This window comes from Protofrankia symbiont of Coriaria myrtifolia (genome assembly GCF_900634755.1).
GTDB lineage: Bacteria > Actinomycetota > Actinomycetes > Frankiales > Frankiaceae > Protofrankia > Protofrankia coriariae.
Window position 1 is genome coordinate 4,665 of record NZ_CAAAFS010000062.1, and the last position, 44,003, is coordinate 48,667.

Annotated in this window: 32 protein-coding genes, 1 tRNA gene and 2 pseudogenes; 27 read left to right on the top strand and 8 right to left on the bottom strand. The window is 70.8% G+C overall.

Annotated elements, in window-relative coordinates:
- Window positions 1–1,471 (bottom strand): glycoside hydrolase family 15 protein (locus CM1CMNOD_RS03175; protein WP_131773829.1); only part of this gene is annotated, 1,471 nt, incomplete at its 3' end.
- Window positions 1,472–2,186: 715 nt separating this feature from the next.
- Between CM1CMNOD_RS03175 and CM1CMNOD_RS03180 the strand changes: the two genes are divergently transcribed.
- Window positions 2,187–2,663 carry a hypothetical protein gene (locus CM1CMNOD_RS03180; protein ID WP_241247518.1) on the top strand — a complete coding sequence of 159 codons (477 nt, stop codon included), beginning with the start codon at window positions 2,187–2,189 and terminating at the stop codon, window positions 2,661–2,663.
- A 466-nt stretch (window positions 2,664–3,129) separates the two neighbouring features.
- Here CM1CMNOD_RS03180 and CM1CMNOD_RS03185 read toward each other — a convergent pair whose 3' ends face one another.
- Window positions 3,130–3,333: a hypothetical protein gene (locus CM1CMNOD_RS03185; RefSeq protein WP_013872226.1), complete on the bottom strand. Its 204-nt coding sequence runs from the start codon at window positions 3,331–3,333 to the stop codon at window positions 3,130–3,132.
- 747 nt (window positions 3,334–4,080) lie between these two features.
- On the opposite strand from CM1CMNOD_RS03185, the gene CM1CMNOD_RS03190 reads away from it, so the two are divergent.
- Window positions 4,081–5,421, top strand: a complete 1,341-nt coding sequence (locus CM1CMNOD_RS03190; protein ID WP_237702968.1) for a glycosyltransferase family 2 protein — start codon at window positions 4,081–4,083, stop codon at window positions 5,419–5,421.
- A 349-nt stretch (window positions 5,422–5,770) separates the two neighbouring features.
- Window positions 5,771–7,297, top strand: coding sequence for a hypothetical protein (locus CM1CMNOD_RS03195; RefSeq protein WP_013872229.1), 1,527 nt, complete (start codon window positions 5,771–5,773; stop codon window positions 7,295–7,297).
- Here CM1CMNOD_RS03195 and CM1CMNOD_RS03200 read toward each other — a convergent pair.
- Window positions 7,230–8,903, bottom strand: coding sequence for a dolichyl-phosphate-mannose--protein mannosyltransferase (locus CM1CMNOD_RS03200; protein WP_013872230.1), 1,674 nt, complete (start codon window positions 8,901–8,903; stop codon window positions 7,230–7,232). The two genes, CM1CMNOD_RS03195 and CM1CMNOD_RS03200, sit on opposite strands and share 68 nt — an antisense overlap.
- 39 nt (window positions 8,904–8,942) lie before the next feature.
- On the opposite strand from CM1CMNOD_RS03200, the gene rsmI reads away from it, so the two are divergent.
- Window positions 8,943–9,851, top strand: a complete 909-nt coding sequence (rsmI, locus tag CM1CMNOD_RS03205) for a 16S rRNA (cytidine(1402)-2'-O)-methyltransferase (RefSeq protein ID WP_050803318.1) — start codon at window positions 8,943–8,945, stop codon at window positions 9,849–9,851.
- Window positions 9,852–10,128: 277 nt separating this feature from the next.
- Here rsmI and CM1CMNOD_RS03210 read toward each other — a convergent pair whose 3' ends face one another.
- On the bottom strand, window positions 10,129–10,686 hold the full coding sequence (locus tag CM1CMNOD_RS03210) for a YdcF family protein (RefSeq protein ID WP_013872232.1): 558 nt from the start codon (window positions 10,684–10,686) through the stop codon (window positions 10,129–10,131).
- 248 nt (window positions 10,687–10,934) lie between these two features.
- Window positions 10,935–12,011, bottom strand: a complete 1,077-nt coding sequence (locus tag CM1CMNOD_RS03215; protein WP_241245606.1) for an ABC transporter substrate-binding protein — start codon at window positions 12,009–12,011, stop codon at window positions 10,935–10,937.
- A 320-nt stretch (window positions 12,012–12,331) separates the two neighbouring features.
- On the opposite strand from CM1CMNOD_RS03215, the gene CM1CMNOD_RS03220 reads away from it, so the two are divergent.
- Window positions 12,332–13,156, top strand: a complete 825-nt coding sequence (locus CM1CMNOD_RS03220) for a TatD family hydrolase (RefSeq protein ID WP_013872234.1) — start codon at window positions 12,332–12,334, stop codon at window positions 13,154–13,156.
- 113 nt (window positions 13,157–13,269) lie between these two features.
- The gene (gene rsmA / locus CM1CMNOD_RS03225; RefSeq protein WP_013872235.1) at window positions 13,270–14,229 is read left to right on the top strand and encodes a 16S rRNA (adenine(1518)-N(6)/adenine(1519)-N(6))-dimethyltransferase RsmA; all 960 of its coding nucleotides are present in this window, start codon (window positions 13,270–13,272) and stop codon (window positions 14,227–14,229) included.
- 335 nt (window positions 14,230–14,564) lie between these two features.
- On the opposite strand, the gene amaP is transcribed toward rsmA, so the two are convergent.
- Both amaP and CM1CMNOD_RS03235 read right to left on the bottom strand, forming a co-directional pair.
- Complete coding sequence (gene amaP / locus CM1CMNOD_RS03230; protein ID WP_013872236.1) at window positions 14,565–15,290, bottom strand: alkaline shock response membrane anchor protein AmaP; 726 nt, start codon at window positions 15,288–15,290, stop codon at window positions 14,565–14,567.
- The gene (locus tag CM1CMNOD_RS03235; protein ID WP_131772116.1) at window positions 15,287–16,081 is read right to left on the bottom strand and encodes a DUF6286 domain-containing protein; all 795 of its coding nucleotides are present in this window, start codon (window positions 16,079–16,081) and stop codon (window positions 15,287–15,289) included. Before CM1CMNOD_RS03235 ends, amaP begins: the two co-directional genes overlap by 4 nt.
- Before the next feature lie 691 nt (window positions 16,082–16,772).
- Here CM1CMNOD_RS03235 and CM1CMNOD_RS03240 point away from each other — a divergent pair.
- The 3 genes and pseudogenes from CM1CMNOD_RS03240 (at window position 16,773) to CM1CMNOD_RS03245 (ending at window position 19,851) form a co-directional block, all read left to right on the top strand.
- Window positions 16,773–17,822, top strand: coding sequence for a 4-(cytidine 5'-diphospho)-2-C-methyl-D-erythritol kinase (locus CM1CMNOD_RS03240; protein ID WP_050803319.1), 1,050 nt, complete (start codon window positions 16,773–16,775; stop codon window positions 17,820–17,822).
- 157 nt (window positions 17,823–17,979) lie between these two features.
- Window positions 17,980–18,430 (top strand): annotated as a pseudogene (locus tag CM1CMNOD_RS24290) (ATP-binding cassette domain-containing protein); the annotation flags it as partial.
- 2 nt (window positions 18,431–18,432) lie between these two features.
- Window positions 18,433–19,851: an ATP-binding cassette domain-containing protein gene (locus CM1CMNOD_RS03245; protein ID WP_431307443.1), complete on the top strand. Its 1,419-nt coding sequence runs from the start codon at window positions 18,433–18,435 to the stop codon at window positions 19,849–19,851.
- 231 nt (window positions 19,852–20,082) lie between these two features.
- Here the strand turns inward: CM1CMNOD_RS03245 and CM1CMNOD_RS03250 are convergent, their stop codons facing one another.
- On the bottom strand, window positions 20,083–21,063 hold the full coding sequence (locus tag CM1CMNOD_RS03250) for an acyl-CoA desaturase (protein ID WP_013872240.1): 981 nt from the start codon (window positions 21,061–21,063) through the stop codon (window positions 20,083–20,085).
- Window positions 21,064–21,369: 306 nt separating this feature from the next.
- Here CM1CMNOD_RS03250 and CM1CMNOD_RS03255 point away from each other — a divergent pair.
- The 18 genes and pseudogenes from CM1CMNOD_RS03255 to CM1CMNOD_RS03335 all read left to right on the top strand — a co-directional run bounded on the left by CM1CMNOD_RS03255 (window position 21,370) and on the right by CM1CMNOD_RS03335 (window position 43,954).
- Window positions 21,370–21,441 (top strand) — tRNA-Gln (locus CM1CMNOD_RS03255).
- Window positions 21,442–21,593: 152 nt separating this feature from the next.
- Complete coding sequence (glmU, locus tag CM1CMNOD_RS03260) at window positions 21,594–23,135, top strand: bifunctional UDP-N-acetylglucosamine diphosphorylase/glucosamine-1-phosphate N-acetyltransferase GlmU (RefSeq protein WP_013872241.1); 1,542 nt, start codon at window positions 21,594–21,596, stop codon at window positions 23,133–23,135.
- 59 nt (window positions 23,136–23,194) lie between these two features.
- Entirely contained in the window at window positions 23,195–24,169 is a 975-nt protein-coding gene (locus CM1CMNOD_RS03265) for a ribose-phosphate diphosphokinase (RefSeq protein ID WP_013872242.1), read from the top strand.
- Window positions 24,170–24,273: 104 nt separating this feature from the next.
- Entirely contained in the window at window positions 24,274–24,606 is a 333-nt protein-coding gene (locus CM1CMNOD_RS03270; RefSeq protein WP_013872243.1) for a YnfA family protein, read from the top strand.
- A 363-nt stretch (window positions 24,607–24,969) separates the two neighbouring features.
- The gene (locus CM1CMNOD_RS03275) at window positions 24,970–25,611 is read left to right on the top strand and encodes a 50S ribosomal protein L25/general stress protein Ctc (protein ID WP_013872244.1); all 642 of its coding nucleotides are present in this window, start codon (window positions 24,970–24,972) and stop codon (window positions 25,609–25,611) included.
- 48 nt (window positions 25,612–25,659) lie between these two features.
- Entirely contained in the window at window positions 25,660–26,271 is a 612-nt protein-coding gene (pth, locus tag CM1CMNOD_RS03280; protein WP_013872245.1) for an aminoacyl-tRNA hydrolase, read from the top strand.
- Window positions 26,272–26,990: 719 nt separating this feature from the next.
- Entirely contained in the window at window positions 26,991–28,268 is a 1,278-nt protein-coding gene (locus CM1CMNOD_RS03285; protein WP_013872246.1) for a class I SAM-dependent methyltransferase, read from the top strand.
- A 692-nt stretch (window positions 28,269–28,960) separates the two neighbouring features.
- Window positions 28,961–29,353, top strand: coding sequence for a hypothetical protein (locus CM1CMNOD_RS03290; RefSeq protein ID WP_050803320.1), 393 nt, complete (start codon window positions 28,961–28,963; stop codon window positions 29,351–29,353).
- Between the two features lie 6 nt (window positions 29,354–29,359).
- The gene (locus CM1CMNOD_RS03295; protein WP_050803321.1) at window positions 29,360–30,664 is read left to right on the top strand and encodes a hypothetical protein; all 1,305 of its coding nucleotides are present in this window, start codon (window positions 29,360–29,362) and stop codon (window positions 30,662–30,664) included.
- A gap of 458 nt (window positions 30,665–31,122) precedes the next feature.
- Complete coding sequence (gene mfd / locus CM1CMNOD_RS03300; protein ID WP_013872247.1) at window positions 31,123–34,839, top strand: transcription-repair coupling factor; 3,717 nt, start codon at window positions 31,123–31,125, stop codon at window positions 34,837–34,839.
- Window positions 34,840–34,992: 153 nt separating this feature from the next.
- Window positions 34,993–35,790, top strand: a complete 798-nt coding sequence (locus CM1CMNOD_RS03305; RefSeq protein ID WP_043602887.1) for a SurA N-terminal domain-containing protein — start codon at window positions 34,993–34,995, stop codon at window positions 35,788–35,790.
- Window positions 35,787–35,927 carry a hypothetical protein gene (locus tag CM1CMNOD_RS22190; protein WP_013872249.1) on the top strand — a complete coding sequence of 47 codons (141 nt, stop codon included), beginning with the start codon at window positions 35,787–35,789 and terminating at the stop codon, window positions 35,925–35,927. Before CM1CMNOD_RS03305 ends, CM1CMNOD_RS22190 begins: the two co-directional genes overlap by 4 nt.
- Window positions 35,924–37,414: a nucleoside triphosphate pyrophosphohydrolase gene (gene mazG / locus CM1CMNOD_RS03310; RefSeq protein ID WP_013872250.1), complete on the top strand. Its 1,491-nt coding sequence runs from the start codon at window positions 35,924–35,926 to the stop codon at window positions 37,412–37,414. The genes CM1CMNOD_RS22190 and mazG overlap by 4 nt, the downstream gene beginning before the upstream one ends.
- Before the next feature lie 245 nt (window positions 37,415–37,659).
- Window positions 37,660–39,729, top strand: coding sequence for a signal peptide peptidase SppA (gene sppA / locus CM1CMNOD_RS03315; RefSeq protein ID WP_013872251.1), 2,070 nt, complete (start codon window positions 37,660–37,662; stop codon window positions 39,727–39,729).
- Window positions 39,730–40,276: 547 nt separating this feature from the next.
- Window positions 40,277–41,563 (top strand): phosphopyruvate hydratase, encoded by a 1,287-nt coding sequence (gene eno / locus CM1CMNOD_RS03320; RefSeq protein WP_013872252.1) that lies wholly within the window; start codon window positions 40,277–40,279, stop codon window positions 41,561–41,563.
- Between the two features lie 5 nt (window positions 41,564–41,568).
- The gene (locus CM1CMNOD_RS03325; RefSeq protein WP_347176441.1) at window positions 41,569–41,898 is read left to right on the top strand and encodes an FtsB family cell division protein; all 330 of its coding nucleotides are present in this window, start codon (window positions 41,569–41,571) and stop codon (window positions 41,896–41,898) included.
- Between the two features lie 146 nt (window positions 41,899–42,044).
- Window positions 42,045–42,671 (top strand): annotated as a pseudogene (locus CM1CMNOD_RS22195) (DUF501 domain-containing protein); the annotation flags it as partial.
- 260 nt (window positions 42,672–42,931) lie between these two features.
- Window positions 42,932–43,954, top strand: a complete 1,023-nt coding sequence (locus CM1CMNOD_RS03335; RefSeq protein WP_013872255.1) for a Ppx/GppA phosphatase family protein — start codon at window positions 42,932–42,934, stop codon at window positions 43,952–43,954.
- The last annotated feature ends 49 nt before the right edge of the window (window positions 43,955–44,003 follow it).

Sequence of the window (44,003 nt, forward strand, 5' to 3'; positions counted from 1 at the left end):
TCGACAGGAAACGGGGGTCGGTGCGCCCGGAGAACTTCACCAGGGGCATGCACAGCAGGGACGCGTCCAGCCGGGACGACCCGGGATGCTCCATGTACGCGCCACGGACCGGATCCCACGCCGCGGTCTGGACGAACCGGTACGCGCGGCCGGCGTACTCCTTCCACTCGTTGGTCGGGCCGGGCAGGCCACGCTGCCGGGATATCCGGCATGCCCGCTCGAAGGCCACCCAGGTCATCAGCGCCGAGTAGGTGAAGCGCTGCCGGCCGCCGCGGGTCTCCCAGATGCCCTCGTCGGGCTCCTCCCAGTGCTTGGCGAGCCAGTCCAGCTGGCGGGAGAGCGCCTCCCACAGCTGGAAGGAGATCGGCGCGGCGAGCTTGTTGTAGAGGTACACCGAGTCCATGAGCTCGCCGTAGATGTCGAGCTGGAGCTGCCCGGCGGCGCCGTTGCCGATCCGCACGGGTTTCGAGTCGCGGTAGCCGCGCAGGTGCTCGAGGACGATCTCGTCGAGGTCGGCGTTGCCGTCCACGCTGTACAGGACGTGCAGGCCCTTGTCGCCGGGGGCCTCCTGACAGCGCTGTTCCAGCCAGTCCATGAACGCGGCGGCCTCGTCGGTGAACCCGAGCGTCATGAGCGCGTAGATGGTGAACGCGGCGTCGCGGATCCACGTGTACCGGTAGTCCCAGTTGCGGATGCCACCGAGCTCCTCCGGCAGGGAGGTGGTGGGCGCCGCCACCAGTGCTCCGGTGGGACGGTAGACCAGCAGTTTGAGCACGAGCGCGGAGCGGTTCACCATCTCCCGCCAGCGGCCGTGGTAGCGGCTGCGGCGCAGCCAGTTCTGCCAGTAGGTCAGGGTACGGTTGAACAGCTGTTCGGCCTCGCCGTCCACCAGCGGGCGGATCGGTGTGTTCCACTCCAGGACGACGTCCGCGCTCTGCCCCATGTCGAGCGCGAACGTCGCGGTGACGCCGGTGCCGTCGCTGGCCAGCGGGATGGCGGTACGCAGGGTGAGGCTGCCGACGGGGGAGTTGAACACCGCGCCCTGGCCGTCGACGATCGTCACTGTGTGGGATACCCGCCCGTAGTCGAAGCGCGGGTGACAGCGCAGCGAGAACTCGGCCCGGCCACGTACCGCCCTGGCCTGCCGGACGACCGCGTGCGGTGACTCGGTGACGTCGCTGTCCACCGGGACCATGAAGTCGACGACCTCGCCGACGGCCTGCGGGGCGAGGAAACGGGTCATCAGGACGTTGGAGTCCGGCAGGTAGAGCTGCTTGGCCCGGGAATCGGGGCAGTGGATGCGGAAGGAGCCGCCGCGTTCGGCGTCCAACAGGCTGGCGAACACCGAGGCCCCGTCGAAGCGCTGCGGACAGTACCAGTCGATGGTGCCGTCGGTCGCGACGAGTGCCACCGTGCGCAGGTCACCGATGACCGCGTGCTCTTCGATGGGCGGATAACCGGTCATGCGCATGAGTGGCCTCTCCGATGGGCTGTCGACAGAATCATCGCTCGGACCGTGTCCGTGGATCCTCGATCACGCGGGCGCTGTTCGGACGGCCGCCATCCATCGCCAGTCGTCGCCAGCCACCCGCATCCACCGACCCGGCCAGGGGCTTCCGCGAACGTACGTCCGGCCACTGGCCTGTGAGCGCCAACTTCTCGAAGTGTCAGGCGATACCGATCGATCGTCGTGGGGCTACCTTGGAGCACGTCGACACCGCGTCGGGCCTGCGCCGTCGACGTCGGTGCTGCCCGACGTCGCTTCGCCGCTAATGCGGTGTCCCGGAGGAACGCGCCGCGTACTGGTGGAGCGTGCCGCCGACGGACCGCCGCTGCCGGTGGCGTTACTGGTGGCGATGTTACGGATGGTGACGTCGGAGCTGGCAACGCTGGGGGCGGGGCCAGTTCGTGGTTGTCCGACGTCAGACAGAAATGATCATTGGGTTGGATCGTCGGTCGGACGCCTGCCAGCAACGGCCGAGACGGGTCGGCCCTGACCTGGGGTTATCATAAATTCGTAACGAAAAGTGTTCAGATGGGCGCAATCTGGGGCGGATCTGGAGTGAGGGTCCGGGCGTCCATGTCGGCGGTCGTTCATATCACTCTACGATCACAGCATGCCGGCGCAGGGACCAACGGCACAGAATGGTCAGGGCGGTCTTGTCATGTTCGCCAAAGGCGACCGGGTGTCCCCGGTTGATGATCTTGGCGGTGGGGTCTGGTCACGCTGCGGGACCGTCCTGGCCGTGCACGCGGCGCCACACCGTGAACCCACACCGGGTGAGGAGCGGGTCCGGGTCGAGGCGGCCGGCTGGTTACCCTTCGAGGCGCCCCGGGCAACCGTGCTGTGGGACGACGGCACGGCAGAGATCATCGCGGAGGATCGGTTGCTCCTGGTGTACGACCGGGTGGAGCCACTCGGCATCCGGGTCGTGACCATGGCCATGGCCGCCCCCGTCGACGTCGTCGAGCACGGCGGGCATGTCGTCCTGCTCCTGCGTGAGGGCCTGCTGCCGCCACCCGCGGTCCAGCACCTGCGGGAGAAACTGCGCAGCGTTCGGGCATCCTTCGTCCCCGCCGGCGTGGACGGCCGTTCACCGGCGGAGATCCGCCGCCGCGACCTCGACCTGCTACGGGCCCTCATCGCCCAGCTGACCGGCTGACCCCAAATTGTTGCTTTGCAACAATTTGGGGTCCCCTGCGTCTATGGCTGGTCGTCTGTGGTGGGTCTGCGATCACCTGTCAGTGATCTTGACGGGATTTGTCTGTGCGAGATTTCTTTGTGGCGACGTGGGGATTTCTGCGGCTGTGGCCGGTCGTTCGTGGTGGGTTGACCGGAGGAGCCGGGGAAGGCCAGGACGAATGTGGAGCCGCCGCTGTCGCGGCAGCATCGCATTCACGTCCTGCGGGCCTGCTGCGGGCCTGGTCGGGGATCCGCGTCCCGCCGGAGGCGGTCCCGTCGCGGCTTTCCCGTACCCGCCTCCCCGGGGCGCTGGTGGGTGTCGCTGGGCGGCACCGCGCCGACAGGCGGTCGGCCCGCGTCCCCGGGGCGCTGGTGGCTGGCTGTCCCTGTGCCGGGCGGGGGGCGGGCCCGGGACTGGGGTCCGTGCGTCGGCCGTCAGGACGTCCTCAGGACGTGGAATAAGGGCCGGGGCGCACGGACGGCCCGCCGTAGGAGCTGCCGTTGAGGCTGCCTCGTGGTGGCTGTTCCGTCATGGCCTGACTGACTTTGGACGCGATGGCTTCGGTCAGTCGGATCGCCTGCGTGAGTGACAGGTTCAGCACGATCTCGCTGTCATCGGTCATCGCAAAGCGCACCGAGACATCCGCCATGGTGGTTCCTTCCCTCCTGTGTCGGCTGTGAGGAGCCGGTTTGGTTCCTCCCACCATCCCTGATCGCGTAGTCGTACCGGCAGGCACCCCCCGGTAACCGATGAGCGCATCGGTGTGCTTCACACAATGATATTGCTAAATGCAAGATATTCCTTGCTCAAAGTAGGCGACTCGCGGTCCACTCTTGCTCTTACTTCACTTTAAGCGTCGGTACCGTTGCAGATAGCGCCTATTGTTGATTGCATCAGGAGGTCTCGTGACTGAGAACTCGGCGGTCCTCACGACCCGGTTGGTGGCCCGGGTCGTCCCGCGCCGCGGGGTCGACGGCCGTGCGCGCATGATTGCGATCACGCTTCTGCCGGGTCCGGGACTCCGGCCGAAGCCGTCTCCCGGCAGGCGGGCGAGGAAGCCGGACGGACCGGGCTTCCCCGCCAGCTGGGTGGATCGACCACCGACGCTTCCGCCGCGGGGGGTATGCGGGAAGCGGGCGGCGCGGTCGCGCTCCCCGTCCCAGTCATGACCGTTTCCGCTGTTCCCGGCGCTGTCGCCGCCGTTCTCGATCCCTCCGATCCCTCCGATCCCTCCGGTTCCTCGGGTTCCTCGGGTTCCTCCGCCGCCTCCGGTGGTTCCAGCGCCGTTGCCGGCGGCCCGGGCGCTGTCGCGGTCGCTTCCAGAGGTACTGGCCATGCTGTTGTCGATTCCGTTGCTGTTGCCATCGGCCCCGGAGCTGGCGCTGTTGATTCCGGCGTGGTCGATCAGGCTGCCGTCGAGTTCTGCGCCGGTGCGCCCGGTAGCGTCGAGATTTCTGTGATCATGCCTTGTCTCGATGAGGAGGCGTCGGTCGGGATCTGTGTGGCCAGGGCATTCGCCGGTATTGCCGACACCGGGCTCACCGGAGAGGTGATAGTCGTCGACAACGGTTCCACGGACATGTCGATTCCGGTCGCCCGTGCGGCCGGCGCACGGGTTCTGACCGAATCGCGGCAGGGTTACGGAAATGCCTGCCTGGTCGGATTCGCGGTGGCCCGGGGCTGTTATCTGGCGATGGGGGACGCCGACAGCTCGTACGATTTTCGTGAGCTTGCGGCGCTTGTCGAGCCACTGCGGGCCGGGCGGGCCGACCATGTTCGCGGTTCCCGTTTCAGCGGGAAGATCATGCCAGGTGCCATGCCCTGGTCGCATCGCTATCGGGGCAATCCACTGCTCAGCGGGATGCTCAACAGGCTCTTCGGTGCCGCCTCGTCCGACGCGCACTCCGGGATGCGCGCGTTCACCCGTGCCGCGTACGAGCGTATGCGGCCCCGGTGCGCGGGTATGGAGTTCGCCTCGGAGCTGGTCATCCTGGCCGCCCGCTCCGGCCTGCGGGTCGCGGAAGTGCCGATCACCGATCACCGCCGGGTCGGTGTGTCCAAGCTCCGTTCGCTGCGGGACGGCTGGCGGCATGTCCGTTTCATGTTGCCGCTCGCGCCCCGCAGCCTGTTCGTCATCCCGGGCCTGCTGTTGCTCGTTGCTGGTATGGCCGGGCAACTGGTGCTCCCGCTGCTGCTTCCCGATGCCGGTCCTCGCCGTTTCGACGTCCATTTCTGGGTGCTGTCCGCGATGGTCGCCGTCCTCGGCTGGCAGGTGGTGCTGCTCGGGGTCTTCACCGACATCCACAACCGCGTGTCCGGCCGGGCCGGCTACTCGCGTCCACCGCTCGCCCGCGGGTACCGGTACTTCACGCTGGAGCGTGGCCTGGCGGCCGGTGGCGTCCTGTTCGTCGTCGGCTGCGCTGTCGAGGCGGCCGTGCTGGGACGCTGGATCGTCACCGGCGCCGGCGCGTTGGAGCAGGCGCGACCGGGACTGCTGGCGATGACGGTAGCGGTGCTCGGCGCCGGGACCGGGTTCGTCTCCTTCTTCCTGCACCTGCTGACCACGGAAGGCGTCGCCGCCGCCCACGGCGGCACCGGGAGCCCACGGCCCGGCGAGCCAGCGAGCGGGCGAGCACCCAGTAGCCGACCGGAGGACCAGTCCCCGGAGCCTGGCCTGCCGAGCGACGGAGCCGGCGCACCGAGGAGCGGGGTCGGTACGCCGGGGGACGGGCGATGACCGCGGCGGCCATGACCGCCCCGCCGGGCGGGGTCGACCCACGGGTACTGGAGAACCACCTCGGCGGTGCGGCCGCGGCCAACTACCGGCGTTTCGAGCTCGATCTGGTCTCGCCGCACTGCGGCCGACGGATCCTGGAGGTCGGGTCGGGGCTGGGCGAATTCGCCGCGGGCCTGCGCGGATACGACCATCTGACCGTTTCCGACACCGACGCGTTCTGCCTGCGGGCGCTACGTGAGCGATTCGCCGGGCGGCCCGACGTCGACGTGATCGCGCTCGACGTGACCGGGTCCGTCCCGGCCGGGCTTGACGCGTCTGACCGCGACGCGGCCGGTTCAGAGCCGGACGGGTGCGGGACCGGTTGTTCGTGGTACTGCTGGCCGGCGGCGCGCTGCTGCGGGCCACGGCGTTGTTCGCCTGCTGGCCGGCCCTGGAGTTCTACGGGGACTCCTACTCCTACCTGTGGTACGCGAAGGAACTCCGCCCGGGCCAGGTCAGGCCGTTCGGCTACTCCGCGTTCCTGAAGCTGTTCTCCTGGTCGCCGTCCATCGCGGTCGTGCCCGTCGTCCAACATCTGCTCGGTCTCGGGATCGGAGCGGCGCTGTACGGCCTGTCGGTGCACCGGGGGCTGTCCCGCAGGTTGGCCGCCGCGGCGGCCGCGCCGGTGCTGCTGGACGCCTACCAGGTGAACATCGAACAGATGGTCATGGCGGAGACACTCTTCGCGGCGCTGCTGACCGCGGCGGTCCTGGCGCTGCTGTGGCGTGAGCGCCCGAGCGGGAGCATGTGCGCCGGGGCGGACGCGCTGCTGGCGGCCGCCACGCTCACCCGCTCGGTCGCGCTGGTGCTGCCGGTGCTCGCCGCGGTGTACCTGCTCGCCCGGTCGGTCGGGGTACGCCGGCTCGTCGCCTTCGGGGCGGGCGTCACCCTGCCCCTGGCGGCATACGCGGCATGGTTCGCCGCCGTGTACGGGAACTTCGCCCTGCAGAACGCCGACGGGTTCTTCCTGTGGGGCCGGGTCGCCGAGTTCGCGGACTGCTCGCGCATCCAGGTGACACCCCGCGAACTGCCGCTGTGCTCACCGCACCCGCCCGGGGAACGGCCCGGCCCGAACTACTACGACTGGGACGCGAACAGCCCACGAGCCGCCTTCGGCCCGTTCGGCGCCGAAACGAACACGGTGTTCCGGCGGTTCGCCCTCAAGGTGATCGTCGCGCAGCCGAGGGAGTACACCCGGCTGGTGGCGCACGACGTCACGCACTGTTTCGAGCCGGTGCGCCGTGTCGGCTCCCGGGACTGGTACCTGGCCACCTGGCAGTTCCGGGCGGGGCATCCCGATCCCCGCTGGCAGATACACCGGTCGCTGCGGGACTTCGACGGCGCGGTCACGCCCCGCCGCCACGACGCGGTCCTGGGCGGTCTGCTGCGCGGATACCAGTCGGTCGGATTCACCCCGGGGCCGTTGCTCGCCGGCTGTGTGCTGATGGGTGTGCTGGCGGCGATGGCCGCCGCCGGCTACGGGCTGCTCCGGATCCGTCAGGACTGTCTGCTGCTGGTGGGGATGGGTCTGGTTCTGCTGGTGGTGCCCTGCGCGACGGCGGTGTTCGACTATCGCTACCTGCTGCCGGTACTGGTCTGCCTGCCGCCGGCCGGGGCGTTCGCGGTGGCGCAGCTACGGCTCGTCCGCGCGCGGACCAGGCCGGCCGGCCGCCGCGCCGGGCCGGATCTGCCGACCCGGCCGGAGCCACCCCCGGGCCCGCCCCCGGACCTGGTCGGCCGGGCGGGCCGGACCGGCTGGCGGCGGCGCGTCAGATCCAGCCGGGGAACCACATCCTCACCCGCCACGCCGAGGTCGGGATCACCTGCGCCGCCATGATCGGATAGAAGTAGACGAACAGCAGCACGACGACGATCGCGTAGATGCCGACCGTCAGCGAACCGACCAGTCGCCGCAGGTCAGAGGCTGTTCGGGGGCCCAGGGCGACCCCCGCGAGCGCGGTCAGCCCGAGAATGAGGAACGGCAGCAGCGGCAGCGCGTAGAACAGGAACATCGTCCGGTTGGGGAAGGCCAGCCACGGCAGGAACGACGTTGTGAAGCCGACCAGGACGAGGCCGGCCCGCCAGTCCCGGCGACTGACCCACAGCGCCAGCACCCCGACCAGCGCCAGCACCCCGACCCACCAGATCGCCGGATTGCCGATCGCGAGAATTTCCCGGGAGCAGCCGGCCGGGGAGGTGCACCCGGGCTCCCCGGCCTTGGGCGTGCTGTAGAAGTAGGCGACCGGCCGGCCCAGCACCAGCCAGCTCAGCGGCTTGGACGCGTACGGGTGCGAGGCGTCCAGGTGCTCGTGGAAGTGGAAGATCTGCTGCTGGTAGTACCACCAGCCGTGCAATGCCGCCCACACGCCGTCACCGAAACGGTGGCGGTTGTAACCGCCGTCGGTGACGAACCATCCGGTCCACGTCGCGAAGAAAACGATGACCGGGAGCGGTATGAAGCTCACGAACCACTGCGGCCCGTCCCGTCGCACGGCTGCCAGGACCGGCCGTCGCGCACCCGCCGTCCGGCGTGCCCCGGCATCCCAGGCGATGGCCAGCGCGGCGAATCCCACGAGCGTGTAGACGGCGCTCCACTTCACTCCCAGGGACGCACCGAGACACAGTCCGCATGCCAGCCGCCACGGGCGCGCGCCAAGACGCGCCCCGAAGCGCAATTTATTACTATCTGTCTTGTAGAGGCTACTTAGTGATTCTTGATTGTCGTTTCCCGCTTCGGATACGTCCTTGCTCGCTTGCCCGCCGAGGGGGATGTTGCTGGCGTCCACGAGGCCGGCGGCCAGCCTGGCCCGTCCGTGATCTCGGTCGAGGACCAGGCAGGCCAGGGCCAGCACGAGCCCGGTCATCAGGAAGATGTCGAGGATGCCGATCCGGCTCTGGACGAACGCCAGGCCGTCGAAGGCGAGCAGCAGGCCGGCGAAACAGCCGAGCAACGTCGAGCGGAACATCCGCCTGGCGATCCGGGCAAGCACGAGCACCGCCAGCGTCCCCGCGACCGCGGAGGCGAAACGCCAGCCCAGTTCGGGACTGCCGTGGCGGATCCCGGCGCAGTCGGTGTACCCGAAGAGCCACTCGGACACGGCCATCAGCCACTTGCCCAGCGGCGGATGGACGACGAACCCGGGGCCGTCGCACCCGCTCTTGATGTCGCTCAGCTCGTAGCCGTGGGTGAGCAGGCCGTAGGCGTCGTGGGTGTAGTAGACCTCGTCGAAGTAGATGCCGCGCGGTTCGGTGAGCTGCCAGAACCGCAGGACACCGGCGACCGCCGCGATCGCCAGCGACGCGAGCCAGCCGGCGAGCCGGTCTGTTGGCATCGGCGGTGCCAGCCGCTCCCGCTGGCTCAGGCCATCGCGATTACTTTTAGTGACGACCGTGGTTCGCGGCTCGCCGCCGTCCACGATCGGATAGGTCGCTGTCACCGCCACCGCATCAATGTAGGTGGTGGCACCTGGCAGACTCGGCGGGTGTCCGGAACTCTGGTGCTCTGCGGTGCGCCGATCGGTGACGTTCGCGATGCCAGCCCCCGCCTGGGCGAGGTGCTGGCCCGCGCCGACATCGTCGCGGCCGAGGACACCCGCCGCCTGCGCCGGCTGACCGCGGCCCTCGGCGTCACCATCACCGGGCGGGTGGTCTCCTGCTTCGACGCCAACGAGTCCTCCCGCGCGGACTTCCTGCTCTCCCACCTGCGCGCGGGAGCCACCGTCGCGCTCATCACGGACGCGGGCATGCCGGCCGTGTCGGATCCGGGTTTCCGGGTGGTGGCCGCCGCCGTCACGGCCGGGGTGGCGGTGACGGTCGTTCCGGGGCCGTCCGCGGTGACCGCCGCGCTCGCTGTCAGCGGGCTGCCCACGGACCGTTGGGTGTTCGAGGGTTTCCTGCCGCGCCGGCCGGGCGAGCGCCGGTCACGCCTGGCCGAACTGGCCGGGGAGCGGCGCACACTGGTCATCCTGGAGGCTCCGCACCGGCTGCCCGCAACACTGGACGATCTTACCGCGGCCTTCGGACCCGACCGCGCGGCCGTGATGTGCCGCGAACTGACCAAGACCTGGGAGGAGATCGTCCGGGACGATCTCGGCGCGCTGGCGGCATGGGCCCGCGAGCGGGAGATCCGGGGCGAGATCACCCTGGTGGTGGCGGGCCGACCCGGGACGTCGTCGCAGCCGCAGCCGCAACCGGGCACGCCGGCCGCGGCCGTCCTCTCCGCCGCGCTCGCGGCGGAGGTCGCCGCCCGCGAAGCCGCCGGAATACCGCGCAAGACGGCCCTCGTGGCGGTGGCGGCCGAGCACGGGGTCCCCCGCCGTTTCGTCTACGACGCCGTCCTCGCCGCCAAGAACGACCGCAGCCGAACCGATCGGGGACATCAGCGCGGGTGAGCGCCGGCCCGCGCCGGACGTCGGCTGGCTGGTCCGGCCATGCAAGGGCCTAAACGTCCTGTTGCGGGCGCTCGCCGCCGGCCTGAACCGTCCTGGGTTTTTTAGAGACCGGGCGGTTCAGGCCGGTCGTTGCATTGCACCGGGCATCCATCGATATAGCCCCCAGGAGCATCCACGCCCGGCTTCCGCATCATCGTGGTACTCCGGACACGGACAACCTGAGAAGGTGTTTCGGTCTGACAGTGGGGTGCTGGTGAGGGAATGGCCGCCGGAGGGGTCAGCAGTTTCGTTGGATGGTCAGGGCCTTGATCATGGCAGCCCATTCGTAGCTGATCGCGTATGGCCAGCCGCGTAGTCGTGGGGAGACGGTGACGAACAGGGCGCGGCCCTCGTAACACCGTTTCACCCGTAGCCGCGCCCGGGTATCCTGCGGGGTCCCCACCACGATCATTACGGATCGCCAGCCATAACGGGTGGCCAGTTCCGCGGTCATCCGTGCCTCACCCTGGGTGGTGACCGGGTCCGGGCGGAAGCAGATCACCTGTATGCCGGGCAGGGCGGCCGGGCACGGGTCGTCGGCCCCGGGCGGGGTCGACACGGCCAGCACCGGTGCGTACCCGGCCCGGACCAGTTCGATCGCTCTGGCCAGCCGGCCGGGGCTGCCGGCATACATCACGATCGCGTCGACCGGCTCCGGGGCATCCCGGACCGGCCAGACGAACAACCGCCCGGTCGCGGTGAGGAACAGCACGGCGGCCAGGCCGATCCCGATCCCGACCCGTCCACCCGGCACCCGTCCGAGCCAGCCTCGCGTCCGAGCGGGCCGGTCCGGCATCCGCCTGAACCAGGCTGGCATCTGGGCGGGCCGGTCCGGTGTCCGTCCGAACTGGCCCGAAGCCCGGGTGAACTGGCCTGGTATCCGGGCGAGCCTGTTCGGTGTCCGTCTGAACCGGCCTGAAGTCCGGGCCCGGAGCGGGCGATGTTCCTGCCGGCCTGGGGTGGGACCCGGCATCCACCCGAATCGGCCCGGCTGCCGGGCCCGGGCGAACCGTCCCGGCAGCCGGACGGGTCCGCCCGGCTTTCTCATGAGGCGGTCATGGCGTGCTGCCGCGCCACCCCGATCCGCGAGCGAGGGTAGGCCAGTGGAGACTGCGCCCGGTCGGCGGGCCAGACCACATGCGCAACATCGTCCCGCCACTGCACGAGATGGCTGTGGTGACCGACCTGGAGGCCGGTGGCCTCGTCGAGACGGAAACGGCCCAGCAGAGTGGACGTGTCGAGCGTGCGCGCGGCGGCGAGCACATGAGGGTCGTCGGCCCGGCCACTCGCCCAGACACAGCGGCCCAGAACCAGCCCGGCCGCGTAGGCCACCGCCGCGGTCGCGGCCGGCAGTTGGTCGTACATCCGTTGGTAGCAGGCAACGAACTCGGACACACTCGGACCGGTGCCAGCATCCGCGGGCAGCCGTGGTGACCAGGCCCGCGGGCCCAGCAGGCCGTCGCGGCGATCACGCAGTGCGGTCAGCGCGCCGTCATGCCCGGCGGTGGAGAACGCCGCCGCCCGCCACGGCCTGCGCAGCAGCACCTCGGCCGCGGCGTTCTCGTCGTCCGGATCACCCTGGACGATCAGAACGTCCGCGGGCGGGAGCCGGCGTGCGGCGATCATGACCCGGCCGGGACGGAACACGCTGGAGGCGACCTCGAAGCCCAGCCGGGCCGCGGCGGCCCGCACGACGGAGACGACTTCCAGCGCCCGGTCGTCGGAGGCCAGCAGCACCGTGACCCTGCGGGCCTGCCGGTCGGCGGCGCGGACCGCGGCGAGCAGCCCCCGCGTCCACGTCGAATGAGGGGAGAGCAGATTGACGACGTTCGGGAACGCCTGGCGGACGAACCGGGTCGAGGGCGCGCCGATGTTGAACACGACCCGGTCGGTGGCGGCACACGCGGCCAGCGCGCTGCGCTGACCGTACGGACCGAAGATCACATCCGGCCGCGCCGCGGCCGCGGCACGCATCGCCGCCGCGGGATGCGGATGCGCGTCGTACGCGGTGACGTTGATGTCGTCCCACGGCGGCGGAAGCTGCTCATCACGAGCCCACAACGTGACCGCGCGCAGGGTGGTCAGACCGTGGACGGCCGCCGGACCAGTCAGCGGAGTCACCAGCGCAACAGCGAGCGACGAGGACATCGGTACCTGTCTACCAGGTGATGGGACTGCGATGTTCAACAGTGTGCCGACGTTGTTATGACACCCCCGCCATGGGGGTGGCTTGTTCCGGCGTCTCGGCCGTGGACGCGGCGGGTGGACGGACGGGCGTCCGGGCTTGGATCGCTCGTCTGCCGTCCGCTTTCCGCGGTTCCGTAGGATCGGTCCGACGGAGCGCTTCCGCCCGGGGCGTTCCCTGTCAACGGGGAGCGCCTTGGTCGACACGTCCCGCGTCACCGGCGGGACGTGTCGGAAGAAAGGTGGGTGAGCGGTAGATGGCACGCGACGGTGGACGCCGTGGCGACCCTCCGCCCGAGCCGCCGCCGTTGTCGGTGGAGGTGATCGACAGCCACTGCCACCTCGACATCATGGGTGGGGATGTGGCAGTGGCCGTCGCGGCGGCACAGGCCGTCGGTGTCCGACGGCTGGTGACGGTGGGAGTCGACCTGCCGACCAGCCGTTGGCAGGCGCAGGTCGCGGCCGGGCATCCCGACGTCTACGCCGCTGTCGCGATCCACCCGAACGAGGCTGCCAGCGGCGTGGACGAGGAGACGTTCACCGAGATCGCCGAACTGGCCGCGGCGCCGAAGGTACGGGCGGTCGGGGAAACCGGCCTGGACTACTACCGCACGCCTGCTGAGCGGCACACCGCTCAGCAGGACAGCTTCCGCCGCCATATCGTGATCGCCAAGCAGACCGACCGCACCCTCATGATTCATGACAGGGAGGCGCACGAGGACACACTGCGTATCCTCGCCGAGGAAGGCGCGCCCGAACGAGTGGTTTTCCACGCCTTCTCCGGAGACGAGGCCATGGCGAAGGTCTGCGCCGACGCCGGCTATGTGATGTCCTTCGCCGGGAATGTGACGTTCAACAACGCGCAACGTCTGCGGGACGCTGCCGCCGTTGCGCCCCGTGACCTGCTCCTGGTCGAGACGGACGCCCCGTTCCTCACTCCTGTGCCGTGGCGGGGCCGGCCGAACGGCCCATATCTGATACCGCTGACGCTGCGTGTGCTGGCTGCTGCTCGCGGGGAGGACGTCGACGCCCTGGCGTCGGCGATCGCCGCCACCTCCGAACGAATGTTCGGGCCCTGGTAGCCCCCGACCCGGGTACTCCCGTCTCCCCGTCGTCCGATATGGGCACTCCCGCTCTGCCGCCTTCTGCTCTGGGCTTTTCCGGTCGGCTGTTTTCCGGTACGGATTCTTCTGGCATGGATTCTTCCAGCACGGGTTCTTCAGCTCCGCTGTCGTCCGGCGGGTCGTCGTCTGGTTCGGGGCTGCCCGATGGTCTGCTCACACCGGCGGACGTACGGTCGATCAGCGCCGCTGTCGGCATACGGCCGACCAAGCGCCGTGGTCAGAACTTTCTCGTCGACCCCAACACCGTCCGTCGGCTGGTACGCCTGGCAGGTGTCGAGCCGGACGAGACCGTCCTGGAGATCGGTCCCGGGCTGGGCTCGCTGACCCTCGGTCTGCTGCCGGCCGCCCGCCGGGTCGTCGCGGTCGAACTGGACGAGGCGCTGGCCACGGCACTGCCTGCGACCGTCACGGCGCGGCTCGGACCAGCGGTTGCGGCCCGCCTGACCGTGCTGGCGGCGGACGGGCTGCGCCTGGAGCCCGCGGACATCTCCGGCGACCCGCCGAGTGTCCTCGCCGCGAACCTGCCCTACAACGTGGCTGTCCCGCTGCTGCTCGGCGTACTTGAACGCTTTCCGTCGGTCAGGCGCGGGCTGGTCATGGTGCAGGCGGAGGTCGCCGACCGGCTGACCGCGTCGCCAGGCGGGCGGGTGTACGGCGTGCCGAGCGTGAAGATGGCCTGGTACGCGTCGGCGCGGCCGGCAGGTCCGGTGCCGCGGGCGGTGTTCTGGCCGCAGCCGAACGTCGATTCGTCCCTGGTGGCGTTCAGCCGTCATGATCGGCAAGGGTCGCCGCGGTTGCGCCGGGCCGTTTTCGCCGCGGTGGACGCGGCCTTCGCGCAGCGCCGCAAGACGCTGCGGGCGGCGCTGTCGGGCTGGGCGGGATCGGCGGACCAGGCCGAGCGTCTCGCGCTGGCCGCGGGCATCGACCCGTCCGCCAGGGGCGAGATCCTGGACGTGGCCGCCTTCACCCGCCTCGCTCTGGCCCGCCTCGATCCCGAATCCAGGATTGGGATCGAGACTGAGGCCGAATGACGGCAGGCCGGCTCTGGCCGGCGGTATGCCAATAGCACTGAATATCGGTAGCACTGAATGCCGGTAGCACTGAATGCCGGTAGCACTGAATGCCGGTAGCACGGGCGTCGTCCGTCATCACCGGCAGAATCCTGGTCTGGAGTACGGAGCCCGACGAAGGCGTGTTTGTCGCTGGGTACGTTTTCAGTCCGGTGAACGTATCCAGCGACAAACACGTATCGATCTTCGATGGTGCCCGTGCCCGTCCCGGGCGGGTGGATTCTCCGTACCTGAGCGGGCAGGCCACCGCCGCGGGCCGCGCCGCGCGTTCCGGGTGGGCGAATCCCCGGATGTGCTCAGCGCACGCGACTGTCGTGGTGCGCGTCCGGGACGAGTTTCAGCTCGACGGCAAGGCGCGGGCGTGCCACGGTCCCACGGACATACGGCAGCGCGACTTCTTCGATGGCGGAGCGGATCCGGTGGACGTCCGCGTCGGGACGCACGGTCACGACCACCTGCAGCAGCGGCTGCTTCTCGCTGCCCAGCAGCCGCGCGTGCACCTGCCGGACTCCGTCCGCGCCGGCCAGCTCGTTCTCTACTGCCGCGGCGAAGTCCTGACCGTCCACCTGGACATGCCCGAACCGGTCGTCCGTCACGTGCAGCCTGGACAGCCGGCTCGAGGAGAACTGTGCCGACAGCCAGATCAGCGCCAGCAGCACAACCACGGTTGTGGCCACTCCCACCACCGGCCAGAACCAGCTGTGACTGTTGGCAAAAGAGCGATTGCCCGGAGTGGGAATTGGCTGGTCGGTGGCCTCTGTCCCGAACACGCCGTTACCGGCTAGCAGGATGACCACTCCGGCGCCCAACAGTGTCAGCCCCAGCAGGGTGAGTATCACCCGGTTGAACCGGTCGACCCTGTGGGTGGCCGGATGCCGACGCGACCGGGCCGGACCGGATCGCACCGGTTCCTCGACGTTCGCCACGTTCTCCACCTCGCTCGGCTTCGTCAGTGCTCCCAGCCGAGGAATCGGGCTGTCGGCCCATGGGTCGTCACTGACCGAGATGGCGGTTCCGCTCATCGTTCCTCCTCCCGGCCGCCTGCCGGATCGGGCTGGCCGCTTGTCGGGTCAGGCTGGGGCAGGTCCAAGCCCCCCGGAGATGGCACGCGTCGCGTCGGCGTGCCGAAGTTGGCCGCTGCCACCGGCGCGGACGACGCGGGCGTGGGAGCACCTGGCGCCGTGGAGGATTCCGCGGTGGGTGACGCCGCGGCAGGCGGCACAGCGGCAGGCGGCACAGCGGTGGTGGGCGTACCTGAGGTGACATCGGATGCTGCGGGAGGCGGGACGGCGGGCGCTGGGGGGATCAGGGCCACCGGTTCTGGCACGACGTCACGGTCACGGACAGGGTGCTGGGATGCCTTGGCCAGCACCTTCACCTTCGGTACGGCCAGCAGGCCGCGGAACGCCCGGTGGCCACGGACCCGCTCAAGTACCTGCGCGGAGGTGTCCGCGCCGCTGCCGGGGAGCAGTTCGACCACGACTGTCGCGGTGCGGCGCTGGAGACGTACCTTCGCCCAGCTGACACCGTCGACCTCCGCGGCGGCGTCACCCAGCGCGTGCCTGAGAGCGGAACGGGAGACGAACCCGTGGGTATCGGTCGAGACCGGTTGTAGCGCGAGCCATTCCGGCTGGCCACGCCGCAGTCCCAGGACGAGCAACAGCGCCCCGGCTGTGATCGCGGCGACGGCGAGAACCGTCAGGCCAGTGTCGGACCAGGTGTTACGTGCCATGACGTTGGCGGCCGACTGCCAGTTGACGACGGCGTACCTCTTGTCCAGGGCCGCGTTCACCATCTCGACTATCGCGATCACGCCGGCCGCGGCAAGGAGCGCCGCCAGCAGCGCGCGACAATCCGGTTTGTCAGGCGCACAGTGGTGACCTTTCATGAGCTACCGCACCCGGGTAGCCGGAGCCAAACCGGGATCCGGGGCGGACACGTCGATGTCGGGACGGGTGCCCCGCGGACCGGCGAGATCGGCTGCCTGCCGGGTCACCCGTGTTCACACTCCACCGCATATCTGCATGATTCGGGCAGAGTACCGAACGGGGGACAACATGGAAATCCGGGCTGTGCCCCGGCTGATGGGGCCTGCCGGGTCGGCACAGCGCAGGCTCGGTGCCGGTAGCCGCCAGCGGGTGAGCACTTTCTCCCCGACCGGACCACCGAGCCCTGACATGAGCCGACATCCGGATGGGCGGACGGTCGTCGCCGGCCGGCCGTGCCCGCCGGGGAAGCTGGCGGGCACGGCCGGCGGATTCGATGCTTCGGGTGGTCTCGGCCGCGGTCTTCTCGCCGACCACTGGCATGACCAGCCACCCGTGTGCATCGTCTTACCCGGCGGTGGCGAGGACGCTCGTTTCTTACCGGCCGGATAGGTTCGTTGGTGCCCGGTGTCAGAACACGCCTCAGGAGCGAAGGAGAGTCCGCTGTCTCGGTCTCACCGGCACCCTTCCAGTGCCGCCGGCGCCGACCGGCCGTCCGCGCCCGTTCCGGGCAGCCGGGTGACTGTCCGTACGCCGGCCAAGGTCAACCTGCATCTCGGTGTCGGGGCACGCCGCGACGACGGCTACCACACGGTCATCACAATCCTGCAGGCCGTCTCGCTCTACGACGAGATCACAGTGGCCGCGGTCGACGGCGCCGCGGTCGACCCGGACGCCGTGGAGCCCGCCGTGTCCGTGGAGGTCACCGGCGAGGGAGCCGCCGGGCCGGCGGCTCCGCTCGTCCCGCTGCCCGGGGCGTCCGGTCGGCCCGGGCCGTCCTCGCAGCCTGGCGACGCGGTGGCGAGCGCGGCCGCGGCCCGGATCTCCCTGGTCCCGACCGGGGTGGACAACCTGGCCGTCCGCGCGGCTCACGTACTTGCCGCCCGTGCCGGTGTGCGGGGGGCGGCAGCCCACATGACCATGGCCAAAGGCATTCCGGTCGCGGCCGGGATGGCCGGTGGCAGCGCTGACGCGGCCGGTTCGCTGGTCGCCTTCGACGTCCTGTGGGGCACCGGCCTGGACAGGTCGGTGCTCTCCGAACTCGCCGCCGGGCTTGGCAGCGACGTGCCGTTCCCGCTCGCGGGTGGGACGGCGCTGGGTACCGGCCGTGGCGAACAGCTCACGCCGGTGCTGGGGCGCGGCGAATATCACTGGGTGTTCGCGCTGGCCGACGGTGGCCTGTCCACCGCGTCGGTCTACGCCGAGTTCGACCGGTTGTCGCAGGGACGCCTGCGTACCGAGCCGACCCCGCCGGACGCGGTGCTGGCCGCGTTGCGTACCGGTGATCCGGTCGAGCTGGGCCGGGCGCTGGTGAACGACCTGCAGCCGGCCGCGCTGCGGCTGCGCCCGTCATTGCGCCGGGTGCTGGAAACCGGCGTCGAGCTCGGGGCGGTCGGTGCCATCGTCAGTGGTTCCGGGCCGACCTGCGCCTTCCTGGCGCGGGACGCGGAGCAGAGCGTGGCCCTGGCGGCGAGTCTGGCCGGGATGGGTGTGTGCCGGGCGGTACGTCACGCGCACGGCCCGGTATCGGGCGCGCGTGTGGTCGATCCGGGTGGTTCCGCCGGATGACCGTGCGCGGGGGCGTCACCGCCGAACGGGACCGGCCAGCCCAGCCGGCGCTGGCCCGAACGGCGCCAGCCCGGGGCGCTCTCCTGGGCAATCTTGCTGACGGCCCCGGACCACCGGAGCGCTGGGTGGCCGTCGGATGAGCGGCGTCCTGGTGACGATGGAGGCAGTGGTGGCCGCCTTCGGCACCCGCACCCTGCTGGACGGGGTGAGCCTGGGCATCGGAACCGGTGAGCGCATCGGGGTGGTCGGCCGCAACGGGGCGGGCAAGAGCACCCTGCTGCGGCTGCTCGCCGGCCAGGCCACCGCGGACGCGGGCCGGATCGTGCGGGCCGGTTCCGTGCGGGTCGGCCTGCTGGCCCAGGACGACCAGCTCGCACCCGACGCGACCGTGCGGCAGGCCGTGGTCGGCGACGTTCCCGATCACGTCTGGGCGGCGGATCCGCGGCGCCGGTCGGTGCTTGCCGGCCTGGGGCTGCTCGACCGTCTCGACGCCGTGGTCGGGCGGTCGTCCGGTGGTGAGCGCCGGCGCGTCGCGCTGGCCGCGCTGCTCGTCGACGACATCGATCTGCTGGTCCTGGACGAGCCCACCAACCATCTTGATGTCGAGGGGGTGGCCTGGCTTGCCGCCCACCTGCGGTCGTGGCGCGGCGGGCTGCTCGTCGCCACCCATGACCGGTGGTTCCTCGACGAGGTCTGCGAGCGGGTCTGGGAGGTCGCCGACGGCCGGGTGGACGCCTACGACGGCGGTTACTCCGCGTATGTGCTCGCTCGGGCGGAGCGCGCGCGGCAGGCCGACGCCACCGAGGCACGGCGGCAGAACCTGCTGCGCAAGGAGCTGGCCTGGCTGCGCCGGGGCCCGCCGGCCCGCACCAGCAAGCCGCGTTTCCGGATCGAGGCGGCCAACGCGCTGATCGCCGACGAGCCACCCGCCCGTGACACCCTCGGCCTGCGCAGCTTCGCCGCCTCCCGCCTCGGCAAGGACGTCTACGACGTCGAGGACGTCACGTTGCGTCTCAGCGATCGTGCGCTGCTGACGGATGTGACCTGGCGGCTGGGCCCGGGGGACCGGGTGGGGCTTGTCGGGGCCAACGGCAGTGGCAAGACGACGCTGATGCGTCTGCTGACCGGGCAGGTGAGCCCGGACGCGGGCCAGGTGCGGGTTGGTAGGAGCGTGCGCTCCGCCCTGCTCTCCCAGGAGATCCACGAGATGGATCCGGGCCTGCGCGCCCTGGAGGCGGTGGAGCGGGCCGGCCGGGTGCTGGAGGTGGGCCGCGGCCGGGAGATGACCGCCGGCCAGCTTCTGGAGCAGTTCGGCCTGCCCTCGGCCCGGCAGTGGACGCGCGTGGGTGATCTCTCCGGCGGGGAGCGCCGTCGGCTGCAGCTGCTGAGGCTGCTCATGCAACGGCCGAACGTGCTGCTGCTGGACGAGCCTACCAACGACCTGGACACCGACACGCTGACCGCGCTGGAGGATGTCCTGGACTCCTGGCCGGGCACGATCGTCGCGGTCAGCCACGACCGTTACTTCCTGGAACGGACCTGCGACACGATCTTCGCCATGTTCGGCGACGGGTCGCTCGTCATGCTGCCCGGCGGGGTGGACGAGTACCTCTCCCGGCGGCAGGCCGCCACCCAGACCGGGGCAGCCGGGGCCGGGGCAGCCGGCGCCGCCGGGCGCACAGCTCCTGCCGGGCGCGTCGGCGCTGGCCGCACTGCCGGTGTCGCTGCCGTCCCCGGAGCGGGCGCCGCCGCCGGAGCGGGCGCGGACTCAGGTGCCGTTGCCGGCGACACCGGCGGTTCGCTGTCGGCCGGGCAGGCGCGGCTCGCGCGCAAGGAGCTGACCCGGCTCGAACGGGCCCTGGAGCGGCTGGCCCGCCGCGAGAGCGCGCTGCACACCGCGCTCGCCGAGGCGGCCACCGACCATCAGCGCCTGCTCGCCCTCGACGCCGAACTGCGTGAGGTCGTCGCCGAGAAGGCCCGTACCGAGGACGCCTGGCTCTCCCTCGCCTCCGATCTCGAGGACGCCTAGCTGTCCGGAGCGCCGCCGGGCATCCCCACCTGAGCGAGTTGCCCCTCGGCGACCGTTGGTCAGTGATCGCCTGGCCGTGGGTGACGCCGACGCAGGGGGCTGGGCTTCCCAGGTTGTCGTGCGGTGGTGTTGCGCCTGGGTGCTTTCCCTTGACGATCGCCGGTAGGTGATCGTCAAGCCACGGGTGCTGCCCGCCCAAGAGCTAGGGGCCCCCAAATAGTGCCAAAGGCACTATTTGGGGGCGAGCTTTGCTCGCAGCCGTTGTGGGTCGGGCCAGCGGACGTCGTGGACGAGGTGCAGCGTCTCCATCAGCTTGATCAGGTAGAAGCTGGAGTCCACCTGCCAGGGCTTGACGCCGTGGCGGGCCAGTGTGGGCTCGGCGTGGTGCAGGTTGTGCCAGGACTCGCCCATCGACAGGATGGCCAGCGGCCAGACGTTGCCGGAGCGGTCCCGCGACCTGTACGGATGCTTGCCGGCGACGTGACAGATGCTGTTCGTCGACCAGGTGACGTGGTGCAGGACGCACACCCGGACCAGGCTCGCCCAGAAGAACGCCTGCACCGCCGCCTCGAACGAGCCGCCCCACAGGCCGCCGATCAGCGCCGGGGCCGCGAGGCTCACCGTCGCCCAGAGCCCGAACAGGCGGCTGACGCGGACGATGTCGGTGTCGTCGAGCAGGTCCGGGGCGTACCGACGCTGGTCGGTCTGTTCGATGTCGAACAGCCAGCCGATGTGGGCGTGCCACAGGCCCTTGGTCAGGGCGCGGAAGCCGGGGCCGTAGCGCCACGGCGAGTGCGGGTCGCCGTCCCGGTCGCTGAAGGCGTGGTGGCGCCGGTGGTCGGCCACCCAGCGGATGGCCGGGCCCTCGATCGCCATGCTGCCGGCGATGGCGAGCGCGATGCGTATCGGCCTGGAGGTCCTGAAACCGCGGTGGGTGAAGTAGCGGTGGAAACCGACCGTCACCCCATGGCCGGTGATCGCGTACATGACGACAGCGAGGATCACGTCGCGCGGGCTGATCCACCGGTCCCACAGCAGCGGTACCGTGGCGGCGAGGGCCGCCAGCGGGACGATGATGACCATGGCGAGGGTGATCTGTTCCCCTCGTGCCTTCAGCGCGGATCTCGGCGTCACGGTGTGCCGGGTGGAGGCGTCCACCCGGGTGGCGGGGGCCGTGGCGCCCCTCGGGTTCACCGTGTCGGTAGCGGTCATGACATAACCCCGTCCATCAGTGCCGTCCACCGGTTTCGTCGTCGCAATAGTTTCCGTTGTGACACCGTAGCTCGCGGCGGTAACAGGTGGTGCCCGTGGCGGGGAACATCGGAGAAAAACAATTTCACGGGTCCGGGCGGTTGCGGTCGGGGTACGGTAGTTGTCACGAAGGGTTGGTGGGGCCGGCCGGCGACGGCTGCGCGCGGTGACGGCGCAGGCGGACCGGGGGTGCTCCAGGCCCGAAAAAATCATGATCATGTGGTCTTTGGTTCGCTGGCGGTGGTACACTGCCAAAGATTTTCTCGGTCCGCCGTGGTGTAATTGGCAGCACAGGAGATTTTGGTTCTTCTAGTCCACGTTCGAGTCGTGGCGGCGGAGCCCCGGGTCGGATCGGCGGGTACGCCGGTCCATACAAATCATTTTAGTCCGCCGGAATTGTCCACGATATCCCCTGGCCGTGGATATCCGCTGGTCGCAATCCGGTAAGCTCGACACGCATCGAGTTGATGTCCACGATCAGGGGAGCTCGTGTGACCCAACCACGTCTGGCGGCCGTTGTCGTCCTTGCCGCGGGTGAGGGTAAGCGGATGCGCTCCGCGACCCCCAAGGTGCTTCATCGCGTCGCTGGGCGCACCCTTGTAGATCATATTCTCGCCGCGGTCGCCTCGCTCGGGGCCGAGAAGCAACTGGTGGTCGTCGGGCACGAGCGCGAGCAGGTGATCGCGGCGCTGGCCGGCCGCGTACCCGAGGTCACGCCGGTCGTGCAGGCCAGCCAGCGTGGCACCGGCCACGCCGTTCGGACCGCGCTGTCCGCGGCGGGTGGCATCCACCCGGACGATCTCGTGGTCGTCGTCCCGGGAGACACCCCGCTACTGACCGGCGCGACGATGTCGGCGCTGGTCGCGGCGCACGCGCACGAGCCGGCGGCGGCGACGGTGCTGACCGCCCGGGTTCCTGATCCCCTCGGCTACGGACGGGTGCTGCGGGATCCGTCCGGCCGGATCCGCGCGATCGTCGAGCAGGCCGACGCCGACGCTGCCGCCGCCGCCGTCCGGGAGATCAACACTGGCGTGTACGTGTTCACGGCGGGTCCGTTGCTGGCGGCGTTGTCGTCCCTGACGGTCGACAACGCCCAGGGCGAGGAGTACCTGACCGACGTGGTCGGCGCGTTCTTCGACGGCGGGCAGGCCGTTCGGGCGTACCCGCTGGACGATCCCGGCGAGGCCGCCGGGGTCAACGACCGGCTCCAGCTGGCCGCCGCCGCCGCGGCCATGCGGGACAGGCTGGTGACCGCTGCCATGCGGGCCGGTGTCACCGTGCTGGATCCCACCACCACCTGGATCGACGCCGACGTGACCGTCGAGGCGGACGTGACGCTGCTGCCGAACACCTTCCTGCACGGCAGCACTCAGGTGGCGGCCGGTGCGGTGATCGGCCCCGACTGCACGCTCACCGACACGCTGGTGGGTACCGCGGCCACGGTGAGCCGGACGACCGCGGTCGGCACGGTGATCGGCCCGGACGCCTCGGTCGGCCCCTACACGCATCTGCGCCAGGGCACCCGCGTCGGCCGCGGGGTCAAGCTCGGCGCGTTCGTGGAGACGAAGGCCGCGGAGATCGCCGACGGGGCGAAGGTGCCGCACCTGGCCTATGTCGGGGACGCGGTGATCGGTGCACGCAGCAACATCGGATGTGGCACGATCGTGGCGAACTACGACGGCGTCGCCAAGCACCGTACGGTGATCGGTGCGGATGTCAAGATCGGAAGTGACACCGTGCTGGTGGCGCCGGTGAATGTTGGCGACGGTGCGTACACCGGTGCTGGTTCGATCGTGACCGAGGATGTGCTGCCAGGCGCACTCGCGGTCAGGGAGGGCCGGCAGCGGACGATCGAGGGATGGGTCGAACTACGGCGTCCGGGCACCGCGGCGGCACGTGCCGCGGCTGCCGCGCGGGGGTATGTCGAACAGGCACGTGGCGACGGTGACCCGGACAGGGCGGACCACGTCGGACACGCCGGGCCGGCCCCCGCCACGGTTGTCGGTATCTCCGACAACGGGCGCCGTACGTAGGGCCTGCCACGCTGTGAAGAGCGACCATGACGGAGCGGGACGAAGGTGGAGAACCTTTGATGGCCTACCAGACGGATAATCGGCGTAACCTGATGCTTTTCGGTGGCCGTGCGCACCCTGACCTGGTGGCCGAGGTTGCCCGGGAGCTCGATGTCGAACCGGTGCCCACCAACGCGTATGAATTCTCCAACGGAGAGATCTTCGTCCGGTTCGAGAAATCCGTACGCGGATGTGACGCGTTCGTGCTGCAGTGTCACTCCTCGCCGGTGAACACCTGGCTCATGGAGCAGCTCATCATGGTGGACGCGCTGAAACGCGCCAACGCCAAGCGGGTCACCGTGGTCGCGCCCTTCTACCCCTACGCCCGGCAGGACAAGAAGCACCGCGGCCGGGAGCCGATCTCGGCCCGGCTGATCGCCGATCTGTTCAAGACCGCCGGCGCGCACCGGCTGATGTCGGTGGACCTGCACACCGCCCAGATCCAGGGCTTCTTCGACGGCCCGGTGGACCATCTGTTCGCGCTGCCGCTGCTCACCGACTACATCGAGGCCAAGCTCGACACGTCCGCGGTCACGGTGGTGGCCCCGGACGCCGGCCGGGTCCGGGTGGCCGAACGCTGGACCGACCGGCTCGGCTGCCCACTGGCGATCATCCATAAGCGCCGTGACCGGGACGTCCCGAACCAGGTGAAGATGTTCGACGTGGTGGGTGAGGTCAAGGGCCGTACCTGCGTCGTCGTCGACGACATGATTGATACTGCGGGCACCATCACCAAGGCGGTGGAGTCGCTGCGCGAGCACGGCGCGACCGATGTGATCGCCGCGGCGACGCACGGTGTGCTCTCCGGCCCGGCCGTGGACCGTCTGAAGAACTCCGAGATCAGCGAGGTCGTGCTCACCAACACCCTCCCGCTGCCCAGCGAGGCCCGCATCGACAAGATCACCGAACTGTCGATCGCGCCGTTGCTGGCCGCCGCCATCAGAGCGGTCTTCGAGGACGGTTCGGTGACCGAGCTCTTCGGCGGCGACGCGTGACCAGACACGTAACTGTCGGTCGCGACGCCATGGACAACCCTGCGATCCGTCCGACCCATCGGTTGAACCGTCGACTGGTTTAGTCACCGGTTCGGACGCCGGCCGTGCTCGTCCTGCGTACGGTGCTGCTTTTCGTCCTGGCCGCGCTTGCCGAGATCGGCGGGGCCTGGCTGGTGTGGCAGGGGATTCGTGAGCATCGGGGCGTCATGTTCGTCTGTGGCGGGCTGATGTCCCTGTGCGTCTATGGTTTCGTCGCCACGCTCCAGGAGGAGGCGTCCTTCGGGCGTGTGCTGGCCGCCTATGGCGGCGTGTTCGTCGCCGGCTCCCTCGCCTGGGGCGTTGTCGCCGACGGTTATCGGCCTGACCGCTACGACATCACCGGCGCGCTCGTCTGCCTGGCCGGAGTCGGCCTCATAATGTTCGCGCCCCACCGGTGATCCCGACGGTTCCTGGTTCCGACGGTTCCGCCTCGGGGCAGCCGTCCGGCTGGCGGCCGTGCCCGAACGGCGGCTCCCTCGGGTAACGTCGAACAGGCCTGGATCGTGCCGGAGCCCCGTCCGCCTCGACGGTAGGGCCTCCTCCCAGGTGGCCTTTCGTCATCGGGCTGTTACAGCCGTATGGGCGCATACAGCCGTATGGGCGCATTGTGCGGCAACGGTTCTCCACTGGTGGTAGGGCGGATCCGTCGGCTCATGATGCATCCGGTACCCTGAAAGACCGCGTCGTGGCGCTGCCGGCTTCTTGTGTTCAGGCGGCGCCGATGTCCATTGAAGATCCGCAGTAGGAGGATGAGTACCGCCATGTCCGAGGTCCGCATCGTCGCGGAGCCCCGCACCGAGTTCGGCAAGGGCGGGGCTCGTCGTACCCGCAAGGCCGGCAAGGTCCCGGCCGTCCTGTACGGCCACGGCCAGCCGCCCCGCCACATCTCGCTGCGCGCTCACGACCTTCTGCACGCGTTCAAGACCGATGCCGGTACGAACGTGCTGCTCCGGCTGGAGCTCTCCGACGGGACTCAGCTCGCCCTTCCCAAGGATGTCCAGCGTCATCCGATCAAGGGCAGTTTCGAACACGTCGACCTGGTCATCATCCGTCGGGGCGAGCGGGTCACGGTCGAGGTGCCGGTGACCGTCGTCGGGACGGCCGAAAGCGACACCCTCGTCGACCAGCAGCTGACATCCGTCTCGTTGCAGGCGGCCGCGACCGACATCCCCGGGTCGATCGAGGTCGACGTCACCGGTTTCAAGGCCGGCGCGAACATCAGCGCCGGTCAGCTCGTCATCCCGGCGGGCACGGTGCTGGAGACCGATCCCGAGCAGGTCGTGGTCCAGGGGCTGGCGAAGCCGACCGCCGCCCAGGTGGACGCCGACCTCGCCGGTGCCGAAGCGACCGGTGGGGCCGCGGGCGCCGAGGGCGAGCAGGCGCAGGCCGGCGCCTCGGCCTGACCTGCGTTTCTTCCATCCGTATGACACCACCGCCCGGATGACACCACGATGACTCCGTCGGAGACCGGGGCCCAGGCCACCGGGCCGTGGCTGGTCGTCGGGCTGGGTAATCCCGGCCCGACGTATGCCGGCAACCGGCACAACATCGGATTCATGGTTCTCGACCTGCTGGCCGAGCGGGTCCGGGACCGTTTCCGCACGCACCGGGGACGCGCGGACGTCGCCGAGGCCCGCCTCGCCGGCGTCCGCGCGCTGCTCGCCAAACCCCGTTCCTTCATGAACGTCTCAGGCTCGCCCGTCGAGGCCCTGCGCGCCTTCTTCAAGGTCGACATCGGGCACATCGTGGTCGTCCATGACGAGCTGGACATCCCGTTCGGAACGATCCGGCTCAAGCTCGGCGGCGGCGACAACGGGCACAACGGCCTGCGTTCGGTCACCGCCGCGCTGGGGTCGCGCGACTACCTGCGGGTCCGGGTCGGGATCGGACGCCCACCCGGTCGGATGAACCCGGCCGACTTCGTCCTGCGCGACTTTTCGGCTCCTGAACGCAAGGAACTCCCGTTTCTGGTGGACCGGGCGGCCGACGCCGTGGAGTCGCTGCTGGACAGGGGGCTGGAGGTCACCCAGAACACCTTCCACGTCTCGCCCGCCAAGCCGTAGTCCTGAGATTCTTCGGCATCCTTGGCGGTTTTTGAACTTTGCGGATCTCGTAGTCGAGGATCAGCGTCCCGCGAAATGCCCGCCAGTCGAGTTCGGCGAGAATCCGGTGGTCCTGGTACGCGCCTGACAGGGGCGGCGCGAAGACGGCGGCCGGGCTGACCTGGCGGGCGATCCGAGTCGACACGATCTTTTTCCGGACGCACCGGCGGGCGCCGGGCGTTCTGAGGGCTCTCGGGTTGTCGGGACCTGAAGGTCGCCGGGTTGTTGGGACCGGCCGAGCCAGCGGGCGTGTTCGCGACGGCTCTCCGACGTACCGTCCACCTGGCCGTCAGCCGTCGCGGCTGACGGATTCATCACAGCCACTGGCCTCGTCGAAAGCCTCGGACGAGCCACTATCATGGCTCTCTGAGCATGCCGCGAGCAGATCGTGACATGCCCGAAGGGGACAGCTCGATGATGCGCGTCTCCCTCTCGACCGATAATTCCTGTGACGGGTGCCGCCCTGTTCACGCGGCCGTCCCGCGTTATCGCCTGTGACCACGTCGCCTGTGAGCAACATCTCTGTACGCCGCGTCATTCCGGTATGCCATGTCATTCCGATACGTTCCGGTGGGCCATGCCGATCGGTGAAAATCCGCCGGCAACCAGAACCCCGGAGCCGATCAGGATCAGATGCCGATCAGAACCAGGTGCCGATCGAAAGGCAGGTAGGGGATCGCATGTCAGTTGAGTCCGTCGGTCAGCCACTGGCCCGTACGCAGGTTACGGCCGTCCCGGTCGAAGCCTGTCGCTCGTGTGGCGGCCCGCGGCCACGTCCGTTCCTCTCCCTGGGGCGGACACCGATCGCCAACCGGCTGCTGTGCCCCGACGACCTCGCCGAGCCCGAGCCCGTCTTTCCCCTGGAGGTCGGTTTCTGCGCCTCCTGCGCGCTGGTCCAGCTCACCCATGCCCTACCGGCGGAGGAGATGTTCGACGCCGGTTACCGGTCCTTCCCGTCGTCCGGCGACACACCGCGCCGGAATGCCGACAGGCGCGCCAGAGAACTCATCGCCGGTCGTGCTCTCGGCCCCGACAGCCTGGTCGTGGAGATCGCGAGCAGCGACGGACATCTGCTGCGGGCGTTCGTCGAACGCGGAATCCCGGTGCTCGGCATCGAACCGTCACCCGGGCTCGCGTCCGCCGCCCGCGCGATCGGCGTGCCGACCCGCACGGAGTTCTTCGACGCCGGGCTCGCCCGGTCGCTGGCCGCCCAGGGGCTGCGCGCGGACGTCATCATTGTCGATAACGTGCTGGCGCACGTCCCCGATCCGAACGGCTTCGCCGAGGGCATGTCCGTTCTGCTCGCCGATGACGGGATCGTCGAAGTGGATGATCCCGGTGTCGGAGCGCTGCTCGACCACACCGGGTTCGACACCGTCCGCCACGACTGCTTCTGCTATTTCTCCACCATCGCCGCGGACGCACTGATGCGTCGTCACGGTCTGTATCTGACGGAGGTGGAGGAGTTCTCCGAGCATCCCGGCGGCATTCTGCGCTGGCGACTGAGCCGGGCCGAAGGACCCGGCCCGGGGGTGGGCGAGCGCCTCGACCGTGAGCGTGCCGCCGGCCTGGACACCTTCGACCGGTACGCGAGTTTCGCCGACGACGTGCGCGAGTCGCAGGCCGAGCTGCTCACCCTCCTGCACGAGCTGCGCGCGCACGGGCGGAGCGTGGCCGCCTACGGCGCCGCGGCCAAAGGAGCCGCCCTGCTGAACTCCAGCGGTATCACCACCGATCTCGTGCAGTACGTCGTCGACCGCAACGTCGACAAGCAGGGCAAGTACATCCCGGGCGCGCGCACGCCGATCCTTGACCCCGCCGTGCTGGCCCAGCGTCAGCCGCACTACCTGCTTCTGCTGGCCTGGAACGTCAGAGACGAGATCATGGATCAGCAGGCGGCGTTCGCCCGCAGGGGCGGCAAGTTCATCGTGCCGGTTCCCCGGCCGGTTGTGTGCTAATTGTTTTTTTATTGTTTTGTGGTCATATGTAGGCTCGCGTCAGGCGGACGACGGTGGGCTGCGCGTCCCGTGATGGCGCGTCGAGCTGTAACGGGGCATGTCGAGCTGTAACGGCATGTCGAGCGCGGCACGCCGAGCTACGAGATCAGGCTGTCGCGCGGCGGTGAGCCGTCCGTCCCGGCCCCGACCGGTGATCCACGTTTCCGCGGCCGGGCGCCGTCGCCTCGGATGTGCCGTCAGATGTGCTGTCGGATGCCCGCCGTCCAACGCTGTTGTTGGACGCCGCTACCGCCGGCTGACGTTGTCGTCGGCCGTTGTCGTCGGACACTGTCGTCGTTGGGTGCTGTTGTTGTCGGGGTCGGTTGTGCCATCGCGGCCGGTTGTGTCGCCACACCCTCCACGTTTCTGTTACTTTGCGTGACCAGCCATTTTCTTCAACGGGTTCCGCCACCGCGGAAACATGTGGCGGACGTGCCGTGTACTTTCAATGCTTGAGGACGGTGGGGCCATCGGGTTTCTCACTCCCCGGGGGTGTCCGCCGTTCCAGCGATCTGGGAGGTCCGGGAGGTCTCAGGAATCCAGGGGGCTGTAATGTTCGCGCAGGACGGGTGGTACGGGGGCGTCCGCGTCCTTCAGTTTTTCGCGCTTTCCCATGATCTTGTATTTTCTCGTGGCCCGAGGAGGACGTTCCGGTGACCCGGGCCGCTTGGCCGCGCGCGGAAGCCGAGCGCGCGCTGCCCAGAATCTCACCGCTCCGGTTGCTCCGGCGCCGGTGGCTGGTGATCGTCCTTGGGGTGGTCGTCGGTACCGCCTGCGCGCTGGCCGTGAACAAGCAGCAGGACGAGCGTTTCGAGGCGACCGGCCGGGTGTTCCTGGGCACCTCCCAGGCACTGCCCGGCGGTGATCATATCGACGCGGCCCGGATCGTTCAGACCCAGGCCCAGCTCGCCGGCTCCACCGTGGCGCTCGATCTGGTCTCCAGGCAACTGGGCCTGTCGCGGGAGGAGGTGGCCGAGCGGCTGACGGTCACCGCGTCCGACCAGGGCGACTTCTTCACGATCACCGGCAGGGACGGCACCGAGTAGCGGGCGGTGGGTCTTGTCCAGGCCGTCGAGGCCGCCTACCAGCAGCTTCTCACCCAACAGCAGGCGGCCGGCGGCGGTACGGCCCGTTCGCTGACCCAGCTGCGTGACGAGATCACCCAGGGCCTTCGGAGACTGACGGCGCTGCCGAGGACCGCCGACAGCGAGACGCTGGCTGCTCAGGTCGGCACCCTCAACGCACAGCTCGCCGAGCTCAACAGGCAGATCCCGCAGGCGCAGGCCGCTGGCGCGCCGGCCGCGGTGACCCTCGCCGAGCCCGCCCGGTCGCTCGGCCAGGTCACTCCGAAGCTGGCGCGCAACGCCCTCGTCGGCGCCCTGGCCGGCCTCCTGCTGACGGTGGCCGGGCTCTGCGGTGCCTACCTGCGCCGCCCGACAGCGCTCGACGCCGGGGACGCGGCCGACGTCCTGGGCATCCCGTTGATCGCGGACATTTCCGGCCGACGAGGCAGCGCCCCGCCGGCCGACCGGCTGGTCGCCGCCATGGCCTCCGTGCTGGCCCCGACCGGGAAGGTCGTCGCCCTCACACCGGCCGGGCGGGGTGACCTGGCACCTGACCTGGTCACGGCGGTGGCGGCGAGCTGGTCGGACGACCAGGGGATCGTGCTGGTCCTGGACGCCTCGCCGGAGCCGGACGTGCGCGGGGCCTTGGAGCGCCTGCCACCCGCCGTGTCCAGTGAGCTGCCCCGGTGGGCCCACGAGCCGACCTGCATGGCACGTTCGTCCGGTGCCGGCAGTGGGCATGTGCTGTACAACCGGGTCGCGCAGGCCCGGGCGGCCCGTCCCGGCGGCCTCGCGCCTATCCTGGCTGACCGGGCACCGGTCGTCGATCTTGTCATCGTGCTGACGCCCGCTCTTGTCGATCTTCCGATGACGGCGGCGTCCGCCATGCAGGCGGACGTCGTCATCGTGGTCGCGACCGGCCGGACGCGGATCAGGGAACTCGCGCGGGTCCTGCGGGACTGGCCGGCCCTGGCCGAGCGGATGGTGGGTGCGGTGCACGACGGACGTTTCGGCACACGCCGGTCCGCCGACCGGAGCTTCGGCGTATCACGGGTTGCCGCGTCGACCACGGCCGTGCCACGCGCCACCGTACCGTCGGGCCTGTCGTGGGAGGATGCCGCTTTCCGCCCCGCCGACAGCGCGGCCAGCCGCGGCGGAGCACCGGCGGCCCCGACGGATCCAGCGGCCGCGGCAGGTTCGGCGGGCCGGCCGCTGGCGGACACCGCGCGCCGCGCGGTGGTCAACGCCGAGGTCACCGACCGCTATGCCCGCCCCAGCGGCAAGCAGGGGTGAGCCTCGTCCACGGCGGCTGCGGCTGGGCACGGACAGTGACCCAGAAGGGCTCCCGCGGGGGTGAGGGCAGGACGCCGGGTGGATCTGGGACGGGCCCGGCGGCCTGGAGCCCCCGCGGGATGCCGGGCAGGACTCCCGGCGGGCGTGGGGCGGGACTTCCGCGGGGCGCGCGCCATGGGCCGTCGGCGTCGCGGCGGGCGGTTGCCCGGGTGGCGAGCCGGGCATTCGGCGGGCCACGGAGGTGGTCCTGAGTCCGCCGATTCCCCGGCACGTAAAATAACGGAGAACGCGGTTGTGTATGCCGGGCTTGTGTACGTGGGGTGGCTTGTAGGCCGGGCGCCGTCCCGTGGGGAACAGCCCGGTACGCCAGCAGTGACCCGCTCCGTGACGCTGTGTCCTGTTTGCAGTTTGTCGTTCGTCTGTAATGTGCGCTGTTCCCGAGAGGTTCGGACGCTCCTATGACCCTCGCCCCGCTGTTGGATGCCCTCACCGCCACCCCGGGTGCGGATCCGGCCCTGGCACGCGCGGTCGCCGCGGTCGGTGAGCCCCGGCTGGACCTGTCGGCCCCGGCGGCGTTGCGCCCGTTCGCCGCCGCCGCGCTCGCGGTCCGGGGCGGCCGGCCGGTGCTGGCCGTCACCGCCACCGGGCGGGAGGCCGACGATCTCGCCGCGGCGCTGTCGAGCCTGATCGATCCCGACACGGTCGCGGTGTTCCCGAGCTGGGAGACCCTGCCGCACGAACGGCTGTCCCCGCGGGCCGACACCGTCGGGCTGCGCCTCGCCGTGCTGCGACGGCTGGCCCACCCCGACAGCACCGGCCGGCCGCCGCTGTCGGTTGTGGTGGCGTCGGTGCGGGCCGTCCTGCAGCCCCAGGTCGCCGGCCTCGGCGACCTTGAACCGGTGACGCTGGCCGTCGGTGACAGCGCCGACCTGGGCGAGGTCGTGGACAGGCTCGTCGGGGTCGCCTACCACCGGGTCGACCTGGTGGAGCGGCGCGGCGAGATCGCGGTGCGCGGCGGCATCCTCGACGTTTTCCCACCGACCGAGGAGCATCCGCTGCGGGTGGAGTTCTTCGGCGACGAGGTCGAGGACATCCGACCGTTCTCAGTGGCCGACCAGCGGGCGCTGTCCGGCCCGTCCGACGACCAGAACAGCCGGGACAGACGGGACGGACGGCGCCAGCTGTTCGCGCCGCCGTGCCGTGAGCTGCTGCTCACCCCACCGGTCCGGGCTCGGGCCCGGGAGCTGGCACAGGCGCATCCCGAACTGCTCGACATGCTCGACAGGATCGCGGACGGCATCCCGGTGGACGGCATGGAGGCGCTCGCGCCGGTGCTCTGCGACGAGATGGTGCTGATGCTCGACGAGCTGCCCGCCGGCACGCACGTGCTGGTGTGCGACCCGGAACGGGTCCGGGCCCGGGCCACCGAGCTGGTGCGCACGAGCCACGAGTTCCTGGAGGCGTCCTGGAGCACGGCCGCCGGCGGTGGCAGCGCTCCGATCGATCTCGGCGCGGCGGCCTACCGGTCGATCGCGCAGGTGCGCCAGCGGGCCGGGGAGATCGACCTGCCGTGGTGGTCGATCGGCCCGTTCGGCGGTGCCGGCGTCACCATCGACGACCATCCGGGCGGCGACCAGCTCGGCAGCGGCGGTTCCAGGGGCGGCGCATCCGGGGCCAGCAGCACCGGGGGCCGCCCGGGTGGTGACGGCCGTCCCGATGACTATCAGACGTGGGACGCGGCCGCCGGCGAGGATGATTTCGACGACCACACGGTGGTCTCCAGCCTGCGGCCGGCCGCCGCCTACCACGGCGACACCGCGCGGGCGCTCGCGGACATCAAGGGCTGGCTCGCCGACTCCTGGCGGGTCCTGCTGGTGACCGAGGGGCCTGGCCCCGCCCAGCGGCTCGTCGAACTGCTGCGGGACGCCGACCTGGGCGCCCGCCTCGCCGAGGACGCCGACCTCGCCCGTGGCGTGGCCACGGTTACCTGCGGCCAGCTGGGCAGCGGCTTCACCAGCGACCTGCTGGGCATCGCGGTCCTGACCGAGACCGACCTCGCCGGCCAGCGTGGCGTGACCACCCGTGACATGCGCCGGATGCCGCACCGGCGCCGCAAGGGCATCGACCCGCTCGCGCTGCGCGCCGGCGACCTGGTCGTCCACGACGCCCACGGGGTCGGCCGGTACATCGAGATGGTGACCCGGACGGTCGCCGGCGCCACCCGCGAGTACCTCGTCCTCGAGTACGCGAAGGGCGACCGTCTGTACGTCCCGACCGACCAGCTCGAACAGGTCACCCGTTACGTCGGTGGCGAGGGCCCGAGCCTCGACCGGATCGGCGGCGCCGACTGGGCGAAGCGCAAGGGACGCGCCCGCAAGGCCGTCAAGGAGATCGCCGGCGAGCTGATCCGCCTGTACAGCGCGCGGATGGCCGCGCCGGGACACGCCTTCGGCCCGGACACCCCATGGCAGCGGGAGCTGGAGGACGCCTTCCCGTTCCGGGAGACCCCCGACCAGCTCTCGGCCATCGAGGAGGTCAAGGCCGACATGCGCAAACCCGTCCCGATGGACAGGGTCATCTGCGGCGACGTCGGCTACGGCAAGACCGAGATCGCGGTACGGGCGGCGTTCAAGGCGGTGCAGGACGGTAAACAGGTCGCCGTTCTCGTCCCGACGACATTGCTCGTCCAGCAGCATTTCCAGATGTTCTCCGAGCGGTATGCCGCGTTTCCCGTGAACGTACGGGCGATGTCGCGCTTCAATTCCGCGTCCGAGCAGAAGGCGGTGCTCGACGGACTTTCCGACGGCACCGTCGACGTGGTGATAGGAACGCATCGGCTGCTGTCGTCCACGTCCCGTTTCAAGGACCTCGGCCTGGTGATCGTCGACGAGGAGCAGCGCTTCGGCGTCGAACACAAGGAATACCTGAAGAAAATGCGGACCGCGGTGGACGTGCTCACCATGAGCGCCACCCCGATCCCGCGGACACTGGAAATGTCGATCACCGGTATCCGGGAGCTGTCGACGATCGACACCCCGCCGGAGGAGCGGCACCCGATCCTGACCTTCGTCGGGCCGAGCGACAACCGGCAGGTCGCCGCCGCGATCCGCCGTGAGCTGCTGCGGGAGGGGCAGGTCTTCTTCATCCACAACCGGGTGGAGTCGATCGACGCGGCCGCGGCGAGGCTGCGCGACCTCGTCCCCGAGGCCCGCGTCGCCACCGCGCACGGTCAGATGGGCGAGGACGCCCTCGAGCAGGTGATGGTCGCCTTCTGGGAGAAGAAGTTCGACGTCCTGGTATGTACCACCATCGTCGAGTCGGGGTTGGACATCTCCAACGCGAACACCCTCGTCGTGGAACGCGCCGACGTGTTCGGGCTGTCCCAGCTGCACCAGTTGCGGGGCCGGGTGGGCCGTGGCCGGGAACGCGCCTACGCATATTTCCTGTATCCTCCGGACAAACCGCTCACCGAAACCGCGCACGACCGGCTCGCGACGATCGCCCAGCATTCCGACCTCGGCGCCGGAATGGCCGTGGCCATGAAGGATCTGGAGATCCGCGGGGCGGGCAACCTGCTCGGCGGGGAACAGTCCGGGCACATCGCCTCGGTCGGTTTCGACCTGTACGTGCGGATGGTCGGTGAGGCCGTCGCGAACTTCAAGGGCACCGTGGTCGAGGAGCCGCCGGAGGTCAAGGTCGAGCTCCCGGTGAACGCGAGCCTGCCGCACGACTACGTCCCCAGCGAGCGGCTGCGGCTGGACGCGTACCGGCGCCTGGCCGCCGCCGTCTCGGATGACGACATCGCCGAGGTCCGCGCCGAACTCCTCGACCGTTACGGGACGCTGCCCGAACCGGCCGAGAACCTGCTGGCGGTCGCCTCCCTGCGGGTGCTGGCCCGCCGGTACGGCGTCACCGAGATCACCGTGGCCGGCCGTCAGATCCGGTTCGCGCCGCTGGAGCTGCGCGAGAGCCAGACCATGCGCCTCCAGCGGCTGTACAAGGGGGCCGTGGTCAAACCGACGGTGCGCACGGTCCTCGTGCCGGCGCCGCCGGAGACTCCGCGCATCGGCGCCCGGCCGCTGCGCGACCGCGCCGTCCTCACCTGGGCCGCCCAGTTGCTGGCGGCGGTCGCCGGTGACTCGGTCGCGGCGGCGGCCACGGCCGCGTCCCGCTGAGACAGGGCGATCGCGCCGTGTTCGGTAGGCCTTTCCAGCCGGGCCCGGTGGATCTTTGACCGGGTGGTCGGCGAGGCGCGCGGAGACGGTGGGGGTACGTCCACCTGTGGCCTGGCTGTGCGCGGCGGGCGGCGAGTCGGTACGGTCACAGCCGTGAAGCCCCGTTCTGCCGCTCGCCGCATCCTCGCCGGCGTGGCGCTGGTGGTCCTCAGCGTCTCCGCGTGCACCACCCATGCCGGGTCCGCCGCCCAGATCGGCGATGACACGATCAAGACGTCGACTCTGCGTGACGTTGTCGACCGCGGCCTGGCCGTCAGCCGGTCGGCCGCCGCGGCCAATCCCAGCGCCGCCCAGAGCATCGCGCCGATCGAACGCACCGATCTGCAGCGGCGCGCACTGACCACCCTCGTCCAGCTCGACCTGCTCGAGCGGGAGGCCCGCAGCCTCGGAATCACGGTGGCCGACCAGGACCGCGACGCCTTCTACCAGACGTACGGCGTACTCGAGTTCGGTGGCGTCGCGGACTTCGAGCAGTTGGCGGAGCTCGGCGGCATAGCCCGCCAGGATCTGCGGCTCTTCCTACGCTCCAACGCCCTGGAGTCGGCGATCGCGGACAGGCTGGCTCCGGCCCCGGACACGGACGCCGCCAAGGAGCAGGCCCGCGGCAGGTACGACAAGATCGTTACAGACTTCAGGGCAAAAGGGAAGCAGATCTCGCTGAGCTTCGACCAGGCTCAGGGCTACCTCATCCGGTCGCTGGCCGCGGACCAGCGCAACCAGGCCGTGTACACGAAGCTGCGCGAGACCGCGTCCCGGGAACCGGTCTCGATCAACCCGCGGTTCGGCACCTGGGACTCCGCCCAGCTCGCGGTGGCGGCCGCGGGCGTCTCGATCGCGACGACTCCGGCGCCCGAGCCGCCGCTGGGCCCGGGGCTCGCGACCGCCCAGTGACCGCCCCCGTCCCGTCGACAGTCCTGCCGGCCGGGCCGACGGGTTCGATCATGCTGACCTGGCCGGCCGCGGTGACCAGAGCGGTCAGGCCGACCGGGGCGGTCAGGCCGACCGGGCTGGCCGAGGCGGCCCGGTGACCGCGAGCGTCGTCGTCGTCATGACCAGTCCCCGGGTCGCGCCCGGGCTGCTCGACGTCGCGACCTGGGACCTGCTGCGCGCCGCCGGCGCGGTCTGCTGCGGCTCGGCCGACCATCCCCAGCGGGCCGCCCTCACCGCGGCCGGCATCGCGGTCGAGGTGCTGGCGGTCGAGGTGCTGGCGGACGCCGGCCGGCAGGCCACCGCCGAGGCGCTGCGCGGGCGCGCGTACGCCGACCCGTCCCGGCCCGTGGTGTGGCTCGCCGCGCCAGCTACTGGGACCCCGCCGACTACCGGGACCCTGCCAGCTACGGGGACCCTGCCAGCTACGGGGACCCTGCCAGCCGGCGAGACCCCGGGGGCTGATGGAGCGCTGTGGGCCGGTGGGGCCGAGCCAGGCGGGGAGCGCGACCTGCTCGACGCGCTCGCCACTCTGGCCGGTGCGGACCTCACCGTGACGGTCGTCCAGGGATCGCGCGATCTGCCTGGCGCCAGGCTGCTGGACGCGGTCGCCGTGATGGACCGGCTGCGCTCTCCCGGCGGCTGCCCGTGGGACGCCGAGCAGACCCACGCCTCGCTCGCCTCCTACCTGTTGGAGGAGGCCTACGAGGCGTACCAGGCGATCGAGGACGACAACCACGCCGACCTGCGTGAGGAACTCGGCGACGTGCTCATGCAGGTGCTCTTCCACGCGAGGATCGCCGCCGAGGGCAACGGCTGGCCCGACGGCCCGGCCGACGCGGGGACGCCCGACACCGGAGCCACCCGTGCCGACCGGAACCTCGACGACCGGGACGGTGACGACCGGAACAGCACACCCCGGAACGGGGCTGGCCGGGACGAGACGGCCCGAAACGGCGCTGTCCGGGGCGGGGGGGAGATCCAGCGCGGTACGGCCGTCTGGGACATCGACGACGTGGCCGCGGGCCTGGCCGACAAGCTCGTCCGCCGGCATCCGCACGTCTTCGGATCGGTGACGGTGGACGGCGCCGCCGCCGTCGAGACGAACTGGGACAAGATCAAGGACGTCGAGAAGGGTCGCCGGTCGGTGACCGAGGGCGTGCCCCTCTCCCAGCCCGCGCTCGCGCTGGCAGCAAAGCTCCAGAAGCGCGCGGCCAAGGTCGGGGTGCCGGTGGATCTCGCCCTCGGCGCGGGCCAGCTGTCTCCCGTCGATGTCGTTGTCGGCCTGGTCGGCGAGCTGGCCCGGGACACGGACACCGGGTCCGCGGCGGCCGAGGCCGAGACGCCGGCCGAGACGCTGGTCGGGGACCTGCTGTTCGCGGCCGTGGCGCTGGCCCGGCAGGCCGGAGCCGATCCGGAAGCGGCGCTGCGGACGTCCGCACGGCGTTTCCGGGACACGCTCGCCGCCGCCGAGGATGCGATCCGCGCCGCCGGCCTGGATCCACGGGAAACCGATGCCGATTCCTGGCGCGCCCACTGGCCGGCAGCGAGGCAGACCCCGACCGGAAGCACGACCCCGGCCGCCTGACGGTCGCAACCCCGTTCGCGCTGTTAGGGGCGGCTCTCGCCGAGGTCGCGCTCCGACCCAGGCCCGCGGGCGTGCGGGGAGCCCACCGGACACGCTCCGGATGGTTCTGGCCACGCGGATGGAAGCGGATGGAAACGGCTATGGGCCATGGCCCACAGCGTGTGGGGCGTGGCCTCGCCGCGTGGCGGCGGATGTGGGGCGTGCTCTCGCCGCGTGGCGGCAGACGCGGCGCGTAGCCTCGCTGCATGGCAGCAGACACCGCGCGGCAGGCGCTGGCGGGCGTCCATCGTTTGTATGCGCGACGGTCCGCGCCTATTCTCCTCGAGCTCGACCTCACCATGGATCCGGTCGAAGGGGTACCCGGTGATCCGGTGAGCGCGGCTCTGGCGCGGCGTCGCCCGTCCCTGCGCACCGTCGTGGACGGGCTGCGCCGGGCCCGGGAGGACGACCGGGCGGCCACGCTCATCGCCCGGATCGCCCCCTGCGGGACGCCGCTGGCGCGGGTGCAGGAGATCCGGGACGCGGTCATTGCCTTCCGGGAGGCCGGCGGGACCGCCTTCGCCTACGCGGACGCGTTCGGCGAGTTCGGCGGCGGGACCGTCCCGTACTACCTGGCCTGCGCGTTCGACCAGATCTGGCTGGCACCGCCGGGGGAGTTGGGCCTGACCGGGGTGGCCCTGGAGACACCGTTCCTGCGCGACGCCCTGGACCGGCTCGGCATCGAGATCCAGGTCGGGCAGCGCCACGAGTACAAGAACGCCGTCAACACGTTCGTGGAACGCGATTTCACCGCCGCGCACCGGGAGGCCAGCGAGCGGATCGTCGTCTCCAGCCTGTCCATGATTGTGGACGGCATCGCCACCGCCCGTGGCCTGTCCCCGGCACGGGTCCGCGAACTGATCGACAACGCGCCACTGTCGGCCGAGCAGGCTCGCAGGGGCGGTCTGGTCGACCGGTTGGGTTACCGGGACGAGGTCTACGCCGCTGCCCGGGCCCACGCCCGCCGCACCGCGGGCGACGGCACCGGCCCCGCGACGGACGCGGCTCACACGGCGGACGCGGCTCACACGGCGGGTGCCGGTGGCGAGGCCGAGGCTGGCGCGGACGCCGTGGCCAGGGGTGTGGCCAGGAGCACGGGCGCCACGGCCGAGGACGAGCGCGACGGCGTGATCCTGATGTACCTCTCCCACTACCAGCGGACGGCCCAGCGCCGGGAGGCGTCCCGGTCGCGGCTGCCCGCTCCCGTGCTCCACCGGGGTGGGCAGCTGGCGAAACCGGGCGGGAAGGCCTTCCGGCGCGGGTCCGAACGGCGCAAGGTGATCGCCGTCATCCACGGGACCGGGCCGGTACTGCTCGGCCGCGGTGGGCGCGCGCCGCTGCGGGGTCCGGCCATGACCTCGGACGCCCTCACCGCCGCCTTCCGGGCGGCGGGCCGTGACGAGGACGTTGCCGCGGCCGTGTTCCGGGTGGACAGCCCCGGCGGCTCGTACGTGGCCTCCGACCTGATCCGGCGGGAGGTCGAACGGTTCCAGGCCACCGGGCGTCCGGTGGTGGTCTCGATGGGGTCGGTGGCCGCCTCCGGCGGATATTTCGTCGCGCTCGGGGCGGACGCGATCGTGGCGCATCCGGGCACCCTGACCGGGTCCATCGGGGTGTTCGGTGGCAAGCAGGTCGTCCGCGAACTGCTGGACAAGATCGGTGTGCGCTTCGGTGCGGTCGCCGAGGGGGAGAACGCGCTGATGACCTCCCCGCGGCGGGAGTTCAGCCCGGCCGAACGCAAGAAGCTCGACGAGTTCCTGGACCGGGTCTACGAGGACTTCGTCACCAAGGTCGCCGCGGGCCGGAAGATGACGCCGGAGGCGGTGCACGAGGTCGCCCGGGGGCGGGTGTGGACGGGTGCCGACGCCCACGAGCGCGGCCTGGTGGACGTGCTCGTGGGGCTGTCCCAGGCCTGTGAGCTGGCCTGGGAGAAGGCCGGCCTGCCCACGTCGGTGACCCCGCGGCTGCGTGTCCTGCCGAAGCTGGCGCTGGCGGACAGGCTGCGCCCGCCGCGGTCGAGCGAGGATCCCGCGGCCGCTGGCGTGGGCGGGGTGCCGCTGGCCGGTCCGCTGTCGGCCGGCTTGCCCCTGACGGGCACGGCGCTGCTGGGGGCGTCACTGGAGGTGATGGCGCACCGGGTCGTCGGCGGGGTGTACGCCACCGCCGGTGGTGATGCGTTCGCCGCCGGCTGGGGTCCGCTGGCCGCTGCCGCGGCCCGGGCCGGCCTGCCGGCCGGTGGCCCGCTGCTGATGCCGCCGCTGGGCCGCATCACCTGAACGTCTGACCGATCGGCCTGATCGACCGAAAGGCCTGATCGACTGGAAGGCCTGGCCGGACGGAAGGCCTGGCCGGCCGTGAAAAGCCCGACCGGTCGAAAAGGGCTGGATCGGTCAGGAAAGTCGGATCATCCGATATGTTCCGAATCGGCGGGTGTTGCCGCTACCGCACCCATGATCATAATTTTTCCTGGTCGTCCGCGGCATTCCCGCAGTAACAGACCAGTAACAGGCTCGCGGTGCCCGGCCCGCCGCGACGGGCCATAGTGCCCGGTGGGTGGCCTGCTTTCGGCGGCGTCCGCGGGGCGGCCCGCCTCTGGACTCCCCTCGGACCCCCTTGTCACGGCACTGGCCGCGGCCGTCCCGTCGCGCACCGGACCAGCGGGCGGCCATGGGTGACACGTGCCTTGGGCACGTGTCACGAGCGTGGTGGCGATAGTCTCGGCCGGGTCGTATTTCGTCGGCGCCGCCGATGCCCGCCCTGTCGCACAGTAGCGTTCTAGTCGGGCGTGTCCGTCCGGACGCGCCACACCGGAGGTCGAGGCCCGTGCCGTCCATCGAGGCTGTAGGAGCTCGCGAGATCCTTGACTCGCGGGGCAACCCAACCGTTGAGGTCGAGGTCATCCTGGAGGATGGCACGCTCGGCCGCGCGGCCGTGCCCAGCGGCGCGAGTACCGGGGCGTTCGAGGCTGTCGAACTGCGTGACGGCGACGACCGTTACGGCGGCAAGGGCGTACGCAACGCGGTGACCGCCGTGATCGACCGGATCGGCCCCGAGATCGTCGGACTGGAGGCCACCGAACAGCGCATCCTCGACCAGACCCTGCTGGACCTCGACGGGACGCCGGACAAGTCCGCGCTGGGCGCGAACGCGGTGCTCGGGGTCAGCCTGGCGGTCGCCAGGGCCGCGGCCAAGGCGTCCGACCTGCCGCTGTTCCGCTATCTGGGCGGACCTGCCGCGCACCTGCTGCCGGTGCCGCTGCTGAACGTCGTCAACGGCGGCGCGCACGCCGACACCAACGTCGACATCCAGGAGTTCATGATCGCTCCGATCGGGGCGTCGACGTTCGCCGAGGCGCTGCGCTGGGGTGCGGAGACCTACCACGCGCTCAAGAGCGTGCTGAAGGCCCAGGGGCTGGCCACCGCCGTCGGCGACGAGGGCGGGTTCGCCCCGAACCTGCCAGCGAACCGTGCCGCGCTCGACCTGCTGGTGGAGGCCATCGGCAAGGCGGGCTTCCGGCCCGGGGAGGACATTGCGCTGGCCCTCGACGTGGCCTCGACGGAGTTCTTCGACGACGGCGCCTACCGCTTCGAAGGCGCCCGCCGCAGTGCGCAGGAGCTCAGCGACTACTACGCCGAACTGGTGTCGGCCTACCCGATCGTCTCGATCGAGGATCCGCTCGCGGAGGACGACTGGGCCGGCTGGGTGGAGCTCACCGCCCGTCTCGGCGAGTCGGTGCAACTCGTTGGTGACGACCTGTTCGTCACCAACCCGCAGCGGCTCGCCCGCGGCATCGCCGAGAAGGCCGGCAACGCCCTGCTCGTCAAGGTCAACCAGATCGGCACGCTTACCGAGACCCTGGACGCGGTGTCGCTCGCGCACCGTAACGGCTACCGCTCCATGATCTCCCACCGGTCCGGTGAGACCGAGGACACCACCATCTCCGACCTCGCGGTCGCCCTCGACGCCGGGCAGATCAAGACCGGCGCGCCGGCCCGCAGCGAGCGGGTCGCCAAGTACAACCAGCTGCTGCGCATCGAGGACGAGCTCGACGACGCCGCCCGATATGCCGGGGCGGGGGCCTTTCCCCGCTTTTCACCGACAGCCGGGTGACACCGGTGGCGCGCCGCACCCCGTTCACCACCCGGATGACCCTGCTGCTGGTGGTGATCTGCGTGCTCGTACTGACCCTGGCCTATCCGCTGCGGCTCTATCTGCGGCAGCGCAGCCAGATCGACGAGCTCGCGGCGCACAACGCCGAACAACGCGAACGGGTGGAGGCGCTGAAGACCAAGGTGGCCGGCTACGACGATCCGGCGTGGGCCCAGGACGAGGCCCGGGTCAGGCTGCACTACACCCGGCCCGGGGAGAAGGTCTATCTAGTGCCGGCAACGTCGGTCACCCCGACCCCGACCCCGGCCCCGACTCCCTCGGCCACCGCGCGATGACCGCTCGTCGGGGTGCCGGCGCGCCCGGCGTGGCCGTCACCGGCTCGACAGACACCATCGGCGGCCCGGCAGGCGCTGGCCCGGCAGGCGCTGTTGACGCGCTGCCCGGCACGGCCACCGGCCCTGGCGCGGCAGCTGGTTCCGGGATGGCAACTGGTTCTGGCGCGGCCGCCGGATCCGGTCCTGCCACTGGTTCTGACACGACCATTGGCCCTGGTACGCCTGCCAGGGCCAACCGGGCTACCGAGACAGGCCGGGCTACCGAGACAGGCCGGGCTACCGAGACAGGTACGGCCGCCGAGGTTGTCGAGGTTGTCGCGCGGCAGCTCGGCCGGCGGCCGCGGGCGATGCACCGGGTCGCCCACCGGTGTTCCTGCGGCCTGCCGGACGTCGTCGAGACCTGGCCGAGGCTGGCCGACGGGACGCCGTTTCCCACCCTGTACTACCTGACCTGCCCGCGGGCGGCGTCGGCGATCGGGCGGCTGGAGGCGTCCGGCCTGATGCGGGAGATGACCGAGCGGCTCGCCGCCGACCGTGACGGCGATCTCTCCCGCCGCTATCAGGCGGCACACCGCGACTACCTGACCCGCCGGGACGCCCTGGCCGAGTTGCCCGGCGCGCCGAGCGCGGGCGGCATGCCAGCCAGGGTGAAGTGCCTGCACGTGCTGGTCGCCCACAGCCTGGCCGCCGGCCCGGGGGTGAACCCGTTCGGTGACGAGGCACTGGCCCTGCTGCCGGACTGGGGCGCCCGCGGCCCGTGCGTGGCCGCCGGCCCGTGCACCTTCGCGCGGGACGCCACCTCCGGACGGGACGCGGGCTCTGGACGGGATGCCGGCTCCGCGCGGGAGATCGGGCAGGACGCGGGCCATGGACGGGATGCCGGCCTCGGCCGGGAGCACGCCTCCCGGCCGGAGAGCGGCTCCGGCCGGGAAAGCGACGGTGGGCTTACCAGGCACGGCGGCGACGCGAACCATCGGCGCCCGGGTAACGGCTCCGGCCAGAAAGACGGCGGCGGACGGAAGGGAAGATCGTCGTGACCCGGGTGGCGGCCATCGACTGCGGCACCAACTCGATCCGGTTGCTCGTCGCCGAGACAGCGAGCGGTGCCGACGCCAGCCCCACGCCGGACGGCCGTCCGGACCCCGTCGCGGATCATGCCAGCGGCGCGGGCCGCGCGAGTGACAGGCAGGCGGTCGCCGCCACCCCACGGCTGCGGGACCTGACCCGTCGCATGGAGATCGTCCGGCTGGGCGCCGGCGTCGACCGCACCGGCGAGCTGTCCCCCGAGGCGCTGGAGCGGACGTTCACGGCGCTGCGCGAATACGCCGCGGAGATCGACCGGCTTGGCGCGTCCCGGGTGCGGATGGTCGCCACCAGCGCGACCAGGGATGCCCGCAACCGGGACGTCCTGGTAACCGGGGTCCGCGCGATCCTCGGTGTCGAGCCGGAGGTGATCACCGGTGACGAGGAGGCCGCGCTGTCCTACGCCGGTGCCACCGGCGAGCTGCGCGGCCATCCCGAGCCGTTCGTCGTGGCCGACATCGGCGGTGGGTCGACCGAGCTGGTCCTCGGGGACGCGGCCCGGGCGCACGCGGCGAAGTCGGTGAACGTCGGCTGCGTGCGGCTGGCCGAACGGCATCTGCACGACGACCCGCCCGCGCCCGCGCAGCTCGCCGCGGTGGTCGCCGACGCTCACGCCGCGTTCGACCTGGCCGAGCGGACCGTGGCCATCCGCTCGGCCGCGACCCTCATCGGGGTCGCCGGGACGGTGACGACGGTGGCCGCCCTCGCCGCGGACCTGCCCGGCTACGACCCCGACCGGATTCACCTTTCCGTGACGTCGGCGTCGGACGTCGCCGCGGTGGCCGACCGGTTGGCGGCGATGTCGCATGCGCAACGGGCGGCGCTCCCGGTGATGCACCCCGGCCGAGTGGACGTGATCGTCGCCGGGGCTCTGGTGCTGCGGACGCTGCTCGAGCGGGTCGGAGCGACCAGCGTGATCGCCAGCGAGCACGACATCCTCGACGGCATCGCCCTGTCACTGCTCGTCCCGTGACCGTCCCGGTCCCTCCCGAGGCTCCCGTGTTTTCTGGTTTCTAGTAAAC

Excerpts from the sequence above, each read along its gene's own strand:
- pth (WP_013872245.1), top strand. The coding sequence starts at position 25,660 with ATGACTCCGTCGGAGACCGGGGCCCAGGCCACCGGGCCGTGGCTGGTC.
- sppA (WP_013872251.1), top strand. The coding sequence starts at position 37,660 with ATGGCAGCAGACACCGCGCGGCAGGCGCTGGCGGGCGTCCATCGTTTG.
- rsmA (WP_013872235.1), top strand. The coding sequence starts at position 13,270 with ATGGATTCTTCCAGCACGGGTTCTTCAGCTCCGCTGTCGTCCGGCGGG.
- CM1CMNOD_RS03210 (WP_013872232.1), bottom strand. The coding sequence starts at position 10,686 with ATGCCGGACCGGCCCGCTCGGACGCGAGGCTGGCTCGGACGGGTGCCG.
- CM1CMNOD_RS03265 (WP_013872242.1), top strand. The coding sequence starts at position 23,195 with ATGGCCTACCAGACGGATAATCGGCGTAACCTGATGCTTTTCGGTGGC.
- CM1CMNOD_RS03185 (WP_013872226.1), bottom strand. The coding sequence starts at position 3,333 with ATGGCGGATGTCTCGGTGCGCTTTGCGATGACCGATGACAGCGAGATC.
- CM1CMNOD_RS03250 (WP_013872240.1), bottom strand. The coding sequence starts at position 21,063 with ATGACCGCTACCGACACGGTGAACCCGAGGGGCGCCACGGCCCCCGCC.
- CM1CMNOD_RS03220 (WP_013872234.1), top strand. The coding sequence starts at position 12,332 with ATGGCACGCGACGGTGGACGCCGTGGCGACCCTCCGCCCGAGCCGCCG.
- mfd (WP_013872247.1), top strand. The coding sequence starts at position 31,123 with ATGACCCTCGCCCCGCTGTTGGATGCCCTCACCGCCACCCCGGGTGCG.
- CM1CMNOD_RS03285 (WP_013872246.1), top strand. The coding sequence starts at position 26,991 with ATGTCAGTTGAGTCCGTCGGTCAGCCACTGGCCCGTACGCAGGTTACG.
- amaP (WP_013872236.1), bottom strand. The coding sequence starts at position 15,290 with ATGAGCGGAACCGCCATCTCGGTCAGTGACGACCCATGGGCCGACAGC.
- CM1CMNOD_RS03275 (WP_013872244.1), top strand. The coding sequence starts at position 24,970 with ATGTCCGAGGTCCGCATCGTCGCGGAGCCCCGCACCGAGTTCGGCAAG.